The sequence below is a fragment of the Carnobacterium inhibens subsp. inhibens DSM 13024 genome (assembly GCF_000746825.1).
GTDB classification, from domain to species: domain Bacteria; phylum Bacillota; class Bacilli; order Lactobacillales; family Carnobacteriaceae; genus Carnobacterium_B; species Carnobacterium_B inhibens.
Genome location: NZ_JQIV01000006.1, coordinates 1,970,172 through 2,027,842, shown reverse-complemented (window position 1 = coordinate 2,027,842; position 57,671 = coordinate 1,970,172). Strand labels below are relative to the sequence as shown.

Genomic DNA, 57,671 nt, shown 5'->3' with positions numbered 1-57,671 from the left:
ATTTCTTCTGAATTAGCATCCATATTATCATAGCTGTATCCACCATGACTGTGAACATCAATAAACCCAGGTAAAACAATTTTCCCAGAAGCGTCTTGTTCTTGATCAGATGTTTCTTTTTTATAGTCACTCATTTTGCCTACAGCAAGAACTTCTTCAGAAAAGCGAATAAATGCTTCTTCTATTTTTTCTTCTCCAGTATAAACCGTCACATTTGTTAGTACATTAGCCATTTTTTTGTCTCCTTTGCTCTTTTATTCCATTATAAATGGTATAGACCAAAAATGCAAGTAAAAAACAAGCACTCAATTTTCAAAAAAATTAAGTACTTGGCTATAATTTTCTCCTGCTGTTACATCGTATTGAATCATATCGTATACATTTAGTAAATCTTGAGTTTCTTTTGAAAGATCTTTCCGTTCAGTAATGATTGTTTCTGTATTATTTTCAAGATATAGTCCTTTTTCAAAAGCCGGTAACCCTTCTTCTAATTCCATTAAAAATGCGTAAAAAGGAGTAACCTGTGCATTTGCAATAGTTAAAATATGATTCATGAAATAAATAGGACTGATTGTTCCTAATGTATCATCGTTTACCGAAAAATTAGAATAGATAAGCAGCGGAGTCTGATGCATCTTTAAACTTCCATTGGTTTCAACAATGCTCTCACTATAAAAACTAGGCAAATGATCTCCCCAAAAAACCACGATCGTTTTTTCCGGTAATTGTTCGATAGTTGTTAAAAAATCATCTAATGCATCATCACTATATTTTAAGTCTTGTAGATAATTAGCAGCTTCTTTAGCGTTTCCTGTTCCTTGCGCTGAAAAATCTGTATTTGGGTATTTACCACTATAACTCATATGATTTTGCATACTTACCAAGTGGATAAAATCAGATTCTTTTGTGTGTTTCATTTGTTTTAAAACTTCATGATAGGCAGACTGGTCTGAAATATACGGATTTCGATCATTTTTTTCGACAAACTCCATATTTGTTTCATTTAGAAATGTTTTAAATCCAAGCTTTTGATACACTTCATTGCGTTTGTACATGGTTGTATTGTACGGATGGATAGCAGTCGTAGCATAATTTTGTTGGTTCAAATAAGACACAATAGAAGGCAATTTACTCATTCTAGAAACCAATTGTGTATAAGGTGTTGTTAAACTAGCTGCCATTGGTTCCATTGATAATCCAGTTAATGCTTCAAATTCAATATTGGCTGTTCCGCCTCCATACCCTTGTGATAGAATTTTTCCGCTTAAAGTTGTTTTTTCTAACTCGCGGATCTTGGGAATAGGGTCTTTTGAGAGGGTTATTCCTTCAAGATCTAAAGGATCTGAAAAACTTTCATTCATCACATAAATAATATTTACATCATTTAATGCAGCCTTCCTACTTTCATTTATCTCTGCAGCTTTTTCTTCATATTTGTGAACAATATCCGCCACTTGTTGTTTTGAATAATTTATTGGTTTTGTCATAGCATTTATACCAAGATTGTATAGAAACCCTCCGATAAATCCATTGTTGTAATAATTCATTTGCTGACTATAAGGAATCCAGTAAGCATACCGATCATAAGCAGCCTTAAATACATTCCCTGTTTGATTAAAACAAGAACTGTAAAAAAGAATGAAACTAGCTACTAGAAATGTACTTCCTCTTATTAGCCAACTTGCTTTAGTTTGTACTGGTCTTTCCCATTGGTTCTTTCTTTTTTTTCTAACTAAAATAAAGACAGCTATACTTACTAAACAAAGAAAAAAAATACCCATTGCTAAGATAAGTTTGCTATCAATCATACGAATCAAAAAAGGCAATTCTCGAATCATCGAAAAATCAGAAGGGTACAATGGTTCTCCACGTAACGCCATTTTCTGTTGTGTTGTAACGCCAATCACTAGTACACCTAAAAGCAAGATAAGAGCACTCAACCAGCGAGATCCGAAAAGAGACGTCATCCATATGTACAAAACAAATAGTAAAAACGCTCCGAATAAAAATAATTCTGTATGCCAATTGAAAGCAAAATTCATTGCTAAGGAAAAGCTGTATTGGTTTTGAAAAAATTGCAGTAAAAAATTCCCTGCGATTGACATTATCAGCCCAACCAGAATCGTTTTCAAGCAACCTGTTAAAATCGTTTGAGCCTTATATGAAAATGCCCATTTTTTTTTCTTCTTTATTTTTCTCATTTTCATTCACCTTTATTAAAGAACTTTCTTTTGTTTCTTTTCGTTTTTTTGATTGTTATCTGTTTCTTTTAAAATATAAATAGGTCTTTTCTTCGTTTCTAAATATGTTTTTCCTAAATATTTCCCAACGATCCCTAAACAAAATAGCTGCAACCCTCCAATAGCTAATATTATGGTTACTAATGATGGCCAACCTGCTGTAGGATCATCAAATAAAACCGTTCGGATAACAATCACGATCATAAAGAAAACAGCTGCAACAAACGAAAAAAGTCCTACAAAAGAAGCTATTGCCAACGGAATATCTGAAAAATCCACAATGGCATCTAATGAATATTTAAATAATGTCCAAATAGACCACGTAGATTTACCTGCGGATCGTTCTTTATTTTCAAACTCTAAATATTTGGTGTCAAAGCCTACCCAACTAAAAATCCCTTTCGAAAAACGATTTACCTCAGTCATAGAAAGAATAGCCTCAACCATTTGACGAGTCATTAACCGATAATCTCGCGCACCGTCTACAAATTCAACTGCAGAAATGCGATTCATGATTCGATAAAACTCTTTTGCTAAAAAAGAACGGAGCGGCGGTTCGCCTTTTCGGCTCACTCTCCTTGTCCCTACACAATCGTATGCTTCTTCACGTATCAGACGAAGCATTTGAGGCAGCAATTCAGGTGGATCTTGTAAGTCAACATCCATCACTGCTACATAATCTCCTGTAGCATGTTCTAAGCCAGCATATAAAGCAGCTTCTTTGCCAAAGTTTCGCGAAAAAGACAGATATCTAATGGTCGTTGGATGTTGTTGAACCATTTCGCGTAAAATAGTCAACGTATGATCCTTTGAACCATCATTGACAAAGATATATTCAATAGTTGTATTCTCTAATAGTGACTGTATCTTTTCAACTGCATCAAAAAAAAGGGGAATCGTCTGTTCCTCGTTATAACAAGGAATGACAAGTGACAATTTTTCCATTTCCACTGTTTTCACCTCTCATTCTAAATGTACAATCACTTAAATCTAATGCTACCTAGTAACAGAAAAAAGCTGGAATAAATTTTCCAGCCTTTTAGTGTTTTATTTCCTTTTATTACAAGTACTGTTATTTCCAAAAATCATCAAAAATCGTAATCGGCAAATGGCGTTTATGTTCTGTTTTCACATACCAACTCTCAATAGTTTGAGCTGCTGCTTCAGCAATTTCTTTTCCTTCTAGGTAATCATCAATTTGATCATACGTTACACCTAACGCCATTTCATCTGGTAAAGAAGGTTTGTCTTCTTCTAGATCAGCCGTTGGAACTTTTTCATACAAATGTTTAGGAGCTCCTAATTCTTTTAATAAGGCTTTTCCTTGACGTTTGTTTAATCTAAATATAGGATTGATATCCGTTCCGCCGTCTCCGAATTTTGTGTAAAATCCAGTAATTGATTCTGCAGAATGATCGGTTCCTAATACTGCTCCATTGTTGCTTCCAGCTATTGCATATTGGATGATCATGCGTTGACGAGCTTTAATATTTCCTTTAACAAAATCTTTGATTGGAATACCTGATTCTTCCAGTGTTTGTACTGTTGCATCCACTCCAGGTTTTACATTTACTTTCACTACCTTGTCTGCACCAATAAACTCAATGGCATCCATAGCATCTTTTTCATCTGCTTGTTCTCCATAAGGAAGACGTATTGCAATAAACTGATAAGAAATATCTCCTGTTTCTTCACGCAATTCATTCACAGCTATTTGGCCTAATTTACCGACTAAGGTAGAATCTTGGCCTCCACTGATCCCTAATACCAGCGTTTTTAAAAAGGAATGTTTTTTTAAATACGCTTTTAAAAAATCGACACTTTTACGTATTTCTTCTTTTGGATCAATAGATGGTTTGACTTGCATTGCTTTTATGATTTGGTTTCTTAATTCAGTCATATTTCTTATCCTCTTTTCTTCATTTAGTGGTTAAATGTAGTATAGCATAGTTTTTTTTAGGGCTCTAATAATTCTGTTTTCAAAAAAAAGAATCCAACTTCGATTCTTTTTTTGATTACTTATTTAGCCAAACTATTTACTTCATCGCGTACTTTTTCAATCGATTTGATCTTATGGTCATAAGCCGCTTGCGATAAATCGACGGGATAAGCCTCAGGATTTAAACTGCGCTTATATTCTTCCCAAAGCATACCTAAACTGATTTCTGCATAAGCTTTGATCTCTGGTAATTTTGGCAAATCATAAACCAAAGTACCGTCAACAAAAATTTCTTTTAAGAGCGGTCTAGCACTAAAATTCTTGACCGTTTTATTGATATACGTGTGCACAGGATGAAACATAAACAATTCTTCTTTTTGATCGGGTCTTTCTTCCCAGAGCGTAATGTAATCTCCTTCAGATTTCCCATCATCATTTTTGGTGATGCGCCAAACTTGTTTTTTACCTGGTGTTGAAACTTTTTCAGCATTGCTGGAAAGCTTCAATGTGTCTACCATGTTTCCTTGTTCATCTTCAATGGAAACTAATTTATACACTGCTCCAAGAGCCGGTTGGTCGTAAGCTGTGATTAATTTTGTTCCCACGCCCCATACATCGATTCTAGCACCTTGCATTTTCAAGTTTAAAATCGTTTTATCATCTAAATCATTAGATGCATATATTTTGGCTTCAGTGAAACCTGCATCATCAAGCTGTTGACGTACACGTTTTGAAATGTAAGCCATATCGCCGCTGTCGATACGAACGCCTTGGAAGTTAATCTTATTGCCAAGTTCTTTTGCTACTCGAATAGCATTAGGCACACCAGATTTTAATGTGTCATAAGTATCTACTAAAAAGACACAGTCTTTATGCGTTGTTCCATAAGCCATGAAAGCATCGTAATCATTTCGGTAGACTTGGACTAATGAATGAGCATGTGTTCCGCTGACCGGAATGCCAAAGATTTTGCCCGCACGCGTATTACTGGTTGCATCACATCCGCCAATATAAGCTGCTCTTGTTCCCCAAATAGCTGCATCCATCTCTTGAGCTCTCCTTGTTCCAAACTCTAAGACAGGTTCATCTTTTACGATTGCCTTGATTGCAGATGCCTTAGTAGCGATAAGCGTTTGGTAATTAAGTATGTTCAAGATTGCTGTCTCAACTAATTGACAATCGGCTAAAGGCCCTTCAACTTGTAGTAAGGGTTCTCCAGCAAATACCACTTCCCCTTCTACCATCGAACGAATCGTTCCTCTAAATTTAAAATTCTTCAGATATTCTAAAAATGCCTCCGGGTAAGTATCTAAACTTCTCAAATAATCGATATCGCTTTTTGTAAACTTCAAACTTTGAATGTAGTGCACAACACGCTCTAAACCAGCGAAAATAGCATAGCCGCTGTCAAAGGGATTACTTCTGTAATACGATTCAAAAACCGCATGAGTGTCTGCTTTTCCTAACTCCCAATACGTTTTCATCATATTGATTTGGTATAAATCAGTGTGTAATGCCCAACTGTCATCTGGATAAATAGTATTCATTACTCTTCCCCTATCTCTTATTTATTCCCGTTAATCATAACATAAAACCATGAAAAATAGGGTAGTTTCATCGGTGTGCTTAGCCGATTATTCCAATTGATCTATTTGGACTCGTCCAGTTTCTTTTCCTATGCGAATCGGCTTGATTGAACGCTCATAATTTTTCAGTTCAATATGTCTTACAGCTACTTCCCCCGCTCGGTATTGAATAGATAATGCAATTTTATCTGAAGATTCATCTATCTTTGTTAAAGCAAAAAAATGATTGATGGCTACTTTTTGATAAGCAGATACAACGAGTGCTCTTGGCGTTGAAGCTGCATAGAGATCCGTTTTTTGAGGGCAGTCTGCTGCAAGAAATGTTGCTCGGATGCCAAATGCCGAAACAGAATACTCATCTTCTCCTTGATGATGACCAATGTGCCTAAAGTTATAGGAACGATTATCTTGTCTGGAATAATGACCAATGATTTGTACGTCTGATGCTGCCGAACTGGTTTGATGCGCTTTTATTTCTATTCCGCCAAAGCAAAAAGCAGTGAAGTTATTTGCCAGAGTAACATGTTGTGAACCATCATCTATTTCGATGCCATTAGAATTTGAATAACCTTTTTTGTGAGCACGGCCGCTGGGATGATGCGCATAAGAATTAGAGATAAAGATATGATCGCTGTGATGCGTCGTTATGCCATCGTCGCCAAATCCGCTCGTCTCAATGCCATCTAGCCAGACAAATTGACTGCCGCCTTTTGCTCTAAGACCATCGCCAAAATAATTGTACATAGGAGATGTGACATCGATTCCGTGCAATCCAGGATCAATGACGTTCACGTTTCGAACTATGCCATATTTAACTTGGGCTAAAGTAATGCCGCTGGAATAAGTTCCGCCGCTCGCTGTTTTTTCTGTGCTGGTCAGCCTAGCACTATTCCAGTCCAGAGTCATTCCTTCAATTCGAATATGGTGGTTACCTTTTACATGGTGTTGGTTGGTGATCAATCGTGTTTTTTTAGGCGCTTTTTTATGCAAGGTCAGAACGGTTTGATTCGGCCCGCTGCCGATCAGTTCGGTATGAGAAGGGAGTCTGATTCCTTTTACCACATAGTTACCTGGGGGCACAATCACACGTCTGTAACCTGAAGAAACAGCTTTTTTAAATGCTAAGGTGCAATCTGTTCTTCCATCTCCCAGTGCACCATAATCAAGCACAGATACCGTTTTTATGTTCTTTTTCAGCCAATCCATTTCAACGTCCAATACCATTTTCCAAAGTGGAAAAATTTCCCCTTCTTTACTGACTAAAACAGGCGGTTCCGTTGTAAAATCTGTTTTCCTATTGCTAAATCCATTTACTGTCAACCAGCCTTTTTTTTGTTCGGCTAATTTGCCAGCTAACGTTCGAAATATTTTTTCTGTTTCATCAATAGCATTTTGTTTTTTTATTGGACTAGCATAAGATGGAAAGATAAATGCTATTTTTTGCCGGATCATTTGTTCTTGATTCATTATTTTCACCCCTTAAGGTTCACTGTTTCGTTCCTTATCCCAATGTACATCAACTTTCCTTTACACTGACCACACACATACTTTTCGGTATTGACTCTGCGCTGCCGATAAATCAACTGAGAACATCCTTGGCATTGGTAAAGCACTAAGCTCTTAGCTGGTTTAGATTTACTTAACGACTTTACAAATCTTGATCCGCCAACTTCTTTTAATAATTGTTTAAATTCCTTATCTTTGTGCTGAAACCCTTGGTTCGTTAAATGCAAATGATAGTGACAAAGCTCATGTTTGATAACGCCTAAAAATTCTTCTGATCCAAAAGTCTCTAGAATGAGTGGATTAAAATCTAAATTATGGGACGTTAAATGATAACGCCCTCCAGTAGTCCGCAAACGACGATTAAATACGGCTTGGTGTTTGAAGGGTAATCCAAAATACGCTAATGACGTTTCTTGCACCAATTGCTGTAATTCTGCTTGATTCATTTTTGTTCTTCCTTTTTTAGTAAGTCCGTTTCCTTTTTACTTTTCCTTAGATTAACTTATAGCTTATTTTACAAGTTTACAAACTATTCGACAACTAAAAGACATTAAACAAAAAGCGAAGAGTTTGGGAAAATGTCCCGAATTCTTCACTTTTTTCGTATTTTTTTATTCTTTTGGTTTTAACATCGTTAACGCAATGCGCCCTTTTTTCAAATCTACATCATCGACCCAAACGGTCACGACATCTCCAACTGAAACGACATTTGTCGGATGTTGGATATAACCTTTGCTTAATTTAGAGATATGGACCATTCCATCTTGTTTGACCCCTATATCCACAAATGCACCAAAATCGACTACGTTTCTAACGGTTCCTTCTAATTCCATACCTGGCACTAAGTCTTCCATACTTAAGACATCTGTGCGTAACAATGGAGCAGACAATTCATCTCGCAAATCGCGACCAGGTTGTGATAAAGCTTGCACCATATCTTTTACGGTTTCTTTTCCTAAGCCAACTTGTTCTGCCAGCAGCGCTAAATCTAATTTTTCTAACGCCTTCTTGGCTTCCATACTGCCAACTTTCGCCAATGAAAGTTCAGCTAATTCAAGAATTTCTTTAGCTTCTTTATACGTTTCAGGATGAATACCTGTATTGTCCAATACATTTTTCCCATCGATGATCCGTAAGAATCCAACCGCTTGTTCATACGCTTTAGGGCCTAAACGAGAAACTTTTTTCAATTGAGCACGACTTGCAAATCGGCCATTTTCTTCACGGTAAGCTACGACATTCGTTGCTGTTGTTTTATTTAGACCGGCAACATGCTGCAATAAAGGTGCACTTGCAGTGTTCACATTGACACCCACTTGGTTAACCGCCGTTTCTACTACAAAATCAAGGCGTTCTTCTAAGCGTTTTTGAGAAACATCGTGTTGATATTGACCTACACCAACTGATTTAGGGTCGATTTTTACAAGTTCGGCTAATGGATCTTGCAATCGTCGAGCGATACTAACTGCACTTCTTTGTTCAACCTGTAAATCCGGAAATTCTTCTCTAGCCGTTTTACTTGCTGAATAAACGGATGCCCCTGCTTCATTGACAATGACATAAAAGACTTGTCGATCTAGTTCTTTTAAGTTTTCAGCAACGAATGTTTCAGATTCACGACTAGCTGTTCCATTTCCTATCGCGATCATTTCAACTTCATAAGACTCAACCAACTGTTTGAATTTATCAGCTGCTTCAGCACGTGCAGCTGCACCTGCTGGTTTATGCGGATAGATCACATCAATAGCTAATACTTTCCCTGTAGGGTCAATGACCGCTAACTTACAACCTGTACGATAAGCTGGATCTAAGCCTAAAACAATTTTACCTTTTAAAGGAGCTTGCAATAATAAATTACGTAAATTTTCACCAAAAATATGAATGGCTTGTTCTCCAGCTGTTTCCGTTAATTCGGCACGGATCTCACGTTCGATCGATGGTCCGATAAACCGTTTGTAGCTGTCTTCATATGCTGCTGTTATAAAAGGAGCAGCTGTTGATTGCGGTTGTTCAATCAATTGCTTTTCTAAATAATCATGGATCCTTCTTTCATCCAGATCAAAAGAAACTTTCAAAATATCTTCTTTTTCGCCGCGATTCATAGCCAAAATACGGTGTGAGGCAACTTTTGACAAGGGTTCACTATAGTCGTAATACATCTCAAAAGTCCCTTTTTCATCTTTATCAGCATTTTTGACTTTAGCTGTAATCGCTCCGTTTTTAGAACTGTACTCGCGGATCCACGTACGGTATTTTGGTTCGTCTCCGATAAGTTCAGCAAGAATTTCATGAGCACCAGCTAATGCATCTGCACTTGTTGCAACTTGATTTTCGTCACTCACATACTTCTCTGCTTCAGCAAGTATGTCTTCTGTTGGAAAAGTCAGCAACCATTGCGCTAAGGGTTCCAAGCCGCTTTCTTTTGCTATCGTTGCTTTTGTACGACGTTTTTGTTTAAATGGACGATACAGATCTTCCACTAATTGCATTTTTGCTGCTTTTTTGATTTTCCCTTCAAGTTCAGGTGTTAACTTCCCTTGGTCTTCAATGCTTCTTAACACGTCATTTTTACGTTTTTCTAGATTAGTCAAATAACTATGACGCTCTTCTATTTCGCGTATTTGAACTTCATCCAACGTCCCCGTCATTTCTTTTCGGTAACGAGCTATAAAAGGGACTGTATTCCCTTCAGCTAATAAATCTAACACAGTTGTTAATTGCTTTTTAGAGTAACTTTTCAATTCGTTTTTTAATAAGTCTAAGACAATCGTTTCATTTGTTTCAGTCATTTATTTCTTCCTCTCTCGTTCCACTTTACTTAGTTATTTTACCATAAACATAAGAGGCTAACCAACTCACTCTTAAATATAGGTAAGAGCATGTACAATAAAAAAAGATAGGCAAAAGGTTTTTATCCTTTTCGCCTATCTTTTTTATTCTGGCAAATGAAACGTAAGAAGTGCATTTACGATTTCTGCTTCTGGATCTTTGGTCAACCAATGTTTTGATCCTCCTAAGCAAGCACAAATGTAATTGATTTGGTTATCGACTAACGTTTTTCTGAAATGAACATGTCCCATAACGCTGTAAGCTATCGGGTATTTTTGGTAGAGCTTTTCATAAGAAGAGCTTCCTAGAAAAGCATTAAAATAATCATAAATTTTATGCGGCAACGGAACCACAAATCTAGGATGGGTGACCACATGCGTCATCAAGATAATTTTTCTCTCTCCAACGGACTGAAGGTCTGACTCTAACTGACCCAGCATCCACTGAGCCACCTGTTTATTTTCTTTTCCCCAATGAACATAGCGCTTATCTTGCCACATGCCAAATCTTAATTTCATTTCATTAAACTCTTCTTCAGTATATTTGCTTTGGTCTCCATACCCATAATCATACCATCCGGGATTTCCTACAATGGCCCAGTCATCATTTAGAATATAGGGTTGATCCACTAAATTGTTTGGCTGATTTTTAAAGAATTGATAGATTTTTTTAGTGTCAGTCTCACCATTTTTTATTGACCAGAAATCATGATTGCCTGGAACAAATAGAATAGGAATACCGCTTTTTTGCGTTACCTCATCTAAGAACTTTTGCGATTCTAAGTAATCACTACTGATATCCCCGGCTAGCAATAACACGTCAATTTTTTGATGCTTGATCTGCTTTATGAGTATTTCTGCATAGGTTTCATTTTCTTTTAGTTTCTTTCTATTGGTATCAATGTGTAAATCTGATAGCACCCCAATTTTCATACTATTCTCCTTTATTGCATCTTGTTTAAATGATTCGTTCACTCCTATTTTTATTCGGCTAGCAAACCATTTTCAGTTAAGAATTGCTGTGCCACTTCACTTGCACTTTTCCCCGTCACATTAACTGCAAAATTCATTTCTCGCATTTCAGCATCTGTAATTTTACCAGATAGCTGATTTAAACTGTTTTCAACTTCTGGAAAATCCTCTATTGTCTCGTTCAACATCAATGGAGCTCCTTGGTAAGGTGGAAACAAACCGCGATCGTCTTCCAAAACAACCAAGTCATACTGAGCAAGTTCACTATCGGTTGAATACGCATCTACTAAATTGATGTCTCCTGTTTCAATCGCTGTATAACGGAGTTTAGGTTCCATTGTTTGGACTTCCCCAAAAGTTAGGCCGTATAAATCTTGAATCCCTAAGTAACCATCTTGACGATCAGAAAATTCTAATGTAAAACCAGCTTTGATCTCATCCGCAATAGGAATTAAATCAGATATGGTTTCAAGTTGATACTCTTCTGCTAGTTCTTTCGTGACCGCAAGCGTATACGTATTATTGAATGCCATAGGTTCTAATAAAGACATATCATATTGTTCAGCTAACCCTTCTTTTGCTTGTTGGAAAACTTCTTGTTCATCTGAAGATGTAATTTCTTCATTTAAAAAAGTAGCTAAGATCGTTCCGGTATACTCTGTATAAACATCGATATCGCCTGATTCTAATGCGTTAAATACAAATGTTGTTTTCCCCATATTAGGTTCTAGAGTAACCTCTACATCCGTTTGGTCTTCAATCAAATATTTGTACATATTCATAATAATTTCAGGTTCTGCGCCTAATTTACCAGCTATAATCAGTTCTTCTTTGTCTTTTGTCAATAATGGAGCAATCAACAAACCTAAAATAAGTACACTAAGAATCCCTAATGTGATAACCGTTTTCTTAAACGAGATTTTTTCAAATAAGCTTAGAAGATAATCAAATAAAATAGCTAATAAGGCCGCTGGAATAGCACCTAATAAAATCAAATGATTGTTTCCACGATCGATCCCTAATAAAATAAGACTTCCTAAACCACCCGCACCAATTAGAGCCGCAATCGTTCCGGTTCCAATGATCAACACCATGGCATTGCGAATCCCAGCCATAATGATTGGCATAGCGATTGGAATCTGAACTTTGATTAGTTTCCTCCAACGACTCATCCCCATTGCATCCGCCGCTTCGTTTAGTGAAGGGTCAATTTCATTTAATCCTGTGTAGGCATTTCTTAGAATAGGCAGTAAGGCATAAATCACTAATGCTATAACGGCCGGCACAGAACCTATTCCTACTAATGGAATCATCAATCCTAAAAGAGCAAGAGATGGGATAGTTTGAAATATTGAGGTGATTTGGATCATGACGGCTGCCAGTTTTTTATGTCTGGTTAAGTAAATTGCTAATGGAATCGCTATAATAACCGCTATAAACAATGAAATAAACGATAATTGCATGTGTTCGATCAAGGCCGTTAATAATTCACCTTTACGTTCTTGTAAAGTGGCAATAAATGCACTCATTCTATTTCACCACACTTTCTTGTTCGACAGAAATTTCTTGAGCCAAATAGGTCAGTAACTGTTGCTTCGTAATTCTACCGATCACATTTTCTTCATTTCCTTTGATGATGACAAATTCTTTTTCAGCTAAAGCAACGATCAAGGCATCAATAGTATCTTCAGGAACTAAGTAAAATCCAATTTCATCAGTTACTTCAAGCGGTTCGAATAGTCCAGCTGCTATCACCTGTTGGATTGTTTGGTCTTCTTTAAGAGCGATCGTACCTGTTTGTAAAAAGTTGCGAACAAAATCATTTTTAGGATGGCTTCGGATTTCATCCGGAGTTCCTATTTGTTCGATTTTCCCTTTGTTCATCAAGCAGATACGGTCTCCCAAAGCTAAAGCTTCTTGCATATCATGTGTGACAAAAACAATCGTCTTATTTAATTTTTTTTGTAATTTGGCCACATCTCGCTGTAAATTACTTTTACTGATCGGATCCAACGCACTAAAAGGCTCATCCATTAAAATAATGTCAGGGTTGGCTGCTAACGCCCGTACTACTCCGACTCTTTGTTGCTCTCCACCTGATAATTCAGCTGTTTTACGGTTGCGATAAGTATCTGGATCTAAACCGACACTGGCAAGCAACTCTGTGACTCTTTGTTGCATTTCAGCTTTAGACCACTTCTTCATTTCCGGTACGACCGTAATATTTTCTTCAACTGTCATATTAGGAAATAAAGCAATTTGTTGGAGCACATACCCAATATTCCATCGTAACTCTTGCAAATTGTAATCGCTAATTGGTTTGTCGTTTATTCGAATAAACCCTTCAGTCAATGGAATCAATCGATTGATCATTTTTAGTGTGGTTGTCTTTCCGCTGCCGCTTGGTCCAATCAGCACAAAAAACTCGCCATCCTTTATTTCCAAATCCAGTTCTGAAACAACCGCTTTTCCTTTTTCATATTCTTTAGAAACATTTTCAAACAGAATCATTTTATCTCTCCTTTGATTAACTGATTATTTTTGACTTATACTCTTCCATCCCAAACATATCCAATATTATCTATTTTAATATCTTTCACTAAATTTGTCTCATTGAATAAAACTCCATGAAGCGCGCCTCCATATACAGCTCCTCCATCTATGCCGATTTTATTATCTTTTATCCACAGATCAGTTGTATGATTATCACCGTATAAAGCTGGCGTGATCGTGTGTCCAAATACAATTATCTTCCCAGTATTATTTTTCTCTTTATGAAAAGAGTCTCGAATCCAGACATAATCCTCATCAGATGTTTGACGCCAGTCACGCTTAGACAAATCGACGCCAGCATGCACAAACAAAAAATCTCCCCATTCATAATAAAGGGGCAGTGTTTCAAGAAATGGTTTTAATGCGGGGTAGCGACTAGCCAGAAACATTCCGATCTCTGTCGGAGAATATTCAGCATCTAAACCTGGATGCAAAAAAGTTTCAAGTGTCTTCATCCCGCCATTTAAACAGTAAAGTTCATAATTTCTTTCAGGGTCATTCATAAAATTAAGCAACATCTCTTCATGATTGCCTTTTAAATAAATGGCTCCCTTTTCTTCTACCAATATTTTCGCCAACAGCAGACATTCTTTTGGATTTTCGCCACGATCTCCTAGATCTCCAATTAAAAGCAGCTGTTGTGTATCTTCATTCCAATTGGTCAGCATCTTTTTAAATAAAGAAATTTGCCCATGTACATCTCCTAATGCAAATAATTCCTTTTTCATCTTCAAACACCTCTTTGGGTCTTTTCATTAGTATACCAGTTGGTCGACAAATTAGATAAAATATTGTTTTTTAACCTTGAAGTTAATTCGCATTCTTCTTTTTATCAAGGATGTTTAGTCCAGAAAATCAGCTTTATACCTTTAAATAAACAAAAAAACGTTCACTGCAAAAAATGCAATGAACGTTTTTTTGAATTGCTGAAACTGCTGTCTCAGTCTTTTTTTACTTCATTTTTTAGTTTAGATATCAGACTTTACAACTGCAGAGTCATCATTGAAAATTTCTTCATTGAATGTTTTTAATCGTTTAGATGATACGATACCAGCAATCATACTGTCATTTACATTCAACAATGTACGAGCCATATCAATAATTGGTTCAACAGAAATAACTAATCCAACAATTGCTACAGGTAAGTTTAATGATCCTAAGACAATTAAAGCAGCAAATGTTGCTCCGCCACCTACACCTGCAACACCAAATGAACTGATCGTAACAACAGCCATGATTGTAAGAATATAAGCTGGGCTAAAAATATCTATTCCTGCAGCTGGAGCTACGATAGCAGCCAACATTGCTGGATAAATTCCAGCACATCCGTTTTGTCCGATAGATAAACCAAATGTTCCAGAGAAGTTTGCAGAAGCTTCATCTACACCTAAAGCTTTTGTTTGTGTTTCGATATTCAATGGTAATGCACCCGCACTAGAACGTGCAGTAAATGCAAAACTCAATACTGTAAAAGATTTTTTCAAATATTGGATTGGGCTAACTTTTAACCCAAGTAAAATGAGCATATGAATTAAAAACATCACAATAATTGCTGCGTATGAAGCAATGACAAAAACACCTAGATTAACTAATGCATTAAAATCACTTGTTGCTAATGCTTTAGTCATTAATGCAAAGATCCCATAAGGTGTTAAACGCAATACCAACGTAACAATACGCATCACAATAGCATATAAACTATGAATGATCTTAGCAAAAAATTCGCCGGCTTCTTTATCTTTACGATGAACTCCTAAATAAGCTACTCCCACAAAAGCAGAGAAAATAACCACAGCAATTGTACTTGTAGAACGAGCATTCGATAAATCAGCAAAGAAATTAACTGGAATAAATTCTAAAATTTGTTCTGGGATACTTAGATCCGCTACTTGTGCTTCTCTTTCACTTAATTCTGCAATACGTGCAGTTTCAACAGCACCTTGACTAAATTCTGCTCCGTCTAGGTTAAACACCATCACACTAGCTATCCCTATTAAGGCAGCTATCGCTGTGGTAGCAAGCAAGGTTGCTAGTACGTTAAAACTAATTTTACCAAGGTCTTTAGACCCTTCAATTTTTGTAAAAGCTCCTACAATGGATACAAAAATCAACGGCATGATCAGCATTTGTAAAAATTTAACATAGCCTGTACCGACTATACTGATCCACTCAATAGATTTTGTTGTTACTTCACTGCTTGAACCGAATATCAATTGTAAAACAGCTCCGAATAAAACACCTGATCCTAAAGCAATAAAAACACGTGTTGAAAATTTCATGTGTCTCTTTTGTAATTGCCAGAATCCCACTAGTATTGCAACGAATAATACTAATACAATACCAATATAAAGATTTGTCATAATAATCCTCCCTTTTTTTGCTCTCTTAATAAGAAAGCAGATCCATCATAAGATTAAAGGTCTCAAGTAGCCCATTCCAAAGTGACTACCCTAAAATTGAGGATTTTCCTCAGATTTTTAGTGACTAATAAATATTACTTTACTTTTGTAAGGAAATCAAGCGAAAAAATAACATCCAGCCAATTACATTGAAAACTTACCTCTTCATATAGGAAAAACCTTTTGATATAATGCCTTATCTTGAAAAATGATAAACAAAAAATTATTATTTTCATTGTACTATTCCGGACTATTTTTTGTCTTTTCCAGGTCTTCAACAGGTTCAGTATTGATTATAGGCTTTATCAGTTCTTTATTTTTCCGGTTATTTTTATGGAAGAAAACGACTTCTAATAAAGGAACGATTATAGCTGCTGTAAACCCTCCTGAAAAACCATTGTTATAAAGATTCATACCTGCATGCAAATAACTTATATTCGTTACGATAACCATATGCAAACTGCCTGCTAAAATTCCAGCAATCACTCCATAATGTCCGCTAACAGGGGCTAAAGTTGTTCCAAATAATGCAGTAAGTAAAAAACTAGTACTCGATAATTCAGTGGATGTTAACCAGCCTACAAGCAATACTCCTAAAAGAATAGGAAAAACGTTTTTCACGTGTTTTCCAAAAGCTCCAAAACCAACTACTGTAAATATTCCTCCAATAACTGGTCCATTTAATTCTCCTCTTACTATTAACACAAAGGTAGTGGTTAGCACACCTAACAAAGCCATATTTAACAAGGTTAGTCCTAATCCATGGCGTTCCATAAAATCAGGTCCGCCTCTTCCATCTTCATTCAAAAAATTAGAGTACCCCGAAAACGAACCGCCATTAAGATAAATTCCGCCACTAAATAATAAAATAAACAAACTATAAAGATAAATGGATAAAGGTTGATTATAACCATGTGATACTAAATAAACCGTATCTACTTCTATACCATAGGCTCTAAAAAATGCAATAAAAGCCATACCAATAATTCCAGCAGTAAATCCAATATTATAAAGACTAAACCCTTTATGAAAACTAGCAAAATGACGTGATAATGGTGGCAAAATCAGTCCCACAATAACGCCTGCTGTACATCCTAAAAAAATCCCTGTGAAAAACGAAAATCCGCTATTGAATGCTACTTCACTCACTAATGGCCCTAAAGCAGTACCGTATAAAGCAGATAATAAATAATTTTTAAATGGTGTACGAGTCAATTTAGCATACAATAATACTCCAACAATAATTGGAATAGAATTAAACAAATTTTTACCAAATAAAGAGAATCCTGCTATCGTGAAGATAGCAGCAAACAAGGGACCCGATAACGATACTTTCGTTGACCGGATAATGAACAGACTTTTTATGATCATCAAAGCCGCATTAATAAATGCCGCGCCAACATTTGCTAGTTTGAAATAATCCGTTACTAGATTAGCCGGAGAAATAAGAATTTTAAGACTTCCCTGCCAAATTTCTTCAAGTGTATTGAAGTGAAGAGCTAGTCCAACTAGCATAAGAGAGAATAGAAAAGCAATACTATATTTTATTTTTTCTGTTATCAATGGATCTTCTTCCTGTAAAGGTGGAAACCATAGTTTTTCCATAAGCATCAACCTCTTTTCTTTAATAATCCGATTAGATCTTAAAATTCATTTAAAAAAAGCGAGTACTTGCTATTCAAAAATAATAACACGCATTTTTTGCAAGCACAATTTATTTTTTAAATAGTATGTCATCTTTCTAAAAAAAGCATCCCTAAAATCAGGAATGCTTTTTTCTATTTAGTTTATTCTCTTTCATCAATTTTTATTCTTAGAGAACCTTCGCATAAAGAATTTCACTATTTCTACTAAAGGAACAATAGAAATGGAAGCTCCTAATACTAACAGCCATTGATTAATATTTAATGATGACACACTAAACGCATCGTTTAAACCAGGTATTAATATAACGGCACTTAATAATGCTGCCGATAGTAAAATAGCTAAGTTGAAGGTTTTATTTTTGAAAAAACCGACAGTAAATAGCGATTTTTTAATCGATTTGACATTAAATGCATGGAATAATTGTAGTAAACCTAGTGTAGCAAACGCCATTGTTAAGGCATCTTCATGAACTAGATGTAAATCATTTGGATGTGCTGGATAGTGAGTTGCCCACCAATACACAAATAATGTAATTCCTCCTTCAAAAATCCCTTGATAGATCAAACTGGGAAGAACGCCATTTGAAAAGAAGGTCGCTTTTCTTCCTCTTGGTGGCTTTTTCATTGCGTCCGCTTCAGCTGGTTCCAATCCTAAAGCAATTGCTGGGAAGGTATCGGTCACAAGATTGATCCATAAAATATGGACCGGTGCTAAAATATTCCACCCTAGTAAAGTAGCAATAAATAAGGTAAGCACTTCACCTAGGTTAGCTGATAATAGAAATTGAATAGCTTTTTGAATATTTGAAAAAACTTTCCGTCCTTCTTCGACTGAAACGACGATCGTTGAAAAGTTGTCATCTGCTAAAACCATATCACTGGCACCTTTGGAAACTTCTGTACCTGTAATTCCCATTCCAATTCCGATATCAGCTGTTTTAAGCGCTGGTGCATCGTTGACTCCATCACCCGTCATAGCTACGATTTTCCCAGCCTTTTGCCAAGCTTTAACAATTCGAACTTTATGTTCAGGAGATACCCTAGCATATACAGAATAATCTTTCACTTTAGTTGCAAAATCATGATCACTGATTTTATCTAATTCTGCCCCTGTTAAAACTCCACCTTGTTGTTTTTCTTCTAAAATACCTAAACGTCGTGCAATAGCTTCCGCTGTGTCTCGATGGTCTCCTGTGATCATTACAGGACGAATACCAGCTTCTCTTGCCACTCTAACAGCATCTTTCGCCTCTTCACGTTCTGGATCGATCATTCCAGTTAGACCTGCAAAAACCAGGTCTTGTTCAACACCTTCCGTGGTTACATCGGTTGGCAGTTGATCAACGATTTTATAAGCCATTGCTAATACTCTTAAAGCTTGTGTTGCCAAATCATGGTTCACATCTAAAATGGTTTCTTTCATTTTTTCATCTAAAGGTTGAATCTCGCCTTTGTTATCTATTTGTGTACATCTTTTTAACAGCTCATCTGGTGCTCCTTTTGTCCCAACGAAAAATTTCCCATCCGGCAGCTGATGAATCGTAGACATCAATTTACGATCCGACTCAAAAGGTACTTCCGCAACACGCGGCTCTTTGGCTAATTCTTCTTTCACATTCATTCCTTTATCTAAAGCAAATTTTACCATTGCTGTTTCTGTTGGATCGCCGATCAGTGTTCCATCATTTGCAATTTGAGTATCATTACTATAGGTCATTACTCGAACAACGGGAGCCTGCAAATCAATATCGTCTTCATTACTTTGTATTGCTCCATTTAGATAGACCTTTTCAATCGTCATTTTATTCATCGTCAATGTTCCTGTTTTATCAGAACAAATGATATCAGTACTACCCAACGTTTCAACAGCTGGCAAATTTCGGATCAATGCTTTTCGTTTTGCCATCTTTTGTGTACCTAACGCTAAAATAATCGTTACGATCGCAGGCAGTCCTTCAGGTATAGCCGCAACTGCTAAAGAAATTGACGTCAACAGCATGTCTAACCATTCACGACCATTGAACATCCCTACGCCAAACATCACGACAGCGACGATCAAAATCGCAATCGTTAAATACTTTCCTAAACGATTTAAGTTTTCTTGTAAAGGCGTCATTGTTTCTTCAGAAGTAGCTAACATATCTGCAATTTTACCTACTTCTGTATTCATACCCGTTCCAACAACAATTCCTTCTCCACGTCCATAAGTAACATTGCTGTTCATAAAAGCCATATTGAGCCGATCGCCAATCCCTACTTTTTCATCTTCGATCATTGTAATGTCTTTTGATACGGCTTCAGACTCTCCCGTTAAAGCCGATTCTTCTATTTTAAGAGAAGCCACTTCAAACAAGCGCAAATCTGCAGCTACCACATCTCCAGCTTCTAATAGCAGAACGTCTCCTGGAACTAACTGATCACTTTTTAAAGAAACAACATTTCCATCGCGTTTAACTCTGGCTTCCGGAGAAGACATTTTTTTCAAAGCATCAATTGCTTCTTCTGCTTTGGCTTCTTGGTAAACTCCCAATATAGCATTTAAAACCACCACGACTAAAATAATAATAGCATCTGTAACATCTCCGAAAATAGCTGAAATAAGAGCAGCTGCCAATAAGACTAAAATCATAAAATCTTTAAATTGTTCTAAAAATTTAACAAATATACTTTTGGATTTTCCTTGATCTAGTTCATTTGGTCCAAATTCCGCGATTCGTTTTTCTGCTTCACTCGATGTCAGTCCTTTTTTATTGGCTTCCATCTTTTTTAAAACCGTTTCTTCATCTTGAGCAAAAAAAGCTTCTTTCAGTTGCTGCTTTCTCTCCATCATTCATCCACCCTCTCTAACTTGTTTCAACTATTAAGTATGAAAACCATTTCTTTTAGTACCTGTTCTTTAAAAAAAATAAAACGCTTTAATCCTATTCTCATTTCTTAATTTGATTATATCTTTAGGTGATTCTTAAAGCAAAATATATGGTGCCTTTGAGTATTTTTCCTTTAGTAAATATTTTCTTAATAAAATTATGATAATCTTCATATATGCCATTAGTCGCTTATGTTATACTTATCAAAAGGAAGTAGAAAGGTGGAAACCCATATGTTTTTCTTTGATCAAACATACTTTTTAATCATTATTGGTGTTATACTTTCCGGGATTGCTAGTTCATTCGTTAAAAGTACCTATCAAAAATACAGTAATGTACCTAATTCAAATGGCTACACGGCTACTGAAGTTTCACGTCTTATCCTAGACAGTGCGGGGCTGCAACATGTTAAGATCGAGGCTGTTAGAGGAGATCTAACCGATCATTACGATTCAAGTACAGACATTCTGCGTCTTTCAGATGCAACACGTAACTCGAGATCTGTAGCCGCTATTGGAGTTGCTGCTCATGAAGTAGGACATGCTATTCAAGATCAAAAACAGTATATTCCATTAAAATTAAGAAGTGCTTTAGTTCCAGCAACCAATTTCGGGCAAAAAATTTCTTTTCCTATGATTTTATTAGGTGTTATTTTCGGTTACAACCAAACCTTGATCAATTTAGGAATTATTTTCTTTTCAGTAGCCTTACTTTTCCAATTAGTTACTTTGCCTGTTGAATTTAATGCTTCCAATCGAGCGATTGCGATTTTAAGAGATCAACATATCTTAACTTCTACTGAAGTCCCACAAGCTAGAAAAGTCTTAAATGCAGCAGCTCTTACGTATGTTGCTGCAGCAATTGCTTCGTTTTTGCAAGTTTTAAGATTGGTTTTACTATTTGGCGGCAGAAGAAACAATTAAATAAACATTCAAAAAAAGAGAACCCAAATGGATTCTCTTTTTTTGTTTAACTTCTTAAGCTTTCTCTTCAACAGGTTTACCAAAGAAATACGTTACTAAAACGATAATGATCATTGCAGCGGGTAGAACAATCCATATCGGCATTCCTAAACCAACAGGAAGGAATCCAAATAGAACAGTAATGATTCCTACTACAATGGCATAAGGCATTTGTGTTTTAACATGCTCCATATGATTCACACCAGCACCCATGGAAGATAGAATAGTCGTATCTGAAATTGGTGAACAATGATCTCCAAAAATTGCCCCTGTTAAGACAGCACCTGCAGACATAATAATAAATTCTGGATCTGGCGACAATGCTGCTGCTAGCGGTATAGATAATGGCATTAAAATCCCCATTGTTCCATAAGAAGTTCCAGTGGCAAAAGAAATGATAGAGCCTAAAATAAAAATAACAGAAGGCAATAAGAATGCCGGCATTGAATCGGACAATAACGAAACCAAAAATTGAGCTGTTCCTAAATCAGTTATAACTTCACTTAATGACCATGCTAATAATAAAATAGCTCCAGTGATAATAAGTGATTTCATCCCGTTTATCCAAGTTTCAACTGCTTGGCCCCATGTGAAAGTCTTTTGCGACACTCCCATAGCCATAGCAACAAGACTTGCTAACAATGCCGCTTGGAACAATACAATACTCGCATCAGATGCTCCAAAAGCTTCTTGAATTGCAGTAAATGAATAAGGACTTTCTTTTAACAAGTTGATTAATGTAGTATTCTCTCCATCTAAAATGGCATTATATCCATTAGTATAAAAACCGACAACAGCAACAATGATTAAGGTGCCAATCGGAATAATGGCATTCCAAATACTTAAATGGACCCCTTCTGCAGGCTCCATTTCATCAATTTCATTTGAAGCGCTAGGATTGATATCTTCTACATTTGCTTGATCGTATTTTCTCGCTCTTCTTTCTGCTTTTAACATAGGACCAAATTCTCTTAAAAATACGGCTGTACATAATACAAATAACAACATTAAAATATTATAGAATCGGTAAGGGATGGTTTCAACAAAAATACTATAAGCATTAACCTCTTGTCCAATCGCTTCGTATCCATCTTTGATTAATCCTACTTCGTAACCGACCCAAGTAGAGATCAACGCAATCCCAGCAATTGGAGCAGCTGTAGCATCTACGATAAAGGACAGCTTCTCACGCGAAACTTTCTTTTCATCTGTTACTGGTCGCATAACTGGACCAACTATTAATGAGTTTGCATAATCATCAAAGAAAAGCAGTACACCTAAAATCCACGTAATGACTTGAGCACTAATAGGACCTTTTGCTTTTTTAGATAATGCATTTGCGACAGCTTTTGCTCCTCCCATTTTTGTCATTAATGCAATCAAGCCGCCAATCGTTAGAACTTGTAAAATAATTCCTGCATTCCATGGATCAGCTAATGAGTTTAACGTGTAATCAACTATACTCAAAAATGATTGAATAAATGCATAAAAAATGGAGCCCTCCGCTAAATGTAAGACAAAACCTCCTGCAAAAATACCAAAGAACAATGAAATAATAACGTCTTTTGAAATAAACGCTAAAATAATAGATACAACCGGTGGTACTAAAGAAAACCAGCCGAAGTTTACGGTAGATCCAGCAGCATCCCTGAACTCTCCATTAATTGAAAATAAAATAAACGCAATAATAAATAAACCAATAATCACTTTCTTCTTCATTCTAAACTCCCTTTCTATTTGAGCGCACAAAAAAACACCTTGAGTTCTATACAACTCAAGGTGTTAGCTTAGTTACATATACAGTAATGTCCCTTTAACCCTTTTGTTGATAGCCCTCCGAAAATTTCAAAATGAAATTTACGACAGTGTTAAGCATATTTTACTTAACCCCAGCATAAAGTACTTGGCAATACTTTACACTTCGGCAATTTTTCCTTTCCAGTTATCAGCTTGTGCCTTCATAACAACTGTACTCTTAAAAACTGCACCTCTATCTTTCTATTAAATTACGTGTTTAAATATACTATACTGATATTGATTATGCAACAAAAAATAATTTCCCATTCACCTCTAAACCACCAAAACTATCATTTCATCTGGACAAACAGCATAAAAAAAGCTCTACCTCCTATCTGAAAATAGGGTGTAGAGTTTCTTTAATTTATTCAGCTAATCCGATTTCTTCTTTCACTACAGAAGCAATACGATCAACATATAGATTTACTTTTTCTTGTGTTGGAGCTTCTGCCATGACACGCAACAATGGTTCTGTTCCGCTTGGACGAACTAAGATACGTCCATCTCCATTCATTTCACTTTCAACTTCATCGATTATCGATTTAATAGCTGGAACATTCATTGCTCCATTTTTATCGCTAACACGAATATTAACTAGTTTTTGCGGATAAGTTTGAACTTCAGCAGCTAGTTCTGAAAGTTTTTTACCTGTTTCTTTCATTACATTCAGCAATTGGATTCCTGATAACATTCCATCACCAGTTGTATTGTAATCTAAGAACACCATATGTCCTGACTGTTCTCCACCAAAATTATAGCCATTTTTACGCATTTCTTCTACAACATAACGGTCTCCAACTTGAGTTTGAAGAGCGATCATATTATTTGCTTCAATTGCTTTATGGAAACCTAGATTACTCATAACCGTAGAAACAATCGTATCTTTTTTCAAACGGCCTTTTTCTTGCAAGTATTTCCCACAAATAAACATAATTTTATCTCCATCAATGATATTTCCTAACTCATCAACAGCGATAACTCTATCTCCATCTCCATCAAATGCTAAACCGACATCTGCTCCTTTTTCAATTACAAATTCAGCTAATTTTTCAGGATGTGTTGAACCAACACCATCGTTGATATTTAAGCCATTAGGCGCAGAAGCCATAACATCAAATTCTGTTTCTAGATCTGCGAATAACCGATTAAGAAGCGGACTTGTTGCTCCATTGGCGCCATCTAAACACACTTGTATTCCATCTAAATCATTTGGAATGGTTTGTTGTAAAAATTGAGTGTATTTTAATGCTCCTTCAGGGTATTCATCTACCGTACCTAATCCATTTGCACTCGGGCGAGGTAAGTTATCTTGATCTTCATCTAATAACGCTTCAATTTCTAATTCAGTATCGTCAAATAATTTAAACCCATCTGATCCAAAGAATTTAATCCCATTATCCGGCGCTGGGTTGTGTGAAGCTGAAATCATGACACCAGCTGCAGCCCCTTGAATACGTGTTAAGTAAGCTACTCCCGGAGTTGAAATAACACCTAATTTCATTACTTCAATTCCAACTGATAAAAGACCAGCAATCAAAGCTGATTCTAACATTTCACCAGAGATACGTGTATCTCTTCCAACTAAAACACGTGGATGTTCTTCTCCTTCAGCGTGTTGTGTTAAAACATACCCGCCATATCGTCCCAATTTAAAAGCTAATTCTGGAGTTAACTCAGAGTTAGCAACTCCTCTTACTCCATCTGTTCCAAAATATTTTCCCATTCTAATATTCCCCTTTTCAAAGTTTAAACCTTATCTATCTAGGTTTACTTTTTCTTATTCATTTTCTTCTTCATTGGATTCACTAGATGAGTCAACAGAGCCTTCACTCGATGATGTTGAGGAAGATTCACTTACTGAGTCTTCGATTTCTTCTTGTGTTGATCCATTAGATGAATTAGACTCGCTTGAATTTGAACTAGAACTTGAACTACTCTGATTCGATTCTGTTGTGTTTTGATTATTCTCTTGTGACTTTTTTTCAGTAACTGTCACCGTAACCTCAATTTTTTCTGGTTCTATAGCTGTTACACCTTCAAGTACAGGTAATTCAATTGTTTGTTTAGTTGTTTTAGTGATATCCGTTACATCGATATCAACTGGATAACTGCTTAAGCTATCTAATAGACCAGCTTCAGCTTGTATAGCAACTGTCGTAGCGGATTGATTGCTGATGCCTAATTCATAATTCAAATTCTCATCGCCAGTACCCGCTTGATTCAATACAATAGGTACTTCTTTAAGTACTGGTGTAACTGGTATGGTTACCGTTACTTCCTTAGGGTTAAGCTCAACATCTAATTTATTTCCCTCAGCATCCATAACTACAATCGGCAAAGTTTGAACGATATCCTCTGTAATATCTTCTTCTTTGTTGACCACAACCTTAACTATATCAACCTGGTCAATAGTAGAAGCAGTCCCTGTTAATTCAACAGTTTCGTAATTTAAAGAAGGCGAACCTGCTTTAAATTTTTCATTTATGAGTGAGTCATCAAATTCAACATCCACACTAAACGTTTCAACTTTTTTTTCTTCGATTGTTATCGTTACTTCTTCTGGCATAATCTTGTAGTCTAATTGAGGTGACAGTCCTTCCGCAACTAATTCAATAGTATGAGTCCCTACACCTAAATTATCTAAATCAGCTGCTACAACATCAAAATTTTTAGTTGTTTTCGTATTTAATACAATACTTGAAGGCCCCGATATTTCTACTGAAACAGTTTCTGGAAAACCTGTTACATAGTAATTACCTTGGTCAATTTCAACAACTATTGGCACTTCAAATATCGTGTCGGTTGTAGAAGCACTCAATCCATCGATTCCGCTAGTCTGTACCCTATTATTACTGCTGTTTACATACGTAAAAAGAAGAATAGCAAATGCGAGTGCAATGATCTTCATAAACCATGGATTATTGTAAATTTTCTCCATTATTTAGAAGCCCCCTTTTTAAAACTATCCACCATTTCTTGAAAAGAATTTTTCTTTTCTTCTTCTTCAACAATAATCAAGTTTTTACTTAAGAATTTTTCAAAATCTTCTTTAGATAATTCTCTTAACAATTCACCTTTATACGAAACACTTACTCCACCAGTTTCTTCAGAAACAATAATCGTTATAGCATCCGTTACTTCACTTAAACCAATTGCAGCACGATGCCTTGTCCCAAGTTCTTTAGAGATAAGCGTACTTTCTGACAGTGGCAAATAACTAGCCGCAGACGCAATTTTATAATCTCTAATAATAACTGCTCCATCATGTAATGGTGTATTGGGTATAAAAATATTAATCAATAACTCACTAGAGATATCTGCATCTAATGGGATACCCGTTCCAATAAACTCATCTAGTTCTGTATCCATTTGGATAGAAATCAAAGCACCAATTCTTCTTTTTGCCATATATTGAACAGCCTTTACCAAATGCTGAACTAAGTTTTCTCCAGGATTAACTTTTCTTTTTGTTCGATTAAAAAATGATCCGCGTCCAAGATGTTCTAGTCCTCTCCGCATTTCAGGTTGGAAAATAATAATCATTGCTAAGACACTCCATTGAATAACTAAATCTACGATCCAATCAACTGTCTGCAATTCCAAGAAGAAACTAACTATCTTTATGATTATGATAACGGCAATTCCTTTTAATAATTGTACAGCTCTTGTACCACGCAAAATTTTAATAAGTTGATAGATAAAAAATGTCACCACTAATATATCTACTACATTTAGAAAATTGCGCCACGTTACTACTTGTGACCAATCTATAGACATATGCGCACCTCCGATAATGTTTCTGATTGTCACCCATTGTGTATTATACCATATTATTTCTTACGAATAACACTAATCTATCTATTTAATACCCGTTAATTATTCTAAAAATTAATCGAATTATTATTTTTAAATACAAAAAAAGCTTGTAACGTTTATCCGTTACAAGCTGCTGTTATGAGTCATGCAGGATTCGAACCTGCGACCCTCTGATTAAAAGTCAGATGCTCTACCAACTGAGCTAATGACTCATTTAAAATGAATTTGCATGGCAACGTCCTACTCTCACAAAGGGAAACCCTTCACTACCATCGGCGCTTAGAAGCTTAACTACTGTGTTCGGCATGGGAACAGGTGTGACCTTCTTGCCATCATCACCACACAATTTTCATTTTGTATCTTTCTTGCATATTAATGCAACTGGGCTAGCTGGATTCGAACCAACGCGTGAGGGAGTCAAAGTCCCTTGCCTTACCGCTTGGCTATAGCCCATAAATGGTGGAGGGGGGCAGATTCGAACTGCCGAACCCGAAGGAGCGGATTTACAGTCCGCCGCGTTTAGCCACTTCGCTACCCCTCCATAATTAAATTATCTTTAATATCAAATGACCAACTAAACGTATGCCGGCTAAAGGAGTTGAACCCTCGACCCTCTGATTACGATTCAGATGCTCTACCAACTGAGCTAAGCCGGCAAATATTTAATAATAAAGAATATGACCCGTACGGGAATCGAACCCGTGATACCGCCGTGAAAGGGCGGTGTCTTAACCGCTTGACCAACGGGCCAAAATTGCTAGAACTATTCAAGCACAAGATATATTATATAAATAATTCACGTAAATGTAAAGACTATTCTTTCATTTTTTTGTATTTTTAATCATTTTATAATCTTAAAACTATTATTTAGATGTGAAATAAAAAAGGGACTATGAACAATTACTAATCCATAGCCACCTTACCAAAAAAAATCAGTTAATTCAATACCTGTTCACTATTCAGCTTCTATACTTTTATACTTTTCCGGTTTCCGATCAAATAAAGCTTTTGCATATGGACAAAGAGGAACAATTTTCTTGCCTTCTTTTTCCATTTCTTCTACTACTTTATCAACAAGTTGTGCTGCAATTCCTTGACCTCTTAATGAAGGATCTACAAATGTGTGATCTAAAATCACCTTATCTTCACCAGAAGGGACATAAGTTACTTCTGCAATTAACTTTCCTGATTCATCATTTTTAAAGAAACTATTTCCATTTTTTTCAAATTCCATGTTAACACTTCCTTTTTAATTTACTTCTTTAAGTTTAACACTTCTTGAATTAGATACCAAGAAAAGCCTTACAAAAACCATAGTACATTATTACTTACTTAAAGCGAAGCACAATTTTCCCCATTTGTTCAGCATTATTTAATCGATTAAACGCCATTTCATAATTTTCAATATCATACACACTATCAATAATAGGTTTTATGGAATGAGTTTCGATAAAACGCAGCATTTCCTCATACTCATCTTTACTTCCCATAGTTGTTCCTTTTAATGTATATTGTCCATAAAAGAATTCTCTTAGATTAAATTCAACTTTATCACCTGTGGAAGACCCAAATAAAACCATTATTCCTCCTTTTTTTAATTGTTTTAATGATTGATTAAAAGTTGCGGCTCCTACTGACTCTATTACAATATCTACTTTTTCTCCATCTAATTCTGTTTCCCAATCCTTATGACTGTCTATAACTTTATCTGCTCCTAAATTTAGAGCTTCTTCTAATTTTTCTTTTGAACGCGAGGTCACATAAACTTTCGCACCAACTGCCTTAGCAAATTGAAGCATATAAGTAGCCACGCCGCCACCAATTCCTGGGATAAGAATAGTTTGCAGACTGGAGACTTCTCCTTTTGTAAAAAGGGCTCTGTACGCAGTCAATGCACTCAAAGAAAGAACTCCAGCTTCCTCCCACGTTAAATATTTTGGTTTTAAGGCTATAAATTGTTCATTACTAACAAATTCTTCTGAGAATGTACCTTGTAATGGATTTCCTAATATTTGAAATTTTTCTGGAGGGGCTTCACTTTTAGTTGTCCACCCAATACTAGGATTTATTATTACTTCATCTCCTACTTTAAATAAAGATACCTCTGAGCCTATTTCACTGATAATTCCTGCTCCATCCGATCCAGTTATTAAAGGCTCGCTTATATTTTTGTGGCTTTCAATGGTTGCTAAATCTCGGTGATTTAAACCTATAGTTTTAATTTTAATACGTACATCATTCTTGCCCAAATTGTTAGTTTTAATATCTTTAAGGCTAAGTCCTTGTATTCCTTCAATCTTTTCATGTACTAAAGCTTTCAAATTCATCTTCCTCTCTTCGTCTTACTTTTCTACCTTTAAGTATATCAGTACTTCAAGTCAGACACAAAGAGAGAGCTCTAATAAAATTTATTCAAACGAAAAAGAGACCCCTAAGATCAAGGTCTCTTCTATCGTATTATTCGTAAGCCACTTGCCGGATTCGAACCGGCGACCTCTTCCTTACCATGGAAGCGCTCTACCGACTGAGCTAAAGCGGCACTACTAAATCAATACTATTTATTTGCAAAAAAAAAGAACTCCGCAAGTAGGACTCGAACCTACGACATCATGATTAACAGTCATGCGCTACTACCAACTGAGCTATTGCGGAATAATTAATTGAATCTGCGTGGCAGCGTCCTACTCTCACAAAGGGAAACCCTTCACTACCATCGGCGCTAAGAAGCTTAACTGCTGTGTTCGGCATGGGAACAGGTGTGACCTTCTTGCCATCGCCACCACACAAATTTCAATCTAGAGAACGTTGTTCTCTCAAAACTGGATAAGTTAAAAGTTTGTTCTTCGTTTAGAAACCGTCGTACACCGTTTATTCTTTGGTTAAGTCCTCGACCGATTAGTATTGGTCCGCTCCATCTATCGCTAGACTTCCACTTCCAACCTATCAACCTGATCATCTCTCAGGGGTCTTACTCACTTACGTGATGGGAAATCTCATCTTGAGGGGGGCTTCACGCTTAGATGCTTTCAGCGTTTATCCCGTCCACACATAGCTACCCAGCAATGCCCTTGGCAGAACAACTGGTACACCAGAGGTGTGTCCATCCCGGTCCTCTCGTACTAAGGACAGCTCCTCTCAAATTTCCTACGCCCGCGACGGATAGGGACCGAACTGTCTCACGACGTTCTGAACCCAGCTCGCGTACCGCTTTAATGGGCGAACAGCCCAACCCTTGGGACCGACTACAGCCCCAGGATGCGATGAGCCGACATCGAGGTGCCAAACCTCCCCGTCGATGTGGACTCTTGGGGGAGATAAGCCTGTTATCCCCAGGGTAGCTTTTATCCGTTGAGCGATGGCCCTTCCATGCGGAACCACCGGATCACTAAGCCCGACTTTCGTCCCTGCTCGACTTGTAGGTCTCGCAGTCAAGCTCCCTTATGCCTTTACACTCTGCGAATGATTTCCAACCATTCTGAGGGAACCTTTGGGCGCCTCCGTTACACTTTAGGAGGCGACCGCCCCAGTCAAACTGCCCGTCAGACACTGTCTCCCAGCCCGATAAGGGCTGTGGGTTAGAGTGGTCATACAGCAAGGGTAGTATCCCACCAACGCCTCCACCAAGACTGGCGTCCTGGCTTCAATGGCTCCTACCTATCCTGTACAAGCTGTACAAACACTCAATATCAAACTGCAGTAAAGCTCCATGGGGTCTTTCCGTCCTGTCGCGGGTAACCTGCATCTTCACAGGTACTATAATTTCACCGAGTCTCTCGTTGAGACAGTGCCCAGATCGTTACGCCTTTCGTGCGGGTCGGAACTTACCCGACAAGGAATTTCGCTACCTTAGGACCGTTATAGTTACGGCCGCCGTTTACTGGGGCTTCAATTCTGAGCTTCGCCCGAGAGCTAACCCATCCTCTTAACCTTCCAGCACCGGGCAGGCGTCAGCCCCTATACGTCATCTTACGATTTTGCAGAGACCTGTGTTTTTGATAAACAGTCGCCTGGGCCTATTCACTGCGGCTGACCAATTGGTCAGCACCCCTTCTCCCGAAGTTACGGGGTCATTTTGCCGAGTTCCTTAACGAGAGTTCTCTCGCACACCTTAGGATTCTCTCCTCGACTACCTGTGTCGGTTTGCGGTACGGGCAGTTTGTTTCTAACTAGAAGCTTTTCTTGACAGTGTGACATCGGGAACTTCGGTACTTAATTTCCCTCCCCATCACAACTTGTTCTTAAAGAAGCAAGCATTTGACTCACTTCAAAACTTGTTGCTTGGACGCGCATATCCAACAGCGCGTATTCCTTAGCCTACTGTGTCCCTCCATTGTTCAAACAAAACAAACTGGTACAGGAATCTCAACCTGTTGTCCATCGTCTACGCCATTCGGCCTCGACTTAGGTCCCGACTAACCCTGGGAGGACGAGCCTTCCCCAGGAAACCTTAGTCATTCGGTGGACGGGATTCTCACCCGTCTTTCGCTACTCATACCGGCATTCTCACTTCTAAGCGCTCCACTAGTCCTCACGATCTAGCTTCAACGCCCTTAGAACGCTCTCCTACCATAGAACCAATGGTTCTATCCACAGCTTCGGTGTTATGTTTAGCCCCGGTAAATTTTCGGCGCAGGGTCACTCGACTAGTGAGCTATTACGCACTCTTTAAATGATGGCTGCTTCTGAGCCAACATCCTAGTTGTCTAAGCAACTCCACATCCTTTTCCACTTAACATAAACTTTGGGACCTTAGCTGGTGGTCTGGGCTGTTTCCCTTTCGACTACGGATCTTATCACTCGCAGTCTGACTCCCGGATATAAATCAATGGCATTCGGAGTTTATCTGAATTCGGTAACCCGAGAAGGGCCCCTAGTCCAAACAGTTGCTCTACCTCCATGATTCTAATTCCGAGGCTAGCCCTAAAGCTATTTCGGAGAGAACCAGCTATCTCCAAGTTCGATTGGAATTTCTCCGCTACCCACACCTCATCCCCGCATTTTTCAACATACGTGGGTTCGGTCCTCCAGTGCGTATTACCGCACCTTCAACCTGGACATGGGTAGATCACTTGGTTTCGGGTCTACGACCACATACTCATTCGCCCTATTCAGACTCGCTTTCGCTACGGCTCCGTCTCATCAACTTAACCTCGCATGGGATCGTAACTCGCCGGTTCATTCTACAAAAGGCACGCTATCACCCATTAACGGGCTTTAACTATTTGTAGGCACACGGTTTCAGGGGCTATTTCACTCCTCTTCCGAGGTTCTTTTCACCTTTCCCTCACGGTACTGGTTCACTATCGGTCACTAGGGAGTATTTAGCCTTGGGAGATGGTCCTCCCGGATTCCGACGGAATTTCTCGTGTTCCGCCGTACTCAGGATACTGATCAGAGTGGATGTGGTTTCGGATACAGGGCTTTTACCTTCTTCGGCAGACCTTTCCAGGTCGCTTCTCCTACCAAATCCATTTATGACTCTATGTGTTCAGTCCTACAACCCCAGAAAGCAAGCTTTCTGGTTTGGGCTATTCCCGTTTCGCTCGCCGCTACTCAGGGAATCGATTTTTCTTTCTCTTCCTGCAGGTACTTAGATGTTTCAGTTCTCTGCGTCTACCTCTACTAACCTATGTATTCAGTTAGCAGTAACATCCTATCAAAGATGCTGGGTTCCCCCATTCGGAAATCTTTGGATCAAAGCTTACTTACAGCTCCCCAAAGCATATCGGCGTTAGTCCCGTCCTTCATCGGCTCCTAGTGCCAAGGCATTCACCGTGCGCCCTTATTAACTTAACCTATGGTTAATCGTTAATGTTCAATACTCATCTTACGATGAGAACCTTAAAAAACTCATTTTTAAAACTTTTCGGTGTGTTTCTGGTTTCTTACTTGAATTACAATTTTTAACTTTATCCAGTTTTCAAAGAACAACTTTTTTTGCAACATTAGTTGCAATGGAGCCTAGCGGGATCGAACCGCTGACCTCCTGCGTGCAAGGCAGGCGCTCTCCCAGCTGAGCTAAGGCCCCAAGAGCATATTTAAATTAATTATGAAAGATTTTTGACCTCTCAAAACTAAACAAAGTAAGTACGAATGTGTGGGTTTCCGTTAAATTCCTTAGAAAGGAGGTGATCCAGCCGCACCTTCCGATACGGCTACCTTGTTACGACTTCACCCCAATTATCTGTCCCACCTTAGGCGGCTGGCTCCCAAAAGGGTTACCTCACCGACTTCGGGTGTTACAAACTCTCGTGGTGTGACGGGCGGTGTGTACAAGACCCGGGAACGTATTCACCGCGGCGTGCTGATCCGCGATTACTAGCGATTCCGGCTTCATGCAGGCGAGTTGCAGCCTGCAATCCGAACTGAGAATGGCTTTAAGAGATTAGCTTGGCCTCGCGACCTTGCGACTCGTTGTACCATCCATTGTAGCACGTGTGTAGCCCAGGTCATAAGGGGCATGATGATTTGACGTCATCCCCACCTTCCTCCGGTTTATCACCGGCAGTCTCACTAGAGTGCCCAACTGAATGCTGGCAACTAATAATAGGGGTTGCGCTCGTTGCGGGACTTAACCCAACATCTCACGACACGAGCTGACGACAACCATGCACCACCTGTCACTTTGTCCCCGAAGGGAAAGCTCTATCTCTAGAGTGGTCAAAGGATGTCAAGACCTGGTAAGGTTCTTCGCGTTGCTTCGAATTAAACCACATGCTCCACCGCTTGTGCGGGTCCCCGTCAATTCCTTTGAGTTTCAACCTTGCGGTCGTACTCCCCAGGCGGAGTGCTTAATGCGTTAGCTGCAGCACTGAAGGGCGGAAACCCTCCAACACTTAGCACTCATCGTTTACGGCGTGGACTACCAGGGTATCTAATCCTGTTTGCTCCCCACGCTTTCGAGCCTCAGCGTCAGTTACAGACCAGAGAGTCGCCTTCGCCACTGGTGTTCCTCCACATATCTACGCATTTCACCGCTACACGTGGAATTCCACTCTCCTCTTCTGCACTCAAGTTCTCCAGTTTCCAATGACCCTCCCCGGTTGAGCCGGGGGCTTTCACATCAGACTTAAAGAACCGCCTGCGCTCGCTTTACGCCCAATAAATCCGGACAACGCTTGCCACCTACGTATTACCGCGGCTGCTGGCACGTAGTTAGCCGTGGCTTTCTGGTTAGATACCGTCAGGGGATGAGCAGTTACTCTCATCCTTGTTCTTCTCTAACAACAGAGTTTTACGATCCGAAAACCTTCTTCACTCACGCGGCATTGCTCCGTCAGACTTTCGTCCATTGCGGAAGATTCCCTACTGCTGCCTCCCGTAGGAGTCTGGGCCGTGTCTCAGTCCCAGTGTGGCCGATCACCCTCTCAGGTCGGCTACGTATCATCGCCTTGGTGAGCCATTACCTCACCAACTAGCTAATACGCCGCGGGTCCATCCATAAGCGGTAGCCGAAGCCACCTTTTTTCCATCTGTCAGGAGACAATTGGAAATATGCGGTATTAGCATCCGTTTCCGGATGTTATCCCCCTCTTATGGGCAGGTTACCCACGTGTTACTCACCCGTCCGCCACTCTTTTGTCTCGGTGGGTGCAAGCACCCGGTGAAACAAAAGCGTTCGACTTGCATGTATTAGGCATGCCGCCAGCGTTCGTCCTGAGCCAGGATCAAACTCTCATATAAAATGATGCTTGAAGCTCATTATTGATTGCTAGCGAATAATTATTCACTATATTTGTTACTGTTGACTCAGCACTGCTGAGTCACCCTCACATTTGGTTCGTCTTACTTTGTTTAGTTTTCAAAGGTCAATCTCTTCATCTGACAACTATTGAAGTATAACACCTTCACATTATGCTGTCAACGATTATTAATAATTATTTTTTTATCTGTATAATTATCCAAGTAACCGCTTCACTTTAGTTTTGGTGACTAGAATATAGTAACACGTATCATCCTAGCTGTCAACACTAATTTTCACATCTTTTTTTACGTTGCTGCTTCTTCTGTAACAACGTGTTCTACTATAACAAGAATTTCTTTTTTCGTCAATACCAAATAGTTAATTTTTATTATTCAAAATGCATTTTAATAAAAAATATACATTAATTACCTTTTATTAAAATGCAATCCAGTCTTTTTCTTTATTCTTTGTCTTCAACCATAAAAGAAAAATCAGTATCCTCTTTTTTTACAACCATTAACAACCCATCACCTAAAGGCACAATACTTGATTCTAAAGAAGGGTGTTGCATAACTACTTCTAGAAAGGCATTTAACTTACGGTGAATGGTTCTTCTATTTTTAGGAATATCTTCTTTAGGGGATAAAATCGTTCCCCCTTGTAAAACATCATCTACAATCAACATTCCACCTACTTTTAACAGCCGCATACAATCTGGAAAGAAATCATAGTATTTAGATTTCGCACTGTCCATAAAGATAAAATCATATGGCCCATCCAACGTTGCAAGTATATCCGCAGCTTGCCCTTCTAATAATGTAACTTTATCCGTCAACCCAAGTTCTTCATAATTCTTTCTCGCTTTTTGAATCATTAAATCATAACGATCAATCGTCGTGACATGACCATCCTTACCTACGTGTTGCGACATTAGACTTGAAGAAAAACCAATAGCAGCACCAATCTCCAAAATTTGTTTAGGCTTTATTTGACCCAATAACAAGTTCAAAAAAACAACTGTTTCATGAGGAATAATTGGCACTCCGTCTTTATTGGCTTGTCGCTCAATTTCTCCTAATTTTCCATCTAGAGGTTTTTGCTTTTTACGCATAAACTCTACTACTTCTTTATCCACAACTGGCCGATACATCATTTCATTTCTTACCATGTTTTCCCCACTCTTCTAATAGTATCTATTTTTTCCTTCTATCTGCTTTTTTTATTATAGAATGCTACGTACTTTCAAACAAGTTAAAGTTATTATTCCTTAACTACTTTTCCTTACTGCAGAAAATTTTTCCTGACTTTCAAAAGCATTGGCTACCTTACCGGCTATATGTTATCATCAACTTAAATAAACCAAACCAATCCTTAAAGGAGGATACATTCATGCTTATAAAATCTCTTTGCATCCCAAAGAAAAAATTAACAACAGTAAGTGAAACGGTCACTCTTCAAGAAGCAATCGATATACTTGAAACTTCAGGTTTTCGTTGTGTCCCTATCTTAGATGAAACTGGAACGATTTTCAGAGGGAACATTTACAAAATGCATATTTATCGTCATAAAGCTAATGGCGGAGATATGAATTTACCTGTTACTCATTTATTAAAAAATGCTACAAAGTTTATTTCTATCGAAGCTTCTTTTTTCAAAGTTTTCTTCTCAATCAAAGAATTACCTTACATTTCAGTATTGGATGAAGACAATCGTTTTTATGGAATTTTAACTCACAGCTCTTTATTGAATATGCTGCAACAATCTTGGAACGTCAACACTGGAAGTTACGTATTAACGATCGCTTCGACTGGTCAAAAAGGCGATTTAGCAAATATGGCGAAAATCATTAATCGTTTTTGTTCAATTTCAAGTTGCATTACTTTAGATGTGGAGCAAGATGACTTAGTTCGTCGCACTATGATCACTTTAGAATCCGGTGTTACAAAAGACATTGTAAAACAACTATCAAGTGCTTTGAGCAAAAAAGGGTTCCGCATTGTTGAAGTGGAAGATTTAAAGAATGCTATTTAAAGTTTTAAATAAAAAAGTGGTTGGAACAATGTTCCAACCACTTTTTTATATTCATTTAGTTTTGAACCGAGGAAATAACAAATCGTTCAACTTACCATCTCCTAGGCTTATTATCCTTCTATTTGTTTATTGAAGTGAACTTTCTTATCGATATAAATCATAATTGGCATACCTATGCCCATTACGACAAGTTCTCCAATTGCTACTGTGAAGTAGCTAAACCAAAATGGTAATTGCAATGCTAAGTATAATTCCCAAGCAATCAATCCTGAACCTAGGGTGAAACAAAGCGTATTTATACTCATCTTTATCCAAACATTTGTAATTTTTCTTGTTATACCGCTCATTATAAGTAAAGAAAGAAGCGAATGCGCAACCCCAAACACTAAATCATACACAACCATAGTTGAGAAAAAAAAATTAGAGATAAGCACTCCACCAACTATTCCGATGATGTATTTTTTATTAAAGACAGCTAAATGGTTTAACATTTCTGCTACTCTAAATTGGATTGCCCCAAATGACATAAAGGCTAGCAATGAAGTAACCACTACATACAATGATGCAATTACAGCATTTATTACCAAAGTTCTTATTTTCATTTTGTTCCTCCTAGTTTTTTTTCGTGGGATGGTCAACGAACCACGTTTTACAACTGTTACAGCATACCATTTAAACCCTATTTATTCAATTTTGTTTCAGTACTTAAATGTACTTTCAATAAAAAGACAAACAAAAAGCACTCCTAAATTTGCGAATGCTTTAATCACTTTTGTTATGTGTTCTGAGAAGTATTATATATGTCCAGACAATCCCACACTTATTTCAAGTGCTTCGTCTATTTTTTTCATCATTTTAAAATCTAATTGAGTCACTTTTTCTCGTAAACGTTGTTTGTCGATCGTCCTTATTTGTTCTAATAAGACAACAGAATTTTTTTCAAGATTATATTCTTCTGCTGATATTTCGACATGGGTAGGCATCTTAGCCTTTTGGATTTTAGCTGTTATCGCTGCAATAATAACGGTTGGACTGTAATGGTTGCCGACATTATTTTGAATAATCAAAACTGGACGCATTCCACCTTGTTCCGAACCTACAACTGGCGACAAATCAGCATAATAAATCTCTCCCCGTCTTACCATAGGCATTTTCCTCCTTATAATACCTGGTTAGAATTGGGCACCGACCTCTTTTTCACAAACTTCAAATTCATCACAAATATCAAGATTGATACGAGACATCTCTGCATATCCTTTGCGCATGGTATCATAGATTATTAAATTTTCTTCCAAGAAATAATTCATAACCGAATTAACAAATTCATTTTCATCAATATTTGCAATTGCACAATATTCTTTAACTTCTTTGTAAATCTCTGGTGCTAAATTAACTTTCATTATGTTGTCATTTTCATCCATTACCCCATACCTCCTAAAGATTGCCTTTTTCTACCCCATAAAAAAGGATCCACCTCAAGAACATGGTAACATGAAACGAACAGCATTTAAACTACAGATAACTTAAAAGCTTAAGTTTCATTTTATAGACAAATTTGATTTTATCTCTAAGTATGTTAACGCATTAATTAAGCTTTTCACTCTGAATTAATTGGAATAATTCTAATTAATTCAAGCCCCGCTGCCATCGTATGTACATCTAAATTTCAATCTGTTTTATTGTATCTATTCTCCTTATTCTATTTTTCTAAAATTACTTGTGCAGCAACAATTGAATCTGTATGCGTAATAGAAAGAAATACTTGTCCTTTGAAAGGGGAATTTTCAACAACCGGTTTACCATAACGATCAGGTATGATTTCAATATCCTGAAAACCTAACTTCCCAATACCCGTTCCCATGGCTTTTGAAAAAGCTTCTTTTGCTGCATATCTACCAGCTAAAAATTCCAACTTTCGAGTACCTTTTAAGCTAGAAAATATTTCTTGTTCTGCGGGTGTAAGTACACGTTCAGAAAAAGTCTCTCTTTTTAAATAGGCATCCTTTATGCGAGAAATTTCTGCTATATCTAACCCGATTCCTATAATCATTCTTTCTCCACCTTCTTTATACCTAACCTACTTCTTCTTATTACATAACTTAAATTTTATAATATTATCCTAATATTATCAAATAATACATCTCCTGTCACTTGTAAACGAAAAATAACAGACGTGTTTAAAAGGTTTCTAAAAATATTTTTATTTTCTATTGTTATCTATATAAAAAGAGGCTTGAGACAAATGTCTCAAGCCTCTTTTTATATACTTGTTTAGTCTTTATCACGTATAGTAAATTTGCGTTCTCCGCCAGCTTTACGACGGCTATCAGTAGTAGATTTACTACGGCTGTCTTTACGACGGTTGTCGCTTCCGCTACGTTTTGAATCTTTATTCCATTTTCCGCTAGCGCTTGAGCTTCCGCCACCACGACGTTCAGAAGGTTTACCACTACGGTTATTTCCGCCACGGTATCCGCCTTTACTTGCGCCTCGATTGCTTCCGCCTCCATGACTGCTTCCGCCTTTGCGACCTGGTAATGGACGTTCTGGAGTAATTTTAACTGGTACTTCATCAGCGTCTTTTGTCACACTCTTCAAGAATGCAGCAGCAAGATCTTCAGCTGTGTAAGTTTCTAATAATTGTGCAGCAGCTTTTTCGTAACGATTCAAGCCATTAGCGTCAATAATAGAACCTACTTCGTCAATTGACGCTTTGATTTGACCTTCAAATGCTTCTGCATTTGTTGGTGGACGTAATGGTGTCATTGCTTTTTTCGTTAAGTCTTCAATAACACGCAAATATCCCATTTCATTAGGTGTAATGAAAGTTACAGAAACACCCTCTTTTCCTGCACGACCAGTACGTCCAATACGGTGAACATAGCTTTCTGGGTCTTGAGGAATATCATAGTTATATACGTGTGTAACTCCGGAAATATCTAATCCACGAGCTGCTACGTCAGTTGCTACTAAAACATCTAATTTACCTGTTTTAAAAGATTTTAACACGCTCATACGTTTTTGTTGAGAAAGATCGCCATGGATCCCTTCAGCACGGTATCCGCGAGCTTCTAATCCACGAGCTAATTCGTCTACACGACGTTTTGTACGGCCAAAAATGATTGTCAATTCTGGTGTTTGAACATCAAATAAACGAGTCATAATATCAAATTTTTCGAAGTCTTTACAACGTACAAAAAATTGTTCAATTAAACTATCAGACATTGTAGTTGCTTTAATTTGAACATGTTCAGGGTCTTTCATAAAGCGAACACCTATGCGTTTAATAGCAGGCGGCATTGTAGCAGAGAATAATAATGTTTGACGTACATCTGGAACTTCATGAATGATCGTTTCAATGTCATCGATGAATCCCATATTCAACATTTCGTCTGCTTCATCTAGTACTAATGTTTCAACATGTCCTAGTTTTAATGTTTTACGTTTGATGTGATCTAATAAACGACCTGGTGTACCGACAACAATATGCGGTGCGTCTTTTAAAGCACGAATTTGGCGACTGATATCAGCTCCACCATAAACAACTTGAACACGGATTTTTTTATCGCGGCTTAAACGGAATAATTCTTCTTGTGTTTGGATAGCTAATTCACGAGTAGGTGCAATAACTAAACCTTGTACATTACGATTGGTTACATCAATTTTTTGTAACATTGGTAAACCAAATGCAGCTGTTTTACCAGTTCCTGTTTGTGCTTGCCCGATAACGTCTTTTCCTTCAAGTGCTAGTGGAATCGTTTGTGATTGGATCGGTGTTGCTTCCTCAAATCCTAAACGTTCTACTGATTTCAATAATTCAGGTGCTAATCCTAATTCTGTAAATTTCAATATATTTCCTCCCAATTTAAAACCTTAAAGAGAGATTTTTGCGAAATACAGGCACCTTCATTAGTTTAATCAATGCACCTGTTGCTGTAACTCCATATAAAAACTTGATGTTCGTTCGGTTGAATGTACACCAAGTTTTTCATTTCATATAAAAAACTTGAATTATTATCAAGTTTATCTGCTTATCTAGTTTCACAAAACCCTCGATGGTTTTATTTTTATTAAAGATTGTTCTTCAATCTAAACTATTCTATCATTTATATTTTAGTTTATCAATTGATTTGACCTTTTGTTTTCATGAACACGTTTCCTTTAAGTGTTTTCTTTCGAATCTGTGAATTCACCTGTTTTAGTCTGCGCTTTCACAATCTTTTGCTCATCTTATTGACATAATTTTCTACAAAAAAACTAAAAGATAGGTTTTACGCCTCTCTTTTAGTTTCATTTTAACTAGTTGAAACGATTGATTATTAGTCTCTTCCGCCACCAAAGATGCGTAATAAACTGATAAAGATATTGATAAAATCTAGGTACAAACTTAAAGCTCCGCTAATTGCCAACGCTCCTAAGTTTTGTTCTCCAGAGTAATGAACATACAGTTCTTTTAATTTTTGAGTATCATAAGCTGTAAAGCCAATAAAAATTACAACTGTGATAAAAGATAGAACCATATCAGCAGGACCACTTTGTAAGAAGAACCCGTTTACTAACATGGCAATAATCAATCCGATCAATGCACCTCTTAATTGTCCTCCTAAAGATGTCAGATCCTTTTTAGTTGTAAATCCCACTAGACTCATACCTGCAAATGAGGCTGCTGTGGAAATAAATGCTGCTCCGATACTTCCTAAATCATACAACAAGAAAATAGAAGAGAGCGTAATCCCGTTGATAATCGCAAAAGCAATAAATCCAATGATTGATGCACCTGCAGATCTTAATTTAGCTCCATTAGATGCTAATTTCATAACCAATGCAATTTCAGCTATAAAAAAAGCAATCATTCCGAAACGTGTGCCAAAAACTAAATTCAGAATAAAAGGACTTTGTGCTGCATAAAAAGCTGTTATACCTGTTATCGTTAAACCTAATGCCATATAACTATAAATCGAAGCGAAAAATTTAGACATGCTTGTTGTGCTTACTGCTTGATTAGAAACTTCTTTTCTTGGTGTATTCATATGGATCATTCCTCCTATTTAATCTTTAGTACAGTATACCAAATTTTTCTTATTTGTTAATCGGTCTTTAGACATATTTATTTATTCCTATGCTTGCAGCGCCCTTACAACAGAAAGCAAATCTGTTCCCAAACTTGATTTTAATAAAATATAATCTCCCGGCTCAAGTTGTTCTTTAACAAACTGAATCAAGGGTTCTTTTCCCCCTGTAAAATAAAAAAGATTTTCTTTATCAAATTTTTCTTGCAAAGCTTCATACAACACACTCATTTGGTCCCCATAAAGAATAACTTTATCGATTTGACTCGGGTTAAGAGAATCTTTCACACTTAGATGTAACTCTGAAGACTGTTCTCCAAGTTCCAACATTTCGCCTAAAACAGCTAATCTCTTACCATTAGTTTCAAATGTACTAAAATTATCCAACACAGCTTTCATAGCAGTAGGGTTAGCGTTATAAGCATCATTTAAGATACTGCTTCCATTTACCCCATCCAACCATTCCGTTCTATTTTTAGTCAATTGAAATTGAGCAAGTTTAGGCGCCGATTGTTCAACTGGTACACCCAAAACCTTCCCTACCGATAATGCAGCTAAAGCATTGTTAACATTATACGTTCCTAAAACAGGCAAAATGATTGTTAAACCTGGGTCGTCATTTGTCTCAAAACTTGTTTGATTCATTTGAGCGTTTATGTTTAATGGATACAAGTCATTTGTTTCAGCGGTTCCAAAGGTTTTCAATTGTTTATCTGCTAAATTTCCGACTCTTTTTTGCAATAAAAGTTCTTCCCCTGGGTAGATCAGCACACCATTTTCCTTTAAGCCTAAACTAATTTCCATTTTAGCATCAGCAATCCCTGCTCTGGATCCAAAAAACTCAATGTGCGACTCACCGATCATTGTTATAACCGCAACATCCGGTTCAGCCAATTCGGACAGCACTTTGATTTCTCCAGCATGGTTCATACCCATTTCTAAAATGATAACCTCAGTGTCTTCTGGCATTTCTAAAATCGTTATTGGAAGACCGATATGATTATTAAAATTTCCTTGGGTCTTATGAACACGGTATTGACTAGATAAAACAGCATCTGTCATATCTTTTGTAGTCGTTTTCCCATTGCTTCCGGTAATTCCTACTACCTTGGGATGAATTTTAGCTAAATAGAATTTAGCTAAATCTTGCAAAGCTTGCAACGTATCTTTTACTTGGATAACAGGAAAAACATCTTCTACTTCAATAGGTAATTTCGCTAAAGATTTACTCCACAAAGAAACTACAGCTCCATTTTCAATTGCTTTTAAAATAAATTCATGCCCATCGTTGTTCCCTAATAATGGTACAAATAATGAACCTTTTACTAATTTACGCGTATCGAATTCAACTGATGTTATTTTTTCATCTGACCATTTACTTGTATCATTTAACGCTCCCACTGCTACTGCAATTTCTTTTATTGTTAAAGAAATCATAATTGCCCTCCTTAATTCCACTTAAATAAAACACCGTTCTTGAAAGAAACAGAGACCAGGACATACATCCCAGCCTCTGTTTCTATCGCTAATTTTCATTACTCATAGTTAGTCATTATCTTGAAAAGACAGACGCTCTTGATGTCTTCTTAAAGCTAGTTGAATCAATTCTTCAACTAAATCGCCGTAGTTCAACCCAGTATTTTTCCATAGAGTAGGATACATACTAAATTGGGTGAAACCAGGCATCGTATTTACCTCATTAATGAATAACTCTTCATTGCTGGTTAAAAAGAAATCACAACGACTCAATCCACTTCCATCAAGGGCTTGAAAAGCTCGCACTGCATATTCACGTAACCGTACATTAACTTCTTCAGAAACCAAAGCCGGTATTTGCATGACCACGTCATTGTTGATGTATTTTGAATCATAATCATAGAAATCAACTGTTTTCACTAATTCACCTGGAACTGAAACGTGGATATCATCATTTCCCAGAACAGCTACTTCAATTTCTCTAGCCTCGATTCCTTGCTCAACAACAATTCTTCGGTCATAGCGTAAAGCTAATTCGATAGCACTAATTAGATCTTCTCTATTCTCAGCTTTACTAATTCCGACACTGGAACCAAGATTAGCCGGTTTTATATACATTGGATAAAATAATGTTCCTTCACATTGTTTAAAAACACTTTCTTGATCATTCAGCCATTGCACTTTTCGTACAGGAACATATGGAACTTGTGGTAAACCAGCTTGTTGAAAAAGCTGTTTACTAATGATCTTATCCATGCCACATGCACTAGCTAAGACACCAGCCCCTACATAAGGCATTCCAATGACTTCAAATAGCCCTTGAACTGTTCCATCTTCTCCATTAGGTCCATGTAAAACAGGAAAAACTACTGCGCTTTCTTCTTTTATATCTGAAGGTTGAATCAATATACCTTCAGAAGATTGATTTACACCAGTTATAAAATGAGCTTTATCTGAAACTGTTAATTTTAAAGACTCTGAATTCTCAACATCGCTAGCTTGTTGAATGATAGCACCTTTTATCCACTGCCCACTCTTTGTAATATATATAGGCTCTACTTCATAATAATCATAATACACTTCTTTAATAATAGAAAAAGCAGTCAGAATTGAAATATCGTGTTCTGCACTCTTTCCACCATATACTAGAAAGATTTTCATTTAGTTATCCTCCGAATTTACTTAGGTATCTTTACCTCAAACTCTTTATAATTCAAGAAGTATTGTACCATATTTTTTTATATAAAAATAGCGTACATATTTCGAAACAACAATTAAAAAAAGCCCTTCAAGCAGCGCATCTATTCAATCTGGCAGAACTTTCCCTTACCAGACTGAACCAATTCGTTCACTTTTAGAGCTTTATCTTATATTGGCTGTAAACTACTTTCTTCTTTAAAAAACCATTTTTGATCCTTTTCATCTAAACAAATGTGTCCCATTAGATCTTTTTCTAAGAAATTTTTGTTTAGAGATTTCATTCGATCTTCTGTTAGATACACAGGTATTTCATAAATTCCTTGGTTACACTTCATATTTTCGAATGAGAAAAGCACTCCTTCTCTAAGTAACGGGAGCAATTCTTTGACATCCGAAATTGGCATACGTGCAATTTTTTTGGCTTTTTTAAAAAGAAAGACATTTTTTTTATCATTTATTTTCTTCTCTACATTATTCGTTATATTGACTGATAAAATACTATAAAATTGTTCTAATTTTCGATAATATACTTTTGTCATCCCTTTGGGTAGCGTTAAATGGATAAAATTATTTTGTAGTTTATAATAAAAAGGCGAATGCAGATGTGTATGGGCGTGTGCAATATAAAGCAGCTCAGAAATTTCAATTGGTGTCAGTTGTCTCATTAATTCGATACTTTCGAAATCAATCCAATTAGAAGGAACACCATTCGTAGGTTGATTTTGGTCAAAGTATTCTTGAACTTTTGCTAATCCTCGTACCATACGAAAACCAGTGTGAGAATCATACTCACCAATACCTTTGGGGGCAGTCAGCAATAAAATATTTTTTGGCGGTTTTTTGACAACATCTTTGTATTCGTTCATCGTGATTCCTTTACTCAAAACAGCATTTGTAATAGTATCTAAATGAACATAAGTAGCTTCTGAAGGCACGACACATTTCTCCCCTTGTCTTTTATCCCTTTCATTGTACTACTTGCATCTCAACTAATCTGTATCAGTTAGGTGATATTCTGGTTACAAACAAACCTTGCAACCGTTTTATTAAGTCATTAATATGACAATTGCGCGCGTTACAATGAAATAAATTATTTATTAAAAAAATAAAAATAACTTACTCTCTATTGTAAATCAAACTATTACTAACTAACTTTAGAATCTACCCTCTCAATCAGATAAGAGACTAAATTATTTCGTCTTTTAAGTTGAATACCCAATTCATGAATTTACCCATCTTTCTCTTTTATCGTACCAAAACGCAAAAAAAGGTTGGACAATTGTCCAACCTTTTTCCAAAAAAACAAGATATTATTAAGCTTCTTCTTTTTTGTTTGCGTCTGCGATACCATATTTTTTGTTGAAACGGTCCACACGTCCGTCTGCTTGTGTAAATTTTTGACGTCCTGTGTAGAATGGGTGTGAGTCAGATGAAATTTCGACACGGATCATTGGGTAAGTAGAACCGTCTTCCCATTCAACTGTTTCACTTGAATTTTTAGTTGAACCTGATAAGAATTTATAGCCTGTTGTAGTATCCATAAACACAACTTGTCTGTAATCTGGATGAATTGCTTGTTTCATATATGAATCTCTCCTTGTGCCCTGATGCATCTGCTGAATCAGAGTTCTTATTTTGTCTTTAGACAACATTAGCATGATAGCATATTTGTCTACACAAAGCAATCACTTTTTATTAGAAATTAAACCTGTTAAACAAAAATCATTAGCGATGAGAACTTCTTGAATTTCTTGTTTGAGTAATGGTTTTATCCGTGAAATGCTCAAAAAAATCTTGATTGTTTTCTGATTTACGCAGCCCTTTTATAAATTGATCTGTTAGATCTAAAGCATCTCCGATCATTGCATGCCGCAATTTCCAAATCATTTCTAATCTACTATTTTCCAATAAAAGTTCTTCTTTTCGTGTACTTGATTTTTTAATATCGATTGCTGGGAAAATACGACGTTCAGCAAGTTCTCTTGATAAGTGTAATTCTGAATTCCCTGTACCTTTAAATTCTTCATAGATCATATCGTCCATTCGGCTTCCAGTGTCTACTAAGGCTGTCGCCAGAATCGTTAAGCTTCCACCTTCTTCAATATTTCTCGCAGCTCCAAAAAATCGCTTAGGACGATACAATGCTGCCGGATCCAAACCACCACTTAAGGTTCTTCCACTTGGAGGAAGAACCAAGTTGTAAGCACGAGCTAAACGTGTGATGCTATCCATTAAAATAATAACGTCTCGTTTATCTTCCACTAATCGCATGGCTCTTTCTAAAACCAATTCTGTTACACGTACATGGTTTTGTGGTTGCTGGTCAAAAGTTGAAGAGACAACTTCTCCTTTTACACTTCTTTCAATATCCGTCACTTCTTCTGGACGTTCATCAATCAATAAAATAATCAACTCTGCATCAGGATAATTTTCAGCGATTCCATTTGCGATTTCTTTTAATAAAATAGTTTTCCCTGCTTTAGGAGGTGCTACAATCAAACCCCTTTGACCAAAACCTACGGGAGCTAAAATATCTATCATGCGGTTTGAAATCTTAGTTTGTGTTGTTTCCAGAGTAATTTGTTTTTCAGGATAAAGAGGTGTTAACGCTGGGAAGTGAGGACGTTCTTTTGCATCTTCCGGATCTTTCCCATTCACAAGGTTCACGTGCATTAGACCATAATAACGTTCAGATGGTTTTGGCGGTCTAGCTTTACCCGACACTTTATCTCCATTTCTCAAACCAAAACGTTTGATTTGAGAAGAAGAAATATAAATATCTTCTTTACTAGGTGTGTAGTTGATTGGGCGCAAAAAACCAAAATCTTGTTGTGCCATAATATCTAGCACACCTTCTACAATAAAAAATCCTTGTTTTTCTTCTTGCGCCCTTATAACAGCCAATGCTAATTCTTTTTTATTCATCTGGCTATAGTAAGGTATTTTGAGTTCTTTTGCGTAGTTGTAAATCTCTTTTAATGTTTTCAATTCTAATTGGGCTAATGTTAGTAACTCACTCATATTCGTTAACTCCTATTTATTTTCATCTTCAATCATACGAACATCTGCACCTAAAGCCGTTAATTTCTCTATGATTTGATCGTAACCGCGTAAAATATTTTCAACACCAGTAATCGTTGTTGTTCCCTTTGCCATTAAACCTGCAGTTACAAGGCAAGCTCCCGCTCTTAAATCGCTAGCTTCTACTTCTACACCTTGCAATTGGCTTGGTCCTTCAAGCAGGATCATATCACTTTCAACACGAGCATTCGCTCCCATTCGGACCAGCTCAGGTATGTGTTTAACTCTTTTAGGGTATATAGTATCTGTAATTAAAGAGGTACCAGTTGCTTTTAGTAAAAGAGGTGTTAAAGGTTGTTGTAAATCCGTTGCAAAGCCGGGATACGGAAGTGTTTTTACATTTATCGGTTTTAAATGAGTAGCTTCTTTGACCAAGATACTGTCTTCCCCAATTTCCATTGGTACACCCATTTCTTCCATTTTAGCCACTAGGCCTTCTAAGTGTTCGACAATAACGTTTTTCACTAAAACTTCTGATCCGGCAGCTGCTGCCATAGACAGATAAGTCCCAGCTTCAATACGATCTGGGATGATCGTATGGCGGCAACCATGCAATTCGTCAACACCATCAATACGGATCACATCGGTACCTGCTCCTCTTATTTTTGCACCCATATTATTTAATAAGGTAGCCACATCAATAATTTCTGGTTCACGAGCAGCATTTTCAATAATCGTTTTGCCTTTAGCTTTCACTGCAGCTAACATAATATTAATAGTAGCTCCGATCGAAACAACATCTAGATACATTCGGGTACCGACTAATCCATTTTGATCTGTTCGTAAATACATAGCTCCCATTTCATTATCCACGGTTGCTCCTAAAGCACGGAATCCTTTTAAATGTTGATCTATTGGTCGAGGTCCTAAAAAGCATCCTCCAGGCAAACCTACAACACCTTTGCCAAACTTGGTTAATAAAGCACCCATAAAATAATAAGACGCTCGTAAACTTTTGATTTTTCCATTTGGCATAGGAATTGAGACTATGTGAGTTGGATCTATGGTAAGTGTTGTTCCCTCAAATGTGGTATCCACATTCATGACATTCAGAATATCAATCAATGAGTGGACATCTTGAATATCTGGTACACCTTCTAAAACAACAGGCGAATCTGCCAAAATTGCTGCCGGAATCAAAGCAACTGTACTATTTTTTGCTCCATTGATGGTTACTTCGCCAGATAATTTTCTCCCACCATTAATGACTAATTTCTTCATGTTGTACCTCCATCTTTTTTCTAAAAAGGTTGTTTCTTCTAAAAAATAAGAAAACTGGGTAAATTTTATATATTCTTAAACAGGTTATTTTTATTTGATTAATTTTATGAAATCAACACAACTTTTTCTGATAACAACTGTATTGATTTTAGCCTTTTTACCTATGTAAACAAGCTGTTTTAATCTTACTACATCTCAAAACAACTTACAATTACTATATCTTTCAGCTAATTTAACCGGATCATAAATGTTAGCTTTATCCTTCTAATAAGATGAAAAGGGCAAAAAAAAGAGGTTGGGATACTATCCCGAACCTCTTTCGATTAATTGTCATTGTTAAGCTTTGTTAGAAGATCCAAATCTTTGCATAGTTTGTGTAACTGTAGCAATGATTGCAGCTTTACCTGGTGCAATAACTTTACGTGGGTCATAAACTTTATCATCAGAGTTTAATTTTTCACGTACAGCTTTTGTCCAAACTTGTTGCAATTCAGTGTTTACATTGATTTTTGAATGTCCATTTTCGATAGCTTTTTTAATTTGGAATTCTGGGATTCCAGATCCACCATGTAATACTAAAGGAGTTTTAGTTAAGTCAGAGATGATTTTCATTTCGTCGAAACCTAGAACAGGTTCGCCTTCATAATCACCATGTACTGATCCTAAAGCAGCTGCTAAAGCATCAATTTTAGCTTCAGTTACCATACGTAGACATTCTTGAGCATCTGCATATTGAACTCCACCAGTAACGCCATCTTCAGTCCCACCAACAGTTCCAACTTCAGCTTCTACTGATGCGCCTTTTGAATGAGCATATTCAACAACTTTTTTAGTTGCTTCAATATTTTCATCAATTACGTATGCAGAGTTGTCGATCATTACAGAAGAAAAACCAGCATCAATTGCAGCTTTACAGCTTTCAAAAGAAGAACCATGGTCTAAGTGTAATGCAACTGGTACAGTAATGTTCATTGTTTCCATTAAAGCTTCAACCATTGCTGATACAACTTTAACGCCACCCATGTATTTTCCTGCTCCTTCAGAAACACCTAAAATAACTGGTGATTTTTCTGCTTCAGCAGCTTCTAATACAGATTGTGTCCATTCAAGGTTGTTGATGTTGAATTGACCTACAGCGTATTTACCTTCTAATGCTTTGTTTAACATATCTGTCATACTAACTAAACGACTCATATATTTTTTCCTCCTTAAGGAAATCTTTTTATTTACTAAGATACTCTTAGTCAACGTTGTTATTATATCAAAAACACATTAAAATATCCATATTTATTATAATCCTAATCTAGTTTTCATACCCTTTTCATAATTAATTATCCAATGCTGCTTTAACAAAACCTGCAAATAATTTTTGTGGACGATTTGGACGTGAGATGAATTCTGGATGAAATTGGCAAGCAACATAAAATGGATGATCAGATAATTCAACGATTTCAACTAAACGGTTGTCTGGTGAAACACCTGAAAATACCAACCCTTTTTCTTCTAGTAGATCACGGTATTTGTTGTTAAATTCATAACGGTGACGGTGACGTTCTTGTACTACTTCAGCATTATCGTATGCTTGAGCTGTTACAGAACCTGGTTTTAATTTACATGGATATAATCCAAGACGCAACGTTCCGCCCATGTTCACTACATCTTTTTGATCCAACATCAAGTCAATAATATTATGCGGTGTATTAGGGTCTGTTTCTGCTGAGTGAGCCCCTTCTAAACCTGCAACATTACGCGCAAACTCTACACAAACTAATTGCATACCTAAACAGATCCCTAAGAATGGAACTTTGTTTTCACGTGCATATTGAATAGCTAGGATTTTACCCTCTAAGCCACGATCCCCAAATCCACCTGGAACTAAAATTCCATCTGCATCTTTCAATCTGCTTTCAACGTTTTCCGGCGTTACCTCTTCAGCATTCACCCAGTCCACTTCGATTTCAGAATCAACAGCATATCCTGCATGATTTAATGATTCAATAACCGATAAATAGGCGTCAGGTAACTCCACATATTTACCCACTAATGCAATTTTTGTTTTCTTAGATAAATGCATTACTTTTTGTTCTAATGTGATCCACTCAGACATATCAGCAGGCGGCGCATCAATTTTAAGATGGTCACAGACGATTTGATCCATATTTTGTTTTTGGAGATTTAAAGGAATAGAGTAAAGAGTGTCCACATCACGAGATTCAATAATTGCTTCAGGCTCTACATCGCAAAATGACGCTAATTTGTCTTTCAAACTTTGTGGTACAGGTTTTTCTGTACGAATAACTAATAAATTCGGCTGAATACCTAACCCACGTAACTCTTTCACACTATGTTGTGTAGGTTTTGTTTTCATTTCTCCAGCCGCACCAAGATACGGAATCAACGTTGTATGGATATACATCACATTATCTGCTCCAACATCACTTTTCATTTGACGCAAGGCTTCTAAAAAGGGAAGTGATTCGATATCTCCAACTGTACCGCCCACTTCAGTTATAACGATATCAGAATCCGTTGTTTGACCTGCACGCATAATTTTCTCTTTAATTTCATTGGTGATATGCGGAATAACTTGTACAGTTGCTCCCAAATATTCTCCCTTGCGTTCTTTACGTATCACTTCGGAATAAATTTTTCCTGTTGTTACATTTGAAAATTGATTTAAATTGATATCAATAAAGCGTTCATAGTGACCCAAGTCTAAGTCGGTTTCAGCTCCATCATCTGTTACGAAAACTTCTCCATGTTGGTAAGGGCTCATAGTTCCTGGATCAACGTTGATGTAAGGATCAAATTTTTGAATCGTCACTTTCAAGCCTCTATTCTTCAACAGTCGTCCTAAAGAAGCTGCTGCAATCCCTTTACCAATGGAAGATACTACTCCACCTGTTACAAAAATATATTTTGTCATTTTTACCGACTCCTTTTAAACTTATTAGGGTAAAAGAAAAGTTGACACTAAACGCTTTTTCTTTTTTGGCATAAATAAAAAATAAAGCTCCCTATTCACTAGTAGAATAGGGAGCTTTATATTGATTACTTTCAGTTCCTGTCCCTTAAATCACTTCAAGGGAGCCCAATATAGATAATACACATTTCTCCAGGAAGCGTCAAGTGTTTCCTTTCAAAAAATTATCTAAGAAACAGTCTATAACCATAAATGTTATTAATATTCTTCGTCAGAATCGTCCTCGTCCTCATCTTCAATGATTGTAAGATCACCTTCGACACCATCAGGCAATTCATCTTCTTCGTCATCTGTACCTAATTCAGACAAATCAGCTTTGTATTCACCTAAGTCTTCTTTGTCTTCATCGTCAACCATTACACCATGCACGTCAACATCCACACGTCCACCGTAAGTAGTATCGTCTTCTTCGTCTTCTTCAGGTTCGTCATTGTCTTCAGGATCGTCATCATTGTAATCAATGTCGTCTTCGCCAGTGACAAAAGCACTCGCTTTTTTGCGTTTTTTACGGCGTGGAGCTTCATCTTCATTTCCTTGAGTAACTTCTTCGTCAATAAAATCGATTGGATACCACGAACGTAGACCCCAACGGTTTTCTCCTAAGGAAATAAAACTACCATCAATATTTAAATCTGTATAAAATTGAGAAGTTTTATTTGTGAGTTCTTTTGAGTTTAAGTTTAGAAAATCTTGTACTTCTTTTAATAAAGTTGAGAAATCAAGGATCTCTCCTTTTTGATCTAAGATGGCATGAGCTACTTCAATCATTGATAATTCATTTTTGTTTTGCCCGTCAAATTCTGTTAATTTCACGAAAGCCACGTCCTTTCAACAGTCTATTCTTTATCATACAATATTTAAACAGTAAAAAGCAATTGTAATTTGTAATCTCCTAATTTTTCTTTTCCTAAAAATAAATTATAATCAATCTCAATGCGTCCAGAGAATGGGTTATCCGTGTAACTGATTTGCATATTACTTGTCATTGTTTCAATACTTACTGCACCTTGTGGCGTTCGATAAATGGTTTCAAACCTTTCCCCTTTATCAAATCTCATCCGCGTAGTTGTATCACCTTTACGTGTAAGTGTAACCACTCCAGAAGGATCAATCTTGACTGTTACAGGAACGACTACCGATTCATACGTTTCTTGAAACCGAATATAATAAGATGAATTCATTTGAACGACTTTACCTGCTTCATCAAATACATGCCTTTCAGTTTCGTTACCTTGAGAGATCGTCGTCTCTAAATGTATTTGAGCTGTTCTTCCTTTTGATAAATCCAATTATTTCACCTCTGCTCATTAGTCCTAATTTAACGATAGCTTAATGACCTTAATTCGTCATTTCCACTAAACTGCACCTCTATCTTATCATAAATAAAAGAAAGATTATGCTTTTTTAAACCAGTTAAGGAGAACCCTACACCAAAATTTGCTATAATAAGGAAGAATCGCTATTTACAATTAACTAAAGGATGTAAAACTAATGACGACTACTGATAAAAAGGACTTTTTAACCAATCATTATTATAAACTTTACGAGGCTGCAACCATGCCTTTTTCTAACCAAACCATCTCCCATTTTGCATTAACAGATAGTTTATTGCGATATGTTGGAAAATATCAAAAAAATATTTTACATTTTTGGCCGACCTCAAATTTGGTTATATTAGGTATGATGGATACAAAATTACCTTATTTTAAAGATGCATTAGAGGTCATTAAAAGTTACGGACAACCCTACATTGTACGCAATTCGGGAGGATTAGCTGTAGTTGGAGATGAAGGAGTGTTAAACTTTTCACTTATATTACCCGAAAGTCTAGAACAAAAAATGTCTATAGACACTGGGTATGAGTATATGTTCCAGTTGATTAACGACTCCATTAAACAATACGGAAAGGTAAGCAAAGCCTATGAGATCAAAGATTCTTATTGCCCCGGAGATTTTGATTTAAGTATTGACGGGAAAAAATTTGCCGGCATCTCACAAAGACGCTTAAAAAATGGTGTAGCTATTATGATTTACATTAGTGTAACAGGCAACCAGTTTAAACGCGCTGAAATGATCCGTGATTTTTATGAAGCAGGATTAAAAGGAGAAACCGTTAAGTGGCACTTTCCATCTGTGAATCCTGAAGCAATGTCTACACTAGAAGAATTGCTAGGTATTTCTTTAAGTGTAGACAAAATGAAAGAATTGATTTTATCTACACTTAATCAAAACAATTGCACGATTGTGCCTGGTGAATACTCCTCAGAAATCTTAAGTGACTATAATGAAGGGTTTGAAAAAATGATTCGTCGCAATCAACAAATGCTTGGAGATTCTATCGATAAGGAGTTAAGCGAATGAGCAGCCATTATGATGCCAATTTTTTACTGCCTATAGAACACGTTTTTCGTGATCCAGTTCATGATTACATTCATGTCCAACACCAAATTATTTTAGATTTAATTAATTCTAGTGAATTCCAACGATTGCGCCGTATCAAACAGTTGGGTACCTCGTCATTGACTTTTCACGGAGCTGAGCATACTAGATTCACACATTCACTAGGTGTATATGAAATTACACGTCGCATCTGTGATAAATTCCAACGAAACTACGCTACTCAAACACAAGGAGATGGTGGTTGGGATGATAATGAACGTTTAGTGGCCTTATGTGCAGCTCTTTTACATGACATTGGACACGGCCCATATTCTCATACATTCGAACATATTTTCAAAACCAACCATGAAGAGATTACTGTGGCTATTATTACCTCTCCAGAAACGGAAGTCTATAATGTGTTAGTCAAGGTTAGTGAAGATTTTCCAGCAAAAGTTGCGAGCGTCATTCAAAAAACGTACCCGAATCCACAGGTAGTCCAACTCATTTCTAGTCAAATTGATGCAGATCGGATGGATTATCTATTACGTGATGCTTATCATACAGGTGTAAATTATGGTACATTTGATTTAACTCGCATACTTAGAGTGATGCGTCCTTATAATGATGGAATCTATTTCCAATTATCTGGCATGCATGCTGTTGAAGATTATATCGTTAGCCGTTATCAAATGTATATGCAGGTCTATTTCCATCCCGTCTCAAGAGGAATGGAAGTTATTTTAGACCATTTACTGAAACGTTCTAAAGAACTGTATATTAGTTCAGAAACCCAATTCAATGATCAGCTGAATTTACTTGCTCCTTTTTTTGGAAAGAATTTTACACTTAAAGACTATTTAAGACTTGATGATGGCGTTTTAGCCACTTACTTTACCTTATGGAAAGAAGAAAAAGACCCGATTTTAAGCGATTTAGCTACTCGCTTTCTTGATCGACATCCTTTCAAATCGGTTAAATTTTCCAGCGACACGGATATGTACTTGGTTGAAGATCTAAAAATTATTATTCGTGAAGCAGGATACGATACAGATTACTATACAGCTATTAACAACAGCTATGACTTGCCTTATGACTTTTACCGGCCAAATCAAAATACCAACCGTACACAAATAGAATTGGTGCGCCAAGATGGTACACTTGTTGAACTTTCTAAAGTAAGTGAAATTGTCTCTTCTATTACCGGAAAAGTTCGCGGCGATGAACGCTTTTATGTACCAAAAGAATTTTTAAAGCTAAAAACCTCTAAAGAAATCACGTTATTCGAAGACTTATATTATGAATTTAATCGTTATATTAAGAACGGGGCTATTATTGACCCAAATAAATTAGTGGAGGATTTACCTAAATGACTATAGAATTAATCGCTATCGATTTAGACGGCACGTTATTAACACCCGAAAAGAAAATAAGTTCTAAAGTTAAAGAAACAATTGAAATTGCTAAAACGAAAGGAATTAAAATTGTCATTTGCACCGGACGTCCATTGCCCGGAGTAAACTCAATCTTGAAAGCTTTAAATCTAGAAGAGGAAGGCGATTATGTTATTACTTATAATGGTGCATTAGTCCAGCAATCACATAACGGAAAAGCTATTGCCCACCACACATTAAGCTTTGAAGATTTTCTGAAAATTGAAGATATGAGTCGCCAAGTCGGAAGCCATTGTCATACAATTGATGAAAAATACATTTACACTGCTAACAAAGACATTAGTCCTTATAGTGTAAGAGAATCCTTTTTAGTCAATATGCCTATTCGTTACCGCTCAGTAGAAGAAATGGATCCAACTATTGAAATCAGTAAGATGATGATGATTGATGAACCTGACATTCTAGATGCGGCTATCGCTAAGTTTCCAAAAGATTTTTATGATGACTACACTATTTTAAAAAGTGAGCCTTTTTATCTAGAGGTATTAAACAAATCTGCCAGTAAAGGTCAAGCACTAAAAGATCTAGCACAAATTTTATCTATTCCTCGTGAAAATATCATGGCTATTGGAGACAATGAAAATGATATAGACATGATTGAATACGCTGGAATGGGCGTAGCCATGGGAAATGCTATTGCCAGCGTAAAAGAAGTAAGTAATTATATTACAGATACAAATGAACATGATGGAGTCGCTACAGCAATTGAAGCTATTGCTTTTGAACAGACTATAGCGGAAAACCATCTCAACTAAAGAATTTTCAAAAAATAAGCTACGAGTATAACAACTCGCAGCTTATTTTTTGTTTATCTTTTTAGCCTAACAATTTTCCACCAACAGCGTAGTTGGTTTTTTTCATGTCTTCGATAATAACATGAATTCGGTCTTCGGTTGCTCCAGTATTTTTTACTACTGCTTCTGTAATATCTTTGACTAAACCAGCTTTTTGTTCTGCTGTCCGTCCTTCAACTAATTCAACATGTACAAATGGCATAAATCCCTCTCCTTTCGTAGTTTCTTCTTTCAATTCTAACGATACCTTTTTTATTTTTCAACTCGTTATTCTTTTTCCTTCTAAACGCCTATCTCTTTGCTGCAAACAGATAATTAGAATTATCGGCTTAATATTAGTATACTTGATTTGTACGATAATTAGAGAGGAGAATTACAAATATGGCAGATTCAAAATTAATGTATCAAACTACAGCAATTAATACTGGTGGACGAAATGGAGAAAGCCATTTACCAGACAATTCGTTTTCTGTTCGGGTTTCTACTCCAAAAGATATGGGCGGCCCTGGACAAGGAAGTAACCCAGAACAATTATTCGCACTAGGCTATAGCGCTTGTTTCAATTCAGCTTTAGAACATATGATGAAAGAAGAAAAAGTAACTGGTAAAAGCCAAGTTACCGCAACTGTTGAATTGCATTCAGACCCGACTGATAATGGGTTTAAACTTGCTGTTAAACTAGAAGTTGGAATTGAAGGTCAAGATGACGCAACTACACAAGAATTAGCAGAAAAAGCTCATGCTTTTTGTCCTTATTCAAAAGCTACAAGCGGCAATATCGATGTAACAGTAACAACTGTTGCTTATGAAGCAGATAAATAAAACTATTTTAAACAAGGCTGGGACTTTTGTTCCGGCCTCTTTTTTGTATTCTGTCCTTTTCTAACTACACATTAAATGTGAAAAGTGATTTCTTTTACGTTTATTGATGAAATAAGTGCCGAATAAAGGGCTAGTTGACTAATAAACCAGAGTTATTAGTCTATTGGTTGACTCGTCATCATATACTTTTTTTCATATTGTTCGACAGCCCATTTGTGGCTGCCTCTTTTTAATTTAGCTAAAGCTTCAGGAATAGTTGCCCATTCCAATTGATTGAAATCCTCTAATGGCTTGCATCTGGCTTTCCATGACTGCGCCACATAAAAATAAGCAGGATTATAATAGTACCGTTGGCGATGTTTAGAA

At 36.9% G+C, this 57,671-nt stretch carries 46 protein-coding genes, 8 tRNA genes, 4 rRNA genes and 2 riboswitches (2 of these 60 cut by a window edge); of the genes, 6 read left to right on the top strand and 52 right to left on the bottom strand.

Features of this window, described 5'->3' with window-relative positions; translation table 11 throughout:
- The 15 genes from nagA to BR65_RS10830 all read right to left on the bottom strand — a co-directional run.
- Nucleotides 1-233: the start of an N-acetylglucosamine-6-phosphate deacetylase gene (gene nagA / locus BR65_RS10900; protein WP_023176793.1), read on the bottom strand. It extends 898 nt beyond the left edge of the window; only the first 233 of its 1,131 coding nucleotides appear in the window; it begins with the start codon at nt 231-233; the stop codon falls past the left edge of the window.
- Between the two features lie 72 nt (nt 234-305).
- Nucleotides 306-2,201 carry an LTA synthase family protein gene (locus BR65_RS10895; protein WP_051932745.1) on the bottom strand — a complete coding sequence of 632 codons (1,896 nt, stop codon included), beginning with the start codon at nt 2,199-2,201 and terminating at the stop codon, nt 306-308.
- A 15-nt stretch (nt 2,202-2,216) separates the two neighbouring features.
- Entirely contained in the window at nt 2,217-3,185 is a 969-nt protein-coding gene (locus BR65_RS10890) for a glycosyltransferase family 2 protein (RefSeq protein ID WP_034538795.1), read from the bottom strand.
- Between the two features lie 127 nt (nt 3,186-3,312).
- Nucleotides 3,313-4,140: an ammonia-dependent NAD(+) synthetase gene (nadE, locus tag BR65_RS10885; protein WP_034538168.1), complete on the bottom strand. Its 828-nt coding sequence runs from the start codon at nt 4,138-4,140 to the stop codon at nt 3,313-3,315.
- A gap of 119 nt (nt 4,141-4,259) precedes the next feature.
- Nucleotides 4,260-5,726 (bottom strand): nicotinate phosphoribosyltransferase, encoded by a 1,467-nt coding sequence (locus tag BR65_RS10880; RefSeq protein WP_034538167.1) that lies wholly within the window; start codon nt 5,724-5,726, stop codon nt 4,260-4,262.
- 87 nt (nt 5,727-5,813) lie between these two features.
- Nucleotides 5,814-7,232 carry a glycosyl hydrolase family 28-related protein gene (locus BR65_RS10875; RefSeq protein ID WP_034538166.1) on the bottom strand — a complete coding sequence of 473 codons (1,419 nt, stop codon included), beginning with the start codon at nt 7,230-7,232 and terminating at the stop codon, nt 5,814-5,816.
- Between the two features lie 5 nt (nt 7,233-7,237).
- Nucleotides 7,238-7,717, bottom strand: coding sequence for a SprT family protein (locus BR65_RS10870; protein WP_023176783.1), 480 nt, complete (start codon nt 7,715-7,717; stop codon nt 7,238-7,240).
- Nucleotides 7,718-7,882: 165 nt separating this feature from the next.
- Complete coding sequence (locus BR65_RS10865; RefSeq protein WP_034538163.1) at nt 7,883-10,060, bottom strand: Tex family protein; 2,178 nt, start codon at nt 10,058-10,060, stop codon at nt 7,883-7,885.
- A 144-nt stretch (nt 10,061-10,204) separates the two neighbouring features.
- A complete protein-coding gene (locus BR65_RS10860) occupies nt 10,205-11,032 on the bottom strand; it encodes a metallophosphoesterase (protein ID WP_034538160.1) in 828 nt (275 codons plus the stop codon).
- Between the two features lie 50 nt (nt 11,033-11,082).
- The gene (locus BR65_RS10855) at nt 11,083-12,600 is read right to left on the bottom strand and encodes an ABC transporter permease/substrate-binding protein (RefSeq protein ID WP_023176777.1); all 1,518 of its coding nucleotides are present in this window, start codon (nt 12,598-12,600) and stop codon (nt 11,083-11,085) included.
- Nucleotide 12,601: 1 nt separating this feature from the next.
- Nucleotides 12,602-13,582, bottom strand: coding sequence for an ABC transporter ATP-binding protein (locus BR65_RS10850; RefSeq protein ID WP_034538157.1), 981 nt, complete (start codon nt 13,580-13,582; stop codon nt 12,602-12,604).
- Between the two features lie 35 nt (nt 13,583-13,617).
- Nucleotides 13,618-14,352: a metallophosphoesterase gene (locus BR65_RS10845; RefSeq protein ID WP_034538156.1), complete on the bottom strand. Its 735-nt coding sequence runs from the start codon at nt 14,350-14,352 to the stop codon at nt 13,618-13,620.
- A gap of 240 nt (nt 14,353-14,592) precedes the next feature.
- Nucleotides 14,593-15,984: an L-cystine transporter gene (locus BR65_RS10840; protein WP_034538153.1), complete on the bottom strand. Its 1,392-nt coding sequence runs from the start codon at nt 15,982-15,984 to the stop codon at nt 14,593-14,595.
- Nucleotides 15,985-16,263: 279 nt separating this feature from the next.
- The gene (locus tag BR65_RS10835; RefSeq protein ID WP_034538152.1) at nt 16,264-17,628 is read right to left on the bottom strand and encodes a DUF1576 domain-containing protein; all 1,365 of its coding nucleotides are present in this window, start codon (nt 17,626-17,628) and stop codon (nt 16,264-16,266) included.
- A 195-nt stretch (nt 17,629-17,823) separates the two neighbouring features.
- Entirely contained in the window at nt 17,824-20,496 is a 2,673-nt protein-coding gene (locus BR65_RS10830) for a cation-translocating P-type ATPase (protein ID WP_156098882.1), read from the bottom strand.
- Nucleotides 20,497-20,769: 273 nt separating this feature from the next.
- On the opposite strand from BR65_RS10830, the gene BR65_RS10825 reads away from it, so the two are divergent.
- Entirely contained in the window at nt 20,770-21,459 is a 690-nt protein-coding gene (locus tag BR65_RS10825) for a zinc metallopeptidase (protein WP_034538150.1), read from the top strand.
- 54 nt (nt 21,460-21,513) lie between these two features.
- On the opposite strand, the gene BR65_RS10820 is transcribed toward BR65_RS10825, so the two are convergent.
- The 19 genes from BR65_RS10820 to BR65_RS10730 form a co-directional block, all read right to left on the bottom strand.
- A complete protein-coding gene (locus BR65_RS10820; RefSeq protein WP_034538148.1) occupies nt 21,514-23,217 on the bottom strand; it encodes a Na+/H+ antiporter NhaC family protein in 1,704 nt (567 codons plus the stop codon).
- Between the two features lie 102 nt (nt 23,218-23,319).
- Nucleotides 23,320-23,499: riboswitch (Lysine riboswitch) on the bottom strand.
- Between the two features lie 160 nt (nt 23,500-23,659).
- A complete protein-coding gene (gene glmM, locus BR65_RS10815) occupies nt 23,660-25,018 on the bottom strand; it encodes a phosphoglucosamine mutase (protein WP_023176764.1) in 1,359 nt (452 codons plus the stop codon).
- 54 nt (nt 25,019-25,072) lie between these two features.
- Nucleotides 25,073-26,233 carry a CdaR family protein gene (locus BR65_RS10810; RefSeq protein ID WP_051932743.1) on the bottom strand — a complete coding sequence of 387 codons (1,161 nt, stop codon included), beginning with the start codon at nt 26,231-26,233 and terminating at the stop codon, nt 25,073-25,075.
- Nucleotides 26,233-27,072 carry a diadenylate cyclase CdaA gene (cdaA, locus tag BR65_RS10805; RefSeq protein ID WP_023176761.1) on the bottom strand — a complete coding sequence of 280 codons (840 nt, stop codon included), beginning with the start codon at nt 27,070-27,072 and terminating at the stop codon, nt 26,233-26,235. The genes BR65_RS10810 and cdaA overlap by 1 nt, the downstream gene beginning before the upstream one ends.
- A 178-nt stretch (nt 27,073-27,250) precedes the next feature.
- Nucleotides 27,251-27,323, bottom strand: a tRNA-Lys gene (locus tag BR65_RS10800).
- A 15-nt stretch (nt 27,324-27,338) separates the two neighbouring features.
- Nucleotides 27,339-27,454: ribosomal RNA gene (gene rrf, locus BR65_RS10795) — 5S ribosomal RNA — on the bottom strand.
- A 38-nt stretch (nt 27,455-27,492) separates the two neighbouring features.
- Nucleotides 27,493-27,564 (bottom strand) — tRNA-Gln (locus BR65_RS10790).
- Nucleotides 27,565-27,568: 4 nt separating this feature from the next.
- Nucleotides 27,569-27,652 (bottom strand) — tRNA-Tyr (locus tag BR65_RS10785).
- A gap of 42 nt (nt 27,653-27,694) precedes the next feature.
- Nucleotides 27,695-27,767 (bottom strand) — tRNA-Thr (locus tag BR65_RS10780).
- Between the two features lie 22 nt (nt 27,768-27,789).
- A tRNA-Glu gene (locus BR65_RS10775) sits at nt 27,790-27,861 on the bottom strand.
- A 205-nt stretch (nt 27,862-28,066) separates the two neighbouring features.
- Entirely contained in the window at nt 28,067-28,345 is a 279-nt protein-coding gene (locus BR65_RS10770) for a GNAT family N-acetyltransferase (protein WP_023176760.1), read from the bottom strand.
- 94 nt (nt 28,346-28,439) lie between these two features.
- Nucleotides 28,440-29,432: a zinc-binding dehydrogenase gene (locus tag BR65_RS10765; protein ID WP_034538792.1), complete on the bottom strand. Its 993-nt coding sequence runs from the start codon at nt 29,430-29,432 to the stop codon at nt 28,440-28,442.
- A gap of 145 nt (nt 29,433-29,577) precedes the next feature.
- Nucleotides 29,578-29,650 (bottom strand) — tRNA-Thr (locus tag BR65_RS10760).
- A 39-nt stretch (nt 29,651-29,689) separates the two neighbouring features.
- Nucleotides 29,690-29,763, bottom strand: a tRNA-Asn gene (locus BR65_RS10755).
- A gap of 16 nt (nt 29,764-29,779) precedes the next feature.
- Nucleotides 29,780-29,895, bottom strand: a 5S ribosomal RNA gene (gene rrf / locus BR65_RS10750).
- Between the two features lie 91 nt (nt 29,896-29,986).
- Nucleotides 29,987-32,907: ribosomal RNA gene (locus BR65_RS10745) — 23S ribosomal RNA — on the bottom strand.
- Between the two features lie 159 nt (nt 32,908-33,066).
- A tRNA-Ala gene (locus tag BR65_RS10740) sits at nt 33,067-33,139 on the bottom strand.
- Between the two features lie 93 nt (nt 33,140-33,232).
- Nucleotides 33,233-34,794: ribosomal RNA gene (locus tag BR65_RS10735) — 16S ribosomal RNA — on the bottom strand.
- Together the 16S, 23S and 5S rRNA genes with 3 tRNA genes alongside form the textbook arrangement of a ribosomal RNA operon.
- A 461-nt stretch (nt 34,795-35,255) precedes the next feature.
- Entirely contained in the window at nt 35,256-35,963 is a 708-nt protein-coding gene (locus tag BR65_RS10730; protein ID WP_023176758.1) for an O-methyltransferase, read from the bottom strand.
- Nucleotides 35,964-36,184: 221 nt separating this feature from the next.
- Between BR65_RS10730 and cbpA the strand changes: the two genes are divergently transcribed.
- Nucleotides 36,185-36,826, top strand: coding sequence for a cyclic di-AMP binding protein CbpA (gene cbpA / locus BR65_RS10725; RefSeq protein ID WP_023176757.1), 642 nt, complete (start codon nt 36,185-36,187; stop codon nt 36,824-36,826).
- Nucleotides 36,827-36,936: 110 nt separating this feature from the next.
- On the opposite strand, the gene BR65_RS10720 is transcribed toward cbpA, so the two are convergent.
- From BR65_RS10720 to BR65_RS10645, 16 genes are all read right to left on the bottom strand, one after another.
- Entirely contained in the window at nt 36,937-37,428 is a 492-nt protein-coding gene (locus BR65_RS10720) for a QueT transporter family protein (protein WP_034538146.1), read from the bottom strand.
- A 4-nt stretch (nt 37,429-37,432) separates the two neighbouring features.
- Nucleotides 37,433-37,478, bottom strand: a riboswitch (PreQ1 riboswitch).
- Between the two features lie 142 nt (nt 37,479-37,620).
- Nucleotides 37,621-37,971, bottom strand: coding sequence for a type II toxin-antitoxin system PemK/MazF family toxin (locus tag BR65_RS10715; RefSeq protein ID WP_023176755.1), 351 nt, complete (start codon nt 37,969-37,971; stop codon nt 37,621-37,623).
- A 27-nt stretch (nt 37,972-37,998) separates the two neighbouring features.
- Nucleotides 37,999-38,247, bottom strand: coding sequence for a hypothetical protein (locus tag BR65_RS10710; RefSeq protein ID WP_023176754.1), 249 nt, complete (start codon nt 38,245-38,247; stop codon nt 37,999-38,001).
- A gap of 278 nt (nt 38,248-38,525) precedes the next feature.
- Nucleotides 38,526-38,876, bottom strand: coding sequence for a holo-ACP synthase (gene acpS / locus BR65_RS10705; RefSeq protein ID WP_023176753.1), 351 nt, complete (start codon nt 38,874-38,876; stop codon nt 38,526-38,528).
- Nucleotides 38,877-39,097: 221 nt separating this feature from the next.
- Complete coding sequence (cshA, locus tag BR65_RS10700) at nt 39,098-40,675, bottom strand: degradosome RNA helicase CshA (RefSeq protein ID WP_023176752.1); 1,578 nt, start codon at nt 40,673-40,675, stop codon at nt 39,098-39,100.
- Nucleotides 40,676-41,145: 470 nt separating this feature from the next.
- Nucleotides 41,146-41,856: a Bax inhibitor-1/YccA family protein gene (locus tag BR65_RS10695; protein ID WP_034538143.1), complete on the bottom strand. Its 711-nt coding sequence runs from the start codon at nt 41,854-41,856 to the stop codon at nt 41,146-41,148.
- 87 nt (nt 41,857-41,943) lie between these two features.
- A complete protein-coding gene (locus BR65_RS10690) occupies nt 41,944-43,332 on the bottom strand; it encodes a UDP-N-acetylmuramoyl-tripeptide--D-alanyl-D-alanine ligase (RefSeq protein WP_034538142.1) in 1,389 nt (462 codons plus the stop codon).
- A gap of 108 nt (nt 43,333-43,440) precedes the next feature.
- Nucleotides 43,441-44,532 carry a D-alanine--D-alanine ligase gene (locus tag BR65_RS10685; RefSeq protein WP_023176749.1) on the bottom strand — a complete coding sequence of 364 codons (1,092 nt, stop codon included), beginning with the start codon at nt 44,530-44,532 and terminating at the stop codon, nt 43,441-43,443.
- A 206-nt stretch (nt 44,533-44,738) separates the two neighbouring features.
- Nucleotides 44,739-45,506: a hypothetical protein gene (locus BR65_RS10680; RefSeq protein WP_034538140.1), complete on the bottom strand. Its 768-nt coding sequence runs from the start codon at nt 45,504-45,506 to the stop codon at nt 44,739-44,741.
- Nucleotides 45,507-45,884: 378 nt separating this feature from the next.
- On the bottom strand, nt 45,885-46,154 hold the full coding sequence (locus tag BR65_RS10675; RefSeq protein ID WP_023176747.1) for a type B 50S ribosomal protein L31: 270 nt from the start codon (nt 46,152-46,154) through the stop codon (nt 45,885-45,887).
- A 142-nt stretch (nt 46,155-46,296) separates the two neighbouring features.
- Complete coding sequence (gene rho, locus BR65_RS10670; protein ID WP_034538138.1) at nt 46,297-47,592, bottom strand: transcription termination factor Rho; 1,296 nt, start codon at nt 47,590-47,592, stop codon at nt 46,297-46,299.
- A gap of 12 nt (nt 47,593-47,604) precedes the next feature.
- Entirely contained in the window at nt 47,605-48,873 is a 1,269-nt protein-coding gene (locus BR65_RS10665) for a UDP-N-acetylglucosamine 1-carboxyvinyltransferase (RefSeq protein ID WP_023176745.1), read from the bottom strand.
- Nucleotides 48,874-49,209: 336 nt separating this feature from the next.
- Nucleotides 49,210-50,067 carry a class II fructose-1,6-bisphosphate aldolase gene (gene fba, locus BR65_RS10660; RefSeq protein ID WP_023176744.1) on the bottom strand — a complete coding sequence of 286 codons (858 nt, stop codon included), beginning with the start codon at nt 50,065-50,067 and terminating at the stop codon, nt 49,210-49,212.
- A 133-nt stretch (nt 50,068-50,200) separates the two neighbouring features.
- On the bottom strand, nt 50,201-51,799 hold the full coding sequence (locus BR65_RS10655) for a CTP synthase (RefSeq protein WP_034538137.1): 1,599 nt from the start codon (nt 51,797-51,799) through the stop codon (nt 50,201-50,203).
- 255 nt (nt 51,800-52,054) lie between these two features.
- The gene (rpoE, locus tag BR65_RS10650; RefSeq protein WP_023176742.1) at nt 52,055-52,669 is read right to left on the bottom strand and encodes a DNA-directed RNA polymerase subunit delta; all 615 of its coding nucleotides are present in this window, start codon (nt 52,667-52,669) and stop codon (nt 52,055-52,057) included.
- A 44-nt stretch (nt 52,670-52,713) separates the two neighbouring features.
- A complete protein-coding gene (locus BR65_RS10645; RefSeq protein WP_023176741.1) occupies nt 52,714-53,145 on the bottom strand; it encodes a YwiB family protein in 432 nt (143 codons plus the stop codon).
- 202 nt (nt 53,146-53,347) lie between these two features.
- On the opposite strand from BR65_RS10645, the gene BR65_RS10640 reads away from it, so the two are divergent.
- From BR65_RS10640 to yidA, 3 genes are read left to right on the top strand one after another with little or no spacing between them, the layout of a single operon-like run.
- The gene (locus tag BR65_RS10640) at nt 53,348-54,217 is read left to right on the top strand and encodes a lipoate--protein ligase family protein (RefSeq protein WP_023176740.1); all 870 of its coding nucleotides are present in this window, start codon (nt 53,348-53,350) and stop codon (nt 54,215-54,217) included.
- Nucleotides 54,214-55,608: an HD domain-containing protein gene (locus BR65_RS10635; RefSeq protein ID WP_034538135.1), complete on the top strand. Its 1,395-nt coding sequence runs from the start codon at nt 54,214-54,216 to the stop codon at nt 55,606-55,608. Before BR65_RS10640 ends, BR65_RS10635 begins: the two co-directional genes overlap by 4 nt.
- Nucleotides 55,605-56,444 (top strand): sugar-phosphatase, encoded by an 840-nt coding sequence (gene yidA, locus BR65_RS10630; RefSeq protein WP_023176738.1) that lies wholly within the window; start codon nt 55,605-55,607, stop codon nt 56,442-56,444. Before BR65_RS10635 ends, yidA begins: the two co-directional genes overlap by 4 nt.
- A 61-nt stretch (nt 56,445-56,505) precedes the next feature.
- On the opposite strand, the gene BR65_RS10625 is transcribed toward yidA, so the two are convergent.
- Complete coding sequence (locus BR65_RS10625; protein ID WP_023176737.1) at nt 56,506-56,685, bottom strand: 2-hydroxymuconate tautomerase; 180 nt, start codon at nt 56,683-56,685, stop codon at nt 56,506-56,508.
- Nucleotides 56,686-56,864: 179 nt separating this feature from the next.
- Here BR65_RS10625 and BR65_RS10620 point away from each other — a divergent pair, with 179 nt between their 5' ends.
- The gene (locus BR65_RS10620; protein ID WP_023176736.1) at nt 56,865-57,305 is read left to right on the top strand and encodes an organic hydroperoxide resistance protein; all 441 of its coding nucleotides are present in this window, start codon (nt 56,865-56,867) and stop codon (nt 57,303-57,305) included.
- A gap of 155 nt (nt 57,306-57,460) precedes the next feature.
- Here BR65_RS10620 and BR65_RS10615 read toward each other — a convergent pair whose 3' ends face one another.
- Nucleotides 57,461-57,671: the final stretch of an NUDIX domain-containing protein gene (locus tag BR65_RS10615; protein ID WP_034538133.1), read on the bottom strand. Its footprint extends 257 nt past the window's final position; 211 of the gene's 468 nt are visible here — the last part of the coding sequence; its start codon lies off the right edge, out of view — the gene reads right to left on this strand; it ends in the stop codon at nt 57,461-57,463.

Excerpts from the sequence above, each read along its gene's own strand:
- BR65_RS10895 (WP_051932745.1), bottom strand. The coding sequence starts at position 2,201 with ATGAGAAAAATAAAGAAGAAAAAAAAATGGGCATTTTCATATAAGGCT.
- BR65_RS10890 (WP_034538795.1), bottom strand. The coding sequence starts at position 3,185 with ATGGAAAAATTGTCACTTGTCATTCCTTGTTATAACGAGGAACAGACG.
- nadE (WP_034538168.1), bottom strand. The coding sequence starts at position 4,140 with ATGACTGAATTAAGAAACCAAATCATAAAAGCAATGCAAGTCAAACCA.
- BR65_RS10880 (WP_034538167.1), bottom strand. The coding sequence starts at position 5,726 with ATGAATACTATTTATCCAGATGACAGTTGGGCATTACACACTGATTTA.
- BR65_RS10875 (WP_034538166.1), bottom strand. The coding sequence starts at position 7,232 with ATGAATCAAGAACAAATGATCCGGCAAAAAATAGCATTTATCTTTCCA.
- BR65_RS10870 (WP_023176783.1), bottom strand. The coding sequence starts at position 7,717 with ATGAATCAAGCAGAATTACAGCAATTGGTGCAAGAAACGTCATTAGCG.
- BR65_RS10865 (WP_034538163.1), bottom strand. The coding sequence starts at position 10,060 with ATGACTGAAACAAATGAAACGATTGTCTTAGACTTATTAAAAAACGAA.
- BR65_RS10860 (WP_034538160.1), bottom strand. The coding sequence starts at position 11,032 with ATGAAAATTGGGGTGCTATCAGATTTACACATTGATACCAATAGAAAG.
- BR65_RS10855 (WP_023176777.1), bottom strand. The coding sequence starts at position 12,600 with ATGAGTGCATTTATTGCCACTTTACAAGAACGTAAAGGTGAATTATTA.
- BR65_RS10850 (WP_034538157.1), bottom strand. The coding sequence starts at position 13,582 with ATGATTCTGTTTGAAAATGTTTCTAAAGAATATGAAAAAGGAAAAGCG.
- BR65_RS10845 (WP_034538156.1), bottom strand. The coding sequence starts at position 14,352 with ATGAAAAAGGAATTATTTGCATTAGGAGATGTACATGGGCAAATTTCT.
- BR65_RS10840 (WP_034538153.1), bottom strand. The coding sequence starts at position 15,984 with ATGACAAATCTTTATATTGGTATTGTATTAGTATTATTCGTTGCAATA.
- BR65_RS10835 (WP_034538152.1), bottom strand. The coding sequence starts at position 17,628 with ATGGAAAAACTATGGTTTCCACCTTTACAGGAAGAAGATCCATTGATA.
- BR65_RS10830 (WP_156098882.1), bottom strand. The coding sequence starts at position 20,496 with ATGGAGAGAAAGCAGCAACTGAAAGAAGCTTTTTTTGCTCAAGATGAA.
- BR65_RS10825 (WP_034538150.1), top strand. The coding sequence starts at position 20,770 with ATGTTTTTCTTTGATCAAACATACTTTTTAATCATTATTGGTGTTATA.
- BR65_RS10820 (WP_034538148.1), bottom strand. The coding sequence starts at position 23,217 with ATGAAGAAGAAAGTGATTATTGGTTTATTTATTATTGCGTTTATTTTA.
- glmM (WP_023176764.1), bottom strand. The coding sequence starts at position 25,018 with ATGGGAAAATATTTTGGAACAGATGGAGTAAGAGGAGTTGCTAACTCT.
- BR65_RS10810 (WP_051932743.1), bottom strand. The coding sequence starts at position 26,233 with ATGGAGAAAATTTACAATAATCCATGGTTTATGAAGATCATTGCACTC.
- cdaA (WP_023176761.1), bottom strand. The coding sequence starts at position 27,072 with ATGTCTATAGATTGGTCACAAGTAGTAACGTGGCGCAATTTTCTAAAT.
- BR65_RS10770 (WP_023176760.1), bottom strand. The coding sequence starts at position 28,345 with ATGGAATTTGAAAAAAATGGAAATAGTTTCTTTAAAAATGATGAATCA.
- BR65_RS10730 (WP_023176758.1), bottom strand. The coding sequence starts at position 35,963 with ATGGTAAGAAATGAAATGATGTATCGGCCAGTTGTGGATAAAGAAGTA.
- cbpA (WP_023176757.1), top strand. The coding sequence starts at position 36,185 with ATGCTTATAAAATCTCTTTGCATCCCAAAGAAAAAATTAACAACAGTA.
- BR65_RS10720 (WP_034538146.1), bottom strand. The coding sequence starts at position 37,428 with ATGAAAATAAGAACTTTGGTAATAAATGCTGTAATTGCATCATTGTAT.
- BR65_RS10715 (WP_023176755.1), bottom strand. The coding sequence starts at position 37,971 with ATGGTAAGACGGGGAGAGATTTATTATGCTGATTTGTCGCCAGTTGTA.
- BR65_RS10710 (WP_023176754.1), bottom strand. The coding sequence starts at position 38,247 with ATGGATGAAAATGACAACATAATGAAAGTTAATTTAGCACCAGAGATT.
- acpS (WP_023176753.1), bottom strand. The coding sequence starts at position 38,876 with ATGATTATAGGAATCGGGTTAGATATAGCAGAAATTTCTCGCATAAAG.
- BR65_RS10695 (WP_034538143.1), bottom strand. The coding sequence starts at position 41,856 with ATGAATACACCAAGAAAAGAAGTTTCTAATCAAGCAGTAAGCACAACA.
- BR65_RS10690 (WP_034538142.1), bottom strand. The coding sequence starts at position 43,332 with ATGATTTCTTTAACAATAAAAGAAATTGCAGTAGCAGTGGGAGCGTTA.
- BR65_RS10685 (WP_023176749.1), bottom strand. The coding sequence starts at position 44,532 with ATGAAAATCTTTCTAGTATATGGTGGAAAGAGTGCAGAACACGATATT.
- BR65_RS10675 (WP_023176747.1), bottom strand. The coding sequence starts at position 46,154 with ATGAAACAAGCAATTCATCCAGATTACAGACAAGTTGTGTTTATGGAT.
- rho (WP_034538138.1), bottom strand. The coding sequence starts at position 47,592 with ATGAGTGAGTTACTAACATTAGCCCAATTAGAATTGAAAACATTAAAA.
- BR65_RS10665 (WP_023176745.1), bottom strand. The coding sequence starts at position 48,873 with ATGAAGAAATTAGTCATTAATGGTGGGAGAAAATTATCTGGCGAAGTA.
- fba (WP_023176744.1), bottom strand. The coding sequence starts at position 50,067 with ATGAGTCGTTTAGTTAGTATGACAGATATGTTAAACAAAGCATTAGAA.
- BR65_RS10655 (WP_034538137.1), bottom strand. The coding sequence starts at position 51,799 with ATGACAAAATATATTTTTGTAACAGGTGGAGTAGTATCTTCCATTGGT.
- BR65_RS10640 (WP_023176740.1), top strand. The coding sequence starts at position 53,348 with ATGACGACTACTGATAAAAAGGACTTTTTAACCAATCATTATTATAAA.
- BR65_RS10635 (WP_034538135.1), top strand. The coding sequence starts at position 54,214 with ATGAGCAGCCATTATGATGCCAATTTTTTACTGCCTATAGAACACGTT.
- yidA (WP_023176738.1), top strand. The coding sequence starts at position 55,605 with ATGACTATAGAATTAATCGCTATCGATTTAGACGGCACGTTATTAACA.
- BR65_RS10625 (WP_023176737.1), bottom strand. The coding sequence starts at position 56,685 with ATGCCATTTGTACATGTTGAATTAGTTGAAGGACGGACAGCAGAACAA.
- BR65_RS10620 (WP_023176736.1), top strand. The coding sequence starts at position 56,865 with ATGGCAGATTCAAAATTAATGTATCAAACTACAGCAATTAATACTGGT.